Source organism: Paenibacillus sp. OK003 (assembly GCF_900109515.1).
Taxonomy (GTDB): Bacteria; Bacillota; Bacilli; order Paenibacillales; family Paenibacillaceae; genus Paenibacillus; species Paenibacillus marchantiae.
The window spans coordinates 1-57,671 of the sequence record NZ_FOBD01000011.1 but is presented as its reverse complement, the minus strand read 5'-3'; the positions used below and the strand labels follow the sequence as shown (position 1 = coordinate 57,671).

The 57,671-nt window shown below is 47.0% G+C and carries 56 protein-coding genes and 1 riboswitch (1 of these 57 running past the window's edge); of the genes, 43 read left to right on the top strand and 13 right to left on the bottom strand.

The genetic code is table 11. The features are described 5' to 3' along the window. Positions 1-1,068: the end of a YcdB/YcdC domain-containing protein gene (locus tag BMW94_RS18260; protein ID WP_091000425.1), read on the top strand. The gene continues 1,332 nt to the left of window position 1, outside the view; only the last 1,068 of its 2,400 coding nucleotides appear in the window; its start codon lies off the left edge, out of view; its stop codon occupies positions 1,066-1,068. Between the two features lie 199 nt (positions 1,069-1,267). Then, complete coding sequence (locus tag BMW94_RS18255; protein ID WP_091000424.1) at positions 1,268-2,395, top strand: transglutaminase domain-containing protein; 1,128 nt, start codon at positions 1,268-1,270, stop codon at positions 2,393-2,395. A gap of 165 nt (positions 2,396-2,560) precedes the next feature. On the opposite strand, the gene BMW94_RS18250 is transcribed toward BMW94_RS18255, so the two are convergent. Then, complete coding sequence (locus BMW94_RS18250) at positions 2,561-4,027, bottom strand: amino acid permease (protein WP_091000423.1); 1,467 nt, start codon at positions 4,025-4,027, stop codon at positions 2,561-2,563. Between the two features lie 114 nt (positions 4,028-4,141). Next, a riboswitch (Lysine riboswitch) is annotated at positions 4,142-4,359 on the bottom strand. A 139-nt stretch (positions 4,360-4,498) separates the two neighbouring features. Further along, on the bottom strand, positions 4,499-5,641 hold the full coding sequence (locus tag BMW94_RS18245) for a virulence factor (RefSeq protein WP_091000422.1): 1,143 nt from the start codon (positions 5,639-5,641) through the stop codon (positions 4,499-4,501). 225 nt (positions 5,642-5,866) lie between these two features. On the opposite strand from BMW94_RS18245, the gene BMW94_RS18240 reads away from it, so the two are divergent. Continuing rightward, positions 5,867-6,307 carry a hypothetical protein gene (locus BMW94_RS18240; RefSeq protein WP_091000421.1) on the top strand — a complete coding sequence of 147 codons (441 nt, stop codon included), beginning with the start codon at positions 5,867-5,869 and terminating at the stop codon, positions 6,305-6,307. A gap of 39 nt (positions 6,308-6,346) precedes the next feature. Here BMW94_RS18240 and BMW94_RS18235 read toward each other — a convergent pair whose 3' ends face one another. Next, the gene (locus tag BMW94_RS18235) at positions 6,347-7,045 is read right to left on the bottom strand and encodes a response regulator transcription factor (protein ID WP_091000420.1); all 699 of its coding nucleotides are present in this window, start codon (positions 7,043-7,045) and stop codon (positions 6,347-6,349) included. A gap of 380 nt (positions 7,046-7,425) precedes the next feature. Between BMW94_RS18235 and BMW94_RS18230 the strand changes: the two genes are divergently transcribed. The 5 genes from BMW94_RS18230 to BMW94_RS18205 all read left to right on the top strand — a co-directional run bounded on the left by BMW94_RS18230 (position 7,426) and on the right by BMW94_RS18205 (position 16,053). Beyond that, positions 7,426-10,236, top strand: coding sequence for an ATP-binding protein (locus BMW94_RS18230; protein WP_175480753.1), 2,811 nt, complete (start codon positions 7,426-7,428; stop codon positions 10,234-10,236). Positions 10,237-10,570: 334 nt separating this feature from the next. Continuing rightward, the gene (locus BMW94_RS18225; protein ID WP_091000418.1) at positions 10,571-11,917 is read left to right on the top strand and encodes a cytochrome ubiquinol oxidase subunit I; all 1,347 of its coding nucleotides are present in this window, start codon (positions 10,571-10,573) and stop codon (positions 11,915-11,917) included. Further along, on the top strand, positions 11,914-12,948 hold the full coding sequence (locus BMW94_RS18220; RefSeq protein ID WP_091000417.1) for a cytochrome d ubiquinol oxidase subunit II: 1,035 nt from the start codon (positions 11,914-11,916) through the stop codon (positions 12,946-12,948). The genes BMW94_RS18225 and BMW94_RS18220 overlap by 4 nt, the downstream gene beginning before the upstream one ends. Before the next feature lie 277 nt (positions 12,949-13,225). Then, on the top strand, positions 13,226-14,212 hold the full coding sequence (locus tag BMW94_RS18210) for an MBL fold metallo-hydrolase (protein WP_091000415.1): 987 nt from the start codon (positions 13,226-13,228) through the stop codon (positions 14,210-14,212). A gap of 215 nt (positions 14,213-14,427) precedes the next feature. Then, on the top strand, positions 14,428-16,053 hold the full coding sequence (locus BMW94_RS18205) for an ABC-F family ATP-binding cassette domain-containing protein (RefSeq protein ID WP_091000414.1): 1,626 nt from the start codon (positions 14,428-14,430) through the stop codon (positions 16,051-16,053). Positions 16,054-16,229: 176 nt separating this feature from the next. On the opposite strand, the gene BMW94_RS18200 is transcribed toward BMW94_RS18205, so the two are convergent. Beyond that, on the bottom strand, positions 16,230-16,418 hold the full coding sequence (locus BMW94_RS18200) for a hypothetical protein (RefSeq protein WP_063566591.1): 189 nt from the start codon (positions 16,416-16,418) through the stop codon (positions 16,230-16,232). Between the two features lie 292 nt (positions 16,419-16,710). Here BMW94_RS18200 and BMW94_RS18195 point away from each other — a divergent pair, with 292 nt between their 5' ends. After that, positions 16,711-17,598, top strand: a complete 888-nt coding sequence (locus tag BMW94_RS18195) for a cation diffusion facilitator family transporter (RefSeq protein WP_091000413.1) — start codon at positions 16,711-16,713, stop codon at positions 17,596-17,598. A gap of 104 nt (positions 17,599-17,702) precedes the next feature. Here BMW94_RS18195 and BMW94_RS18190 read toward each other — a convergent pair whose 3' ends face one another. Together BMW94_RS18190 and BMW94_RS18185 are read right to left on the bottom strand one after the other, a co-directional pair. Beyond that, positions 17,703-18,206: a hypothetical protein gene (locus BMW94_RS18190; protein WP_091000412.1), complete on the bottom strand. Its 504-nt coding sequence runs from the start codon at positions 18,204-18,206 to the stop codon at positions 17,703-17,705. Positions 18,207-18,596: 390 nt separating this feature from the next. Next, a complete protein-coding gene (locus tag BMW94_RS18185) occupies positions 18,597-18,761 on the bottom strand; it encodes a DUF1328 domain-containing protein (protein WP_017692264.1) in 165 nt (54 codons plus the stop codon). Between the two features lie 218 nt (positions 18,762-18,979). Between BMW94_RS18185 and BMW94_RS18180 the strand changes: the two genes are divergently transcribed. The 11 genes from BMW94_RS18180 to BMW94_RS18130 all read left to right on the top strand — a co-directional run bounded on the left by BMW94_RS18180 (position 18,980) and on the right by BMW94_RS18130 (position 31,270). Next, on the top strand, positions 18,980-19,492 hold the full coding sequence (locus BMW94_RS18180; RefSeq protein ID WP_091000411.1) for a DUF948 domain-containing protein: 513 nt from the start codon (positions 18,980-18,982) through the stop codon (positions 19,490-19,492). A gap of 66 nt (positions 19,493-19,558) precedes the next feature. Beyond that, positions 19,559-20,092: a hypothetical protein gene (locus BMW94_RS18175; RefSeq protein ID WP_091000410.1), complete on the top strand. Its 534-nt coding sequence runs from the start codon at positions 19,559-19,561 to the stop codon at positions 20,090-20,092. A 95-nt stretch (positions 20,093-20,187) separates the two neighbouring features. Further along, positions 20,188-20,532, top strand: coding sequence for a YflT domain-containing protein (locus BMW94_RS18170; protein ID WP_064640589.1), 345 nt, complete (start codon positions 20,188-20,190; stop codon positions 20,530-20,532). Between the two features lie 391 nt (positions 20,533-20,923). Continuing rightward, entirely contained in the window at positions 20,924-22,093 is a 1,170-nt protein-coding gene (locus BMW94_RS18165) for a PP2C family protein-serine/threonine phosphatase (RefSeq protein ID WP_091000409.1), read from the top strand. After that, entirely contained in the window at positions 22,090-25,809 is a 3,720-nt protein-coding gene (locus BMW94_RS18160) for a response regulator (RefSeq protein ID WP_091000408.1), read from the top strand. Before BMW94_RS18165 ends, BMW94_RS18160 begins: the two co-directional genes overlap by 4 nt. Positions 25,810-25,880: 71 nt before the next feature. Then, complete coding sequence (locus BMW94_RS18155) at positions 25,881-26,753, top strand: CheR family methyltransferase (RefSeq protein ID WP_175480752.1); 873 nt, start codon at positions 25,881-25,883, stop codon at positions 26,751-26,753. A gap of 16 nt (positions 26,754-26,769) precedes the next feature. Then, positions 26,770-28,446 carry a response regulator gene (locus BMW94_RS18150; RefSeq protein WP_091000407.1) on the top strand — a complete coding sequence of 559 codons (1,677 nt, stop codon included), beginning with the start codon at positions 26,770-26,772 and terminating at the stop codon, positions 28,444-28,446. An 86-nt stretch (positions 28,447-28,532) separates the two neighbouring features. Further along, a complete protein-coding gene (locus BMW94_RS18145; RefSeq protein ID WP_063566600.1) occupies positions 28,533-28,871 on the top strand; it encodes an STAS domain-containing protein in 339 nt (112 codons plus the stop codon). A gap of 18 nt (positions 28,872-28,889) precedes the next feature. Further along, positions 28,890-29,342, top strand: a complete 453-nt coding sequence (gene rsbW, locus BMW94_RS18140) for an anti-sigma B factor RsbW (RefSeq protein ID WP_063566601.1) — start codon at positions 28,890-28,892, stop codon at positions 29,340-29,342. Beyond that, complete coding sequence (locus BMW94_RS18135; RefSeq protein WP_024631358.1) at positions 29,339-30,112, top strand: sigma-70 family RNA polymerase sigma factor; 774 nt, start codon at positions 29,339-29,341, stop codon at positions 30,110-30,112. Before rsbW ends, BMW94_RS18135 begins: the two co-directional genes overlap by 4 nt. A gap of 129 nt (positions 30,113-30,241) precedes the next feature. Continuing rightward, the gene (locus BMW94_RS18130; RefSeq protein ID WP_254790283.1) at positions 30,242-31,270 is read left to right on the top strand and encodes a magnesium transporter CorA family protein; all 1,029 of its coding nucleotides are present in this window, start codon (positions 30,242-30,244) and stop codon (positions 31,268-31,270) included. A gap of 25 nt (positions 31,271-31,295) precedes the next feature. On the opposite strand, the gene BMW94_RS18125 is transcribed toward BMW94_RS18130, so the two are convergent. From BMW94_RS18125 to BMW94_RS18110, 4 genes are all read right to left on the bottom strand, one after another. Beyond that, on the bottom strand, positions 31,296-31,646 hold the full coding sequence (locus tag BMW94_RS18125) for a DUF5665 domain-containing protein (RefSeq protein ID WP_244193000.1): 351 nt from the start codon (positions 31,644-31,646) through the stop codon (positions 31,296-31,298). Positions 31,647-31,742: 96 nt separating this feature from the next. After that, entirely contained in the window at positions 31,743-32,150 is a 408-nt protein-coding gene (locus tag BMW94_RS18120; RefSeq protein WP_090904722.1) for a YtxH domain-containing protein, read from the bottom strand. A gap of 63 nt (positions 32,151-32,213) precedes the next feature. Next, complete coding sequence (locus tag BMW94_RS18115) at positions 32,214-32,471, bottom strand: GlsB/YeaQ/YmgE family stress response membrane protein (protein ID WP_063566604.1); 258 nt, start codon at positions 32,469-32,471, stop codon at positions 32,214-32,216. A 134-nt stretch (positions 32,472-32,605) separates the two neighbouring features. Then, complete coding sequence (locus BMW94_RS18110) at positions 32,606-33,301, bottom strand: phosphatase PAP2 family protein (RefSeq protein ID WP_091000406.1); 696 nt, start codon at positions 33,299-33,301, stop codon at positions 32,606-32,608. 179 nt (positions 33,302-33,480) lie between these two features. Between BMW94_RS18110 and BMW94_RS18105 the strand changes: the two genes are divergently transcribed. Both BMW94_RS18105 and BMW94_RS18100 read left to right on the top strand, forming a co-directional pair. Next, positions 33,481-34,500, top strand: a complete 1,020-nt coding sequence (locus BMW94_RS18105; RefSeq protein WP_091000405.1) for an asparaginase — start codon at positions 33,481-33,483, stop codon at positions 34,498-34,500. A gap of 143 nt (positions 34,501-34,643) precedes the next feature. Further along, positions 34,644-35,369, top strand: a complete 726-nt coding sequence (locus BMW94_RS18100; RefSeq protein ID WP_063566607.1) for a pirin family protein — start codon at positions 34,644-34,646, stop codon at positions 35,367-35,369. A gap of 120 nt (positions 35,370-35,489) precedes the next feature. On the opposite strand, the gene BMW94_RS18095 is transcribed toward BMW94_RS18100, so the two are convergent. After that, positions 35,490-35,714, bottom strand: coding sequence for a DUF1128 domain-containing protein (locus tag BMW94_RS18095; RefSeq protein ID WP_091000404.1), 225 nt, complete (start codon positions 35,712-35,714; stop codon positions 35,490-35,492). A gap of 159 nt (positions 35,715-35,873) precedes the next feature. On the opposite strand from BMW94_RS18095, the gene yyaC reads away from it, so the two are divergent. The 5 genes from yyaC (at position 35,874) to BMW94_RS18070 (ending at position 42,034) form a co-directional block, all read left to right on the top strand. Further along, on the top strand, positions 35,874-36,416 hold the full coding sequence (gene yyaC, locus BMW94_RS18090; RefSeq protein ID WP_254790282.1) for a spore protease YyaC: 543 nt from the start codon (positions 35,874-35,876) through the stop codon (positions 36,414-36,416). A 76-nt stretch (positions 36,417-36,492) separates the two neighbouring features. Continuing rightward, a complete protein-coding gene (locus tag BMW94_RS18085; RefSeq protein WP_091000402.1) occupies positions 36,493-37,284 on the top strand; it encodes an alpha/beta fold hydrolase in 792 nt (263 codons plus the stop codon). A 240-nt stretch (positions 37,285-37,524) separates the two neighbouring features. After that, the gene (locus BMW94_RS18080) at positions 37,525-38,214 is read left to right on the top strand and encodes a DUF6483 family protein (RefSeq protein ID WP_091000525.1); all 690 of its coding nucleotides are present in this window, start codon (positions 37,525-37,527) and stop codon (positions 38,212-38,214) included. Between the two features lie 46 nt (positions 38,215-38,260). After that, entirely contained in the window at positions 38,261-39,583 is a 1,323-nt protein-coding gene (locus BMW94_RS18075) for a class I SAM-dependent methyltransferase (RefSeq protein ID WP_254790281.1), read from the top strand. 1,203 nt (positions 39,584-40,786) lie between these two features. Next, on the top strand, positions 40,787-42,034 hold the full coding sequence (locus BMW94_RS18070; RefSeq protein ID WP_368086920.1) for an O-antigen ligase family protein: 1,248 nt from the start codon (positions 40,787-40,789) through the stop codon (positions 42,032-42,034). A 186-nt stretch (positions 42,035-42,220) separates the two neighbouring features. Here BMW94_RS18070 and BMW94_RS18065 read toward each other — a convergent pair whose 3' ends face one another. Further along, a complete protein-coding gene (locus BMW94_RS18065) occupies positions 42,221-42,568 on the bottom strand; it encodes a dehydrogenase (protein WP_091000400.1) in 348 nt (115 codons plus the stop codon). 160 nt (positions 42,569-42,728) lie between these two features. Between BMW94_RS18065 and BMW94_RS18060 the strand changes: the two genes are divergently transcribed. From BMW94_RS18060 to BMW94_RS17985, 15 genes are all read left to right on the top strand, one after another. Beyond that, a complete protein-coding gene (locus tag BMW94_RS18060; RefSeq protein ID WP_063566612.1) occupies positions 42,729-43,343 on the top strand; it encodes an undecaprenyl phosphate transporter UptA in 615 nt (204 codons plus the stop codon). 2 nt (positions 43,344-43,345) lie between these two features. Next, complete coding sequence (locus BMW94_RS18055) at positions 43,346-43,915, top strand: thioredoxin family protein (RefSeq protein WP_091000399.1); 570 nt, start codon at positions 43,346-43,348, stop codon at positions 43,913-43,915. A gap of 6 nt (positions 43,916-43,921) precedes the next feature. After that, complete coding sequence (locus tag BMW94_RS18050) at positions 43,922-44,554, top strand: MBL fold metallo-hydrolase (protein ID WP_091000398.1); 633 nt, start codon at positions 43,922-43,924, stop codon at positions 44,552-44,554. 289 nt (positions 44,555-44,843) lie between these two features. Then, entirely contained in the window at positions 44,844-45,080 is a 237-nt protein-coding gene (locus BMW94_RS18045) for a hypothetical protein (protein ID WP_091000397.1), read from the top strand. Positions 45,081-45,176: 96 nt separating this feature from the next. Continuing rightward, entirely contained in the window at positions 45,177-45,404 is a 228-nt protein-coding gene (locus BMW94_RS18040) for a sigma factor (RefSeq protein ID WP_091000396.1), read from the top strand. A 354-nt stretch (positions 45,405-45,758) separates the two neighbouring features. Next, a complete protein-coding gene (locus BMW94_RS18030; RefSeq protein WP_024631336.1) occupies positions 45,759-46,142 on the top strand; it encodes a hypothetical protein in 384 nt (127 codons plus the stop codon). A gap of 305 nt (positions 46,143-46,447) precedes the next feature. Continuing rightward, positions 46,448-46,735 carry an Asp-tRNA(Asn)/Glu-tRNA(Gln) amidotransferase subunit GatC gene (gene gatC / locus BMW94_RS18025; protein WP_064640574.1) on the top strand — a complete coding sequence of 96 codons (288 nt, stop codon included), beginning with the start codon at positions 46,448-46,450 and terminating at the stop codon, positions 46,733-46,735. A gap of 27 nt (positions 46,736-46,762) precedes the next feature. Next, a complete protein-coding gene (gatA, locus tag BMW94_RS18020) occupies positions 46,763-48,220 on the top strand; it encodes an Asp-tRNA(Asn)/Glu-tRNA(Gln) amidotransferase subunit GatA (RefSeq protein WP_090904740.1) in 1,458 nt (485 codons plus the stop codon). Positions 48,221-48,246: 26 nt separating this feature from the next. Further along, positions 48,247-49,686, top strand: coding sequence for an Asp-tRNA(Asn)/Glu-tRNA(Gln) amidotransferase subunit GatB (gatB, locus tag BMW94_RS18015; protein ID WP_091000395.1), 1,440 nt, complete (start codon positions 48,247-48,249; stop codon positions 49,684-49,686). Between the two features lie 119 nt (positions 49,687-49,805). Further along, a complete protein-coding gene (locus tag BMW94_RS18010) occupies positions 49,806-50,270 on the top strand; it encodes a GNAT family N-acetyltransferase (RefSeq protein WP_091000394.1) in 465 nt (154 codons plus the stop codon). Positions 50,271-50,303: 33 nt separating this feature from the next. Continuing rightward, positions 50,304-51,014 carry an MgtC/SapB family protein gene (locus BMW94_RS18005; RefSeq protein WP_091000393.1) on the top strand — a complete coding sequence of 237 codons (711 nt, stop codon included), beginning with the start codon at positions 50,304-50,306 and terminating at the stop codon, positions 51,012-51,014. A gap of 146 nt (positions 51,015-51,160) precedes the next feature. Continuing rightward, positions 51,161-51,754: a hypothetical protein gene (locus BMW94_RS18000; protein ID WP_091000392.1), complete on the top strand. Its 594-nt coding sequence runs from the start codon at positions 51,161-51,163 to the stop codon at positions 51,752-51,754. Between the two features lie 26 nt (positions 51,755-51,780). Then, positions 51,781-53,181 carry a DUF4097 family beta strand repeat-containing protein gene (locus BMW94_RS17995; RefSeq protein WP_091000391.1) on the top strand — a complete coding sequence of 467 codons (1,401 nt, stop codon included), beginning with the start codon at positions 51,781-51,783 and terminating at the stop codon, positions 53,179-53,181. A 175-nt stretch (positions 53,182-53,356) separates the two neighbouring features. Then, positions 53,357-53,779, top strand: coding sequence for a peroxide-responsive transcriptional repressor PerR (gene perR / locus BMW94_RS17990; RefSeq protein ID WP_024631328.1), 423 nt, complete (start codon positions 53,357-53,359; stop codon positions 53,777-53,779). Between the two features lie 136 nt (positions 53,780-53,915). Continuing rightward, positions 53,916-55,646, top strand: coding sequence for a glycosyl hydrolase family 18 protein (locus tag BMW94_RS17985; RefSeq protein WP_091000390.1), 1,731 nt, complete (start codon positions 53,916-53,918; stop codon positions 55,644-55,646). A 123-nt stretch (positions 55,647-55,769) separates the two neighbouring features. Here BMW94_RS17985 and BMW94_RS17980 read toward each other — a convergent pair whose 3' ends face one another. Next, complete coding sequence (locus BMW94_RS17980) at positions 55,770-56,174, bottom strand: YgzB family protein (RefSeq protein ID WP_091000389.1); 405 nt, start codon at positions 56,172-56,174, stop codon at positions 55,770-55,772. Between the two features lie 122 nt (positions 56,175-56,296). Between BMW94_RS17980 and BMW94_RS17975 the strand changes: the two genes are divergently transcribed. Further along, complete coding sequence (locus BMW94_RS17975) at positions 56,297-57,172, top strand: nucleotidyltransferase-like protein (protein WP_254790280.1); 876 nt, start codon at positions 56,297-56,299, stop codon at positions 57,170-57,172. Positions 57,173-57,671 lie beyond the last annotated feature (499 nt).

Sequence of the window (57,671 nt, the reverse complement as noted above, 5' to 3'; positions counted from 1 at the left end):
CTGGCGATCAATACTGTCATCTCACTTGTGCCGGATGCAAGCAAGCAATTCCGACTTTCATCGGTGCTTGAATTGGATAATGCACGAACGTTTATATTCCAACGGTACCTAAACGGAATTTTGGTTAAGGATGATACGGTTCAGGTACAAGTATCAAATGATGGAACGCTCAATGAATTTTATGCGCTGGCTGCTGCAACGCCAGAGCAGCTGCCGACGGATGTCAAACCGGCCATCAGTTATGAGAAAGCCAAGGCTACCTATCTTGAAGAATTCAAATTGGTACTGGCCTACTCTCGTTATGGAGGCTTCAGCATGGGCAACAGTGAATCCGTCCCCATGGGTGTGAAGCTTGCCTACATGCCTACTCGTACTGACAGTCCGTTGACTGGTATAACCTATGAAGTGCTGGATGCCAACACGGGAGAATGGAAGTCGATGTACGGCAGTACGACTGGGGCAGTTCAAGTTACAACTAGCGATATTATGGGACATGCCGCTGAAGCAGCTCTGCAGAGCATGGTACAGCATGGAGTCCTTCTTGCAGATGAACTGGGACGTGTATTCCCAGACCGGGTCATCACCAAAGGTGATTGGTTTACCTATCTGGCAAGAGCAGTTAATCCAAATTTGGATGTGTATTATAGCGGTGATGGGGATGGCAATCTATACGCTGATATCGCCCCGGAGAGCCCTTATTACCAAGCTGTGCGGACATTGATCGATCAGCGCTGGTTAGCGGGTGCCGACTCTGAAACGAAGCTAAATCCAGAAGAGGAGATGACTCGCGAAGAGTTGGCAGTATTGCTCGTGCGCATTTTGCGCTATGAGAAACTGGCCGGATTCTACACGTTGCCTTCGGATCTTCCCAACCTGGCAGATGCCAGTGCGGTCAGCAACAAGGGAGCGGTCTCCCTCAGCATCAAGCTGGGATTGCTGCCTCCGATTGAAGGACGCTTCATGCCTGCGCGCAAAGTGACGGTTGCCGAAGCGGCCCAGGTATTGGAACGACTGGCCAAGCTTCAGGGCAAGACGGATACCTTTATGAGCGGCAATCGCCTTTATTGATTGGAGTTAGTTGCATAAATGCCCGGAAGAGTCATATGATGAGGATAACGGGTAGGTTAGGTTTGTTTTGCTGAAGACAGGGGGACCTTCTGCGGAGGGTCTCTTTTGATGCTTTTCGACAAAACTAGAAGCCTGCCGTCAATCCCTTTTGTGATACAATGAGGCATGAGAACTTTGCAAAGAGAGGTGGTATCCTTTCATGGGCAAGCACGGAAAACGAGTGATAACCCTGCTATTGGCTGGCTGTCTCGTCGCTGTGGCACTGCCACATGCAGTCGATCTGGATCAGCTGTACGCGGCGTCGGGAACATCAGACATATCCACGAATACGGATCTGCGCGAGACGTTGCTTACCGCGATGTCCCAGCGAACGGAGGAACTTGTTTTTACATACAAAGGCAATGTGAAAGGCCTCAAGAAACAGTTGCAGAGCTCCATTGACGAAGCAATGACCAGTGATCCCTATATTCAATATACCGTTAAAAGTTACGCATTTAACTATAAAGGCTCCAATGTATCCGCAGAGGTGCATGTAAAATTGGCCTATCGGGAAACGAAAGAACAGACCGATTATGTGAACCGCAAGGTGACCAATGTGCTGAAAGAGATTATCGTGCCCGGTATGACGAATCATGAGAAGGTTAAAGCCATTCATGATTGGATTGTACTTAACCTTTCCTACGATACATCCTTGCAGAAATATACTGCATACGACGGACTTGTAACCGGCAGTACCGTATGTCAGGGATATTCGCTGCTGGCTTATCGCATGCTGGAGCGGGTGGGTATAGAGAACCGGATTGTGGAAGGAACGGCTGGTGAGCAATTACACGCCTGGAATCTCGTCAAGCTGGATGGCAAGTGGTATCATATGGACACGACGTGGGATGATCCTACTCCTGACCGTAAGGGCAAGGTAAGTCACAATTATTATTTGCTCAGTGATGATGAGATGGCACGTGACCATGTCTGGACAGCTAAAGGCAAGTATCCTGCTGCAACTGCCCCTTATCGTGAAGCTTTGCAAACTTTGGTGAAGGCGGGAGGCAGCAAGGCAGCCGCGTATCAGAAGCTGTATCATGCGCTGGAATATTCGCTATATGACGAAAGCGATGCGGTTAGTGGTCATTCCGCGCTGAAAACAAAAGTTCAGAGTGTGCTCAAGGATGGCGGAACCTCGCTGACGTTCAGATACAAGGGTACTGAAACGGGACTAGTAGAGGATTTGCAGGATTTGTATCAGCTTGGCATGAAGTCGATATCGTATTACGTGTCCAACATGGAGGATACCGTCGATCTGCGTGTGAAGATTACCTGGACCATGTGACAGCAGACTTTGTATGAATGATTATAATAGGACACACCTTATAGTGAACAAGGACGCTCATGAATGAGCGTTCTTTTTCTGCTTGAGTGATATCTATCCCGAAACTTGGACGAACCAAAAAGGCAACCTTCTCTCCAGCGGAAGAAGGTTGCCTTAGCAATATCGTTATTCATTTGTAGTTGTAAAATCACATTCCTGTAATGGAACAACCTTTGTTTTCTTAATGAATTTATAACCCAGCCATAAGATCAGGAACAGCGGAACGCTCAAGTAAGCGACGAGGGCTCCGCTCCAATCGATCTGATCGCCCGTGAACGCCTGATAGTTCTGTCCAATAATAACGATGATACATAACACAAAAGCAAAGATCGGACCGAATGGGAACCAGCGCGCAAGGTAGGGCAGATCGTTCAAATCCCGGCCTTGGGCCACATACGCACGGCGGAAGCGATAATGGCTGATGGCAATGCCGAGCCAGGTGATAAAGCCACACATACCAGATGCATTCAGCAACCAGGTGTATACAATACCATCACCGAAAAGGGAGGCTAGAAATGCGAGCATACCCACCGCTGTAGTCAAGAGCAGGGCATTCATCGGAATGCCCTTTTTGTTCAGCCGACCCAGGAAGCGCGGCGCTTTGCCATCCCTGGCAAGAGCATACAGAACACGACTTGAAGCATACATACCTGAATTCCCGGCAGAGAGTACAGAGGTCAAAATAACGGCATTCATGACGGAAGCAGCAATGGCCAGACCCGCCTTTTCAAAGACAAGCGTAAACGGACTGACTCCGATATTATTCAGATCACCTTTGAGCAGATTCGGATGGGTGTAAGGAATGATCAGACTGATGACGGTAATCGCCAGAATGTAGAAGATCAGAATACGCCAGAACACTTGCCGAATAGCACGAGGGACATTTTCACGCGGATTCTCGCTCTCACCGGCTGCGACACCAATGAGCTCCGTTCCCTGGAAAGAGAACCCGGCAGCCATAAATACACCGAGAACCGCAAAGAATCCGCCATGGAATGGTGCATCCCCTACAGTAAAGTTGCTGAACCCAACCGCTTCTCCGCCGATAATGCCGAAGATCATGAGCACACCAACGGTAAGGAAGATGATCACTGTAGCGACTTTGATAATGGCGAACCAGTATTCCGACTCTCCATAGCCTTTAACGGACAACACATTCAGGGCAAAAATTAATACGAGAAACAACAGACTCCACAACATGGATGAACTGTCAGGGAACCAGTATTTGATGAGTACGGTTGCGGCTGCAAGCTCTGCCGCAATGGTGACGGCCCAGTTGTACCAGAAGTTCCAGCCCATGGCGAACCCGAGGGCCGGATCGACGAAGCGGGCCGCATACGTATTGAATGAACCGGAGTCGGGCATGAAGGTGGCCAGTTCTCCGAGACTGGTCATAAGAAAGAAGACCATGATGCCAACGGCAGCATAAGCAATCAGTGCACCGCCTGGGCCTGCATTGGAAATGGCGGTTCCGCTTGCGAGGAACAGTCCTGTACCAATGGATCCACCGAGTGCGATCATGGTCATATGTCGTGCGCGTAATCCTTTTTTCAGGGTGGGTCCTGTCGTGGTTTGGTTGTTGCGGTCTTGCATGCAAACACTCCTTCTTTCAGTACTAATGGGTTCAGAACAATGGAAAATAACACAAAAGACCGCAGGCATTAGCCTGCGGTCTTTATTATCAATCGTCCGCACCTCGTCCCAAATGTTTAAGATAGCTCAACACAGAAGAAATCATACCCTCCGGGGAAGGCATCATACATCTGTGACAGTTCTGCACCTTTCGGCAACAGCCCCAGCCGCGCTGGACAACGTAAGGAACCGTCCTGCGGGCTTCGGCGGGTGCACCTTTCGGCTGAATTCATAAGCGGCTCCTTAGCGCCTCCTTCAGCGTACTGATCGCACCCGCGACCTCTACCTCATCATGGATGAGGTGTATCTATTGTCTATGAAATTATAAATCACAGAACGTAACACTCAATGTCCTGTTTAGTAAACAGACAATCAGTATAACCCCCATGGTATTCCAGTGCAATAACAATTGTTGGATATGAATCAAAAGGACTATTCCGACGTCTTGTTACGCCCGGCCATCTGCTGCCATACGGTTCCGGCTGCCTGTTCCCCGGATTCAATCCGTTCCAGTGCCATTTTGGCTTGCAGGCTGACTTCAAACTCAGGGTCATCCGCTGCCTTCCGCAGAGCCTGCTCTGCTTCTTCGGTTCCCACTTCGTACAGGAAGCGGGCCGCACGCCAGCGTACAAGCTTGCTTTTGTCGGATAACGTAGCTGTCATGGCTGCCGTAGCTGCTGGATCACCGATATCGGAGAGGGTGTCTCCCGCAGTCCGACGTACAGCAGGCGAACTGTCCTGCAGGGCTTCGTATAGCAGTTCCATTGCTTCCGGTGTACGAATATCACCGAGATATACAACAGCCAGCCGGCGTATCTGCATTTTACTGTCATGAAGTGCATGGGCTACGAGTGGCAGTCGTTCTGCTGTAGGCTCCATGCCATCAAATGCAGCGTAGCGAACATTCCAGTCCTCATGATGCAGAGCCTCTTCAAGCTCGGCACCATCCAGCTCACGGCGACGTTCCACGAACTCTTCGGCATTGGTGCCGTGCTCAATGGCTTGTTGAATTACGCGTTCCAGACGCTCTGGCGGATAGGCTGCTTCCAGCTCCTGTTCAACTTCTCTTGCGATTTCAGGCAATTCACCGTAGCGGACGCCATAATCACTCAGTTTCCGTTCCTTGATCAGCGTTGCGCTGGCGACTTCAGTAACGGCTTTGACGAACCGATCCGAGAGCGAAATCCGCTCTTCCTTGGCACCGGCTTTGACCCGAATTTGCATCGGCACACCTCTGAAAAATTGAACGAATACCTGTGCTTCACCGAAGTGTTCACCAGAGGCATCTTCAGATTCAATCCAGTCCAGATCAATACCCTGTTGGCCCAGACGACTCTGAACTTCGCCAAGAATGACGGACCAATCCGCATTTCCCTTGCGATCAAGCGCTACGAAGTCGGTGGTGTGAAATACACTTTTTACTCCGGGAATATGAAGCATCTGGCGAATAAACGCCGGAGCAGATCGTTCGTTATCCAGTGTATATGTTCTGCGGACCCCGTCCTCCAGACGTTCGTCCAGATGCAGCATCATCGTATTGGGACTGGGTGTTGGTTCAATGGAAACAATATTCATCGGTTCATAACCTCCTGTACCGGATTCATTCTTAAAGTTCCCGCAATGGACACGGGCATATCCCTATTTTACATGAATTGCCGCAAACTGCGAAATGGGTAATGAACCTTACACAGTTTGTTAAGACGTACGAAGATAGTTAACACTTCTTTTATGTTCACACACGAACATTTTTAAATGAAGATTGGCACAATAAGATGAGAGAATGAACTGGAGGTTATACCTATGGAACCCATTACCGTACTTTCGGACGGAAGTCGTGGTATTGATTATGACAATATGATTGAATTGTTGAATGAATGGATAACAGTTGAGCAGAGGGAGTCCGCAGTGAAGAGAGAAAAGAACCTGAATAACGAGGAGGGGGAGGAATGGGGCACAGCTCACTATTGTATTGTGGATTATCAGGATGCTGGGCAAGCCGTATCAGCAGCAAATGCCATTCGGGCATTTATGCCTCAGATTCCTTTACTGGTGATTACGGATTTCCAATCGTTGATTCGCAAGCGCCATTTGCAGCTTATTACGGGTAAGGGTCTGATAAAGATGATCCTCTGGCAAGAGGAAGAACCAGATCGGCTGATCATGGAAATCCAGCGGTGGCTGCATTCTTTTGCATACAAAACAAAAACAGCTCAGCCCTCAACCCAGTCGATCAGACGATGACAGAGAGAGGACATGAGCCATTATTCATTTCGGCATGTACTAAATGACGTATTTATATCCCGTTCCCCAAACTGTCTTGATATACCTTGGATTTTTGGGGTCGGGTTCAATTTTTTTGCGCAGGCTGGAAATGTGCACATCGATTGTACGGTCCAGATATGCCCGTTCTGAGCCTTTAATTCGATCCATGAGTTCATTGCGGGTAAACACTTTGCCGGGATTTCGGTACAACTCCTTCATAATTTCAAACTCAATATGAGTGACCTCAATTTCAATGCCATCCACAAACAAGGTTCTTCTGTAATCATTCACACTGACATGTCCGACAACTTCAGCGGGTTTGTCCTCTTTTATCGGCTTGTCCGGGTAGGAGATGGCCGATCTGCGCAGTAATGCTTTAATTCGTGCGTCAAGCTCTTTCAGACTAAAGGGTTTACAAAGAAAATCATCCGCACCATTGTGCAATGCTCGGAGCCGATCATTCAGCATAGTGCTGGCCGAAATCATTAATATGGGTACAGTCGAGTGCTGGCGAAACGCATCAACCAGATCATTACCGTCTGTTTCAGGCAGCATCAAGTCAGTCACTACAATATCGGGCTGGAATCGTGGAAAAAGTTGAAGTGCTTCTCGTGCATGATGAACCCGTTCAGTTATGTAACCCTCCTCCTCAAGAAAGAAAGCAATCATGTCGGCCAGATTTTTCTCATCTTCTATAAGAAGAACTTTGATAGACATTGAGGTCACACTCCTGATGAAATGAATTTGTTAAGAAACTTCTGCAAAAATGCCGTGATTTGTGTAGAAATGCTGCAAAATTTTTAATGTTTGTATTCCAGAATATAGGATGCATATGTAGTCGAATCTATACAACTTTAGCCAAACTTCAGTATTTTACCATGAATGCAGCTCATTTGCCGATCATTCAAAATTTCCCAAAGCTACATCGAGTAGTTATTACAGTATAATGTATCAGAACGGTTTGAGGGAAATAAAGTAGATCTTACGAGCTTTAATCCATAGGAGGTACCAACGTTGTTGTTGAATGCAAACATAGAAATCAGTTATAAGGGCAGCTGCCTATGGAATACATAAAGGTAAGCAAGGTGTTGGAGTGGATGGTGATCAAACTCCGGATTCCGTGGTTGGGTACGGCCATACTTATTATCCTGGGTGCGCTGGGAACGATATTTCCGTTGACTCTGTTTTACGGGGTACAGTTATTGTTCGGCACAGCCGCAGCTTTTATTGCTTTGCGCTTACACGGAGCCATATATGGATTCACCACCCTGATAGCGATCTGTGCCTTGGGTATGTTATGTGCAGGTCTGGTCCCTAACAGTTTTTTTATGATGGGCGCTCACTTTATTGAACTAATCTGGATGCTGGGATGGCAGATACGCTGGAAAAATGGAAGCCTTATGAAGGCCAATGCTGCATTCTGGGTCGTGATGTTATTGCCAGTGACCTGTTACGGATATTTCATGCTGGGCATGAATCTTGAAGAATTGAAGTATGGATATATGCATGTCGCTGTGACCAGCATGGTTAACGCGCTGATTGCAGGTATTGTAGTGGATTTCTGGATTACCAATGGCGAGGTGAAGTCGAAACGAACAGGAACCATTCCGCTCACACGAATTGCTTTTAAATACGTCGTAGCTTTTGTAGTCGTTGTTTCTCTTGTTCTGTTATCGGCCGATAGCCGCAGACAGCTAGGTCAGATCAATGACACCATTGTATCTAATCTAAAGCATGCTGCGAATGCTGTGATCAAGGATTTAAATGATCGATATCTAACCCAAGAGAACATGCATCAAAGTATGGAACGTTATCATCATCTACTGGGTGTGAATGTCATCATTCTTGACCCAGATGATAAGGTCATTGCTTCTGGACTGGATACGATTCCGGTGGGGGAATACCTGGATATCAACAAATATCGTTTTCTCAAGCCGGGGGAGAACAGCATACTGTTCCAATCCGGGGATGCTTATTATAGCGATGTGCTTACTCACTGGAAACAGGCATCGTTCATGTACGAAGCAGATATGACCACAAGTACGCCTTATCGAGTATTTGTTGAGACCAACTCAGCCAATTACTACACTCGGATTGAGGCGATCTACTTGACCACACTTCAATCTCTGTTCATCATTTTTGTGGCTTCCATGATTGTGGCCGCTCCTCTCAGCCGAAAAGTGATAAGTCCATTAAAGCGCCTTACACGCATGACTGGCTCTCTTCCAAGGCTGTTATTTCGTAATGGGGAGATGGAATGGCCAACCAGCCATGTAACAGAAGTACAGATACTGATTGGCAATTTGCGCAAGATGGCTGATGTACTCCTGGGACAATTCGAACAGATTCGTCAGGACAAGCTCACCCTGGAGGACCGGGTCAGAGAGCGAACCAAGGAATTGAAGAATAGTGAGGAGATCAAACGCGCCATTATTGATTCATCGATTGATGCCATTATTGCTGTGGATTCAAACGGGCTGATTATCGAATTTAATCCTGAAGCCGAAAGAATGTTTGGACTGAAACGGGAAGAAGTGGTATTCGAGAAGGAGGCTCCATCCCTTTTTCAGGGTGCGAGCTGTATGGAAATCAAGGCAATGCTGGAGAGATTCGAATATATCCGGGGTAAACGGCATGTCATTGTGGAAGAGATTTCAGGTATCCGCTGGGATGGTTCGGTTTTTCCGATTGAGTACAAGATCGTAGAAATCCAATTGGGAAATAACGAAATACTTTATAACCTATTTATTAAGGATATTACTGAGCGCACAAGGGCTGAAGAAGACCGTGTACGTCATGCGCTGGCTCTGGAGAAGCTGAATGCGGAGCTGTTTCATGAAAAAGTCGCCATTCAGGAACAGCGGGATATTAGCGAGCAATTCATAGAATCCGTCCGGGAAGGTCTGGTCATGTCTGATCGTTCTGGAACCATCACGATCGTGAATAGAAGGATTGAAGAAATGTTTGGTCTCCGAGATTTTTCGGGCCGATCCATTGAAGACTTGGCTCAGGCCATTGATACGCGGATATTAACCTCTGAATTCAATCTGGTGGAGCAGACTCGCGCATTTTTGAACGGAGAACGGGCCTTTGTCGAGACTGAATTTATATTTAATGATGTGGAAAAGAGTGTATTTTCCCTGTACATGAAGCAAATGGATGTTCCGGGTAAAAACCATGGATTTCTTTTGGTGTTCCGCGATCGTACGGAGGAAGAACGCCTGAATCGGATGAAAAACGAACTGATCAGCGTGGTCTCACATGAGCTTCGTACCCCTGTTGCGACCATTATGGGCTATGTAGAGTTAATGATGATGTATGATCTTCCCGCTTCACAGCGTAAGGAGTTCATGGAAACCATATCTTCAGAAGGCGCACGGCTGAGCAGTCTGCTGGATGATGTACTTGATATTCAACGTCTGGATAACGAAGGCATGACCTACCACATGACGTATGTGCCGCTGCTTGAGTTGGTTGAGGGTGTTGCTGAGCAATGGAATATGCAATCCATTCAGCGCATCTATGTGCATGCGTTTAATGGAGACTTTTTTGCTTATGCGGACCAGAACCGGATGGTTCAGTTAATGCATAATTTGGTTGGCAATGCAGTCAAGTACTCACCTGGAGCGGATCGAATCGATATTACGCTGTGGGAAGAAAAAGAATGGTTATGCATCGATGTACGTGATTATGGAATAGGTATTCCAGAGAATGTGCAGGACCTGCTATTTACGAAGTTTTATCGTGTGGACAATTCGGATCATCGTCAGATTGGCGGGACTGGACTGGGGCTTTACATTTCGCGCAAAATTGTAGAGGATCACCAGGGTACGCTTACCTTTATATCCGCGCCGCACAAAGGAAGTACGTTCAAGGTTCGATTGCCCAAGCAGGACGAACTCTTGTAAGGCAAATGAGGTCTTTATCTGATCGGATGGATGGTTTCATCCTGAAACAGATAAAGGCTTTTTTTGTTTTTCAAAATTTCCCGGATAAAAAAACAACTTCTTTTGCAAACTGTCTATAGAGCCATAATTTGCATGCCATGCAAAAGGAGGACGGCAGGTCTATGTTCCGTAAACAAGAGAAAACCCTTATTATCGTCTGCCTGGTCGCAGCCGTGATCGTGCTGTATGCCGTTGTCAAAAGTATTATCCGGATTATGAGTTATTGAGTCATATCGTCACTCAGGCGGCGGTATGAAGTCGTACATAACGATTATGTGAAAGAGGAGTGTAACCCATGTCATCCCTGGACCCTGTTCTGCTCAGCCGGATGCTGACCGGTCTTACCCTGTTTGTGCACATCATTTTTGCTTCCATCGGTGTAGGCGTTCCACTCATGATCGCCTTGGCTGAATGGCGCGGATTGCGCACCAATGATATCCATTACACCTTGCTGGCGCGCAGATGGGCGCGAGGTTTCGTCATTACCGTTGCCGTTGGTGTCGTTACCGGCACCTCAATCGGTTTACAGCTCAGCCTGCTGTGGCCGATGTTTATGCGAGTAGCAGGGCAGGCCATTGCCTTGCCGCTGTTTATGGAGACGTTCGCTTTTTTTGTGGAGGCGATCTTTCTTGGAATCTACCTTTACACTTGGGACCGTTTCAAAAAGAAATATACGCATATGCTGCTGCTGATTCCGGTGGCACTGGGTTCCTCTGCCTCTGCGATATTCATTACAACGGTGAATTCCTTTATGAACCAGCCTCAGGGGTTCACCCTGATTAATGGCATCATGAAGGACATCCATCCGATTGCTGCGATGCTGAATCCGGCTACCCCAACCAAGGTATCTCACGTGCTCGCCTCGTCATACACATTGAGTGCGGGGATATTGGCGGGCATCGCCGCATTCAGCTTGCTTCGGGGTCGGAATCATGTGTATTACAAAAAGGCACTTAAACTCACAACGGTATGTGCTCTCGTATTTGCGGTCAGTACCGTCATGATCGGAGATTCTTCCGGTAAATTTCTGGCGAAATACCAGCCGGAGAAGCTCGCCGCCGCAGAGTGGCATTTCAAAACGATGACGAAGGCGCCGCTGGTCTATGGCGGTATTCTTGACGAGAACAATGAAGTGAAATACGCCATTGAGATTCCCTATGCACTCAGTATACTGGCGGGAAACAGACCGGACACGGAAGTGAAAGGGCTTGAAGAATTTCCGGCCGATCTGAGGCCGCCGTTGTCCATTCACTATATGTTTGACCTGAAAGTAACGACCGGCGTGATCATTCTGCTGATCCCGGTGCTTTATGTGTTCCGGCGCTGGCTGCCGGGGCGCAAGCCTTATCCCAAGTGGCTCTTGCTCGGCATCGTCCTGCTTGGCCCCCTGGCTATGATTGCCATTGAGCTGGGCTGGATGTTCGCCGAGGTCGGTAGACAGCCGTGGATATTGCGCGGTTACATGAAGGTATCGGAAGCAGCAACAACATCATCCTCGGTAGGCTGGATGCTCGTTCTGTTTATCCTGCTGTACCTGATCCTTTGTTTCTCAGCGATACGGGTACTTAGCAAGCTGTTTCGTAACAAGGAAGCAGAGAAGGAACTGGAGTCTCTCGGCCTGGAAGGAGGGATCGTGCATTGAGCTTTGAAATTGCAGGCATCGCGATCTTGTGGACGTTTCTGTTTGGATATCTGATCGTGGCTTCGATTGATTTTGGAGCCGGATTTTTCAGCTTTTACAGCATATTAACCGGACACGAGAACAAAATTCATAACATTATTCAGCGCTATCTCTCACCCGTGTGGGAAGTGACGAATGTGTTTCTGATCTTTTTTGTGGTTGGTCTGGTTGGATTTTATCCGGATAGCGCTTTTTATTATGGGACTGCGCTGCTTGTTCCAGGTTCATTGGCGATTGTGCTGCTTGCGATCCGGGGCGTGTACTACGCCTATAATACCTATGGGAACAATGGGCAGAATAGCCGGATCTATATGGCATTGTACGGAGCGACGGGATTGCTGATTCCGGCGGTGTTTTCCACCATTTTGGCGATATCCGAAGGTGGAATTATTGAGCAGGTGGGTGATCAGGTGTTTTTTCGCTGGCGTGAGTTTTTGACGAATCCGTATACCTGGTCTGTTGTATTGCTTGCACTGGTAAGTGTGCTCTATATCTCCGCGATGTTTCTTTCCTACTATGCCAAGCGGGCGGAGGATGAGACTGCGTTTGAAGTTCTTCGGGAGTATGCGCTCCTATGGAGTCTGCCGACGATCTTTGCCAGCTTCCTGGCATTTTTGCAAATTAACAAACAGAACCCCGCACACTTTGAGCAGATGTTAAATATCTCATGGATGTTTATCGCATCTTTTATCTGTTTTGTGATCGCCGTCTCGCTGGTATGGAAACGTAAATATCTGGGCTGGTGCTTTATCGCCGTCATGCTGCAGTTTGCCTTTGCCTGGTACGGCTATGGGCGCTCACATCTTCCATACATTCTGTATCCGTACATTAATATTTACGACAGCTTTACGAACAAGACGATGGGTATTGCGCTCATTACGGCGTTCAGCCTGGGACTGCTGGTGCTCATTCCTTCACTTGTGCTCATTATGAAGCTGTTTCTGTTTGATGCCAACTATGTGCGAGGTAATGCTGGCAAAAAGAAAGGATGAGTCCGTTGATGCTTCCCAACATGCTGTTCATCATGCTTCCACGGTTACTTCTCAGCTCTGACGAGGGAGTGAGGGGGATTCCCGGTATAACGGGATTAAGTTTTTTTGAGACCTTTACGATTATGTACGCCCCACCATTGATTATCGTGGCTGCAATTGCGTTTTTGTTCGTCTACTTGGCGAAGTGCAAAAATCCAAAGGATTGATTCGTTGGTACGTACTTTCCAATTCGGGGTAATCTTTTGTTAAGATACGAGGAGGGGAGGAGGGCCCTTTCATGCCGAAAATCCGTTATAACAACATTGATAATGTAAGTACGGACAAAACGTTGAAGGAATTCAAGCAATGGAGGGAGCAACGGCGCAGCAAAGTTAAGGATTATTCCTACACCGTGCCCAAGCACCCACCTGAGCTGGATTATTTGCACGCCAACCGGGCTGAAACCACGATTACCTGGATTGGGCATTCCACGTTTTTTATTCAATATCATGGACTAAACATCGTGACTGACCCGGTTTGGGCCGAGAAAATGGGATTTCAGCGCAGACTCGGTGCTCCTGGCATACCGATTCAGGATATTCCACCTTTGGATGTCATTCTGATCTCGCATTCACACTACGATCATTTGCATCTCGCATCGCTGCGGAAATTGGTCACGGCCAAGACACTGCTCATTGTTCCTGATGGTCTCAAGCGCAAAATGGTGCGCAAAGGATTCCGCCGGTGTCATGAGATGAAATGGTGGGAACATATTACGCTAGGCGGAGTCAAAATAACCTTTGTACCTGCACAGCACTGGACGCGCCGAACCTTATTTGATACGAACACGTCCCATTGGGGCGGTTATGTATTGGAACAGAATCACCCGGATCCAATAGAAGCATCGGCTGATCAATCTCCTGGCGGTCCGCCAGTCATTTATTTTGTAGGGGATACAGGATACTTTAAGGGATTCAAAACGATCGGTGAACGCTTCGACATTGGTGTCACCTTGATGCCAATCGGTGCGTACGACCCGGAATGGTTCATGACCTCCCAGCATGTGACGCCGGAAGAAGCGTTGCAGGGATTTGTAGAAACGGGTTCCCAGCTTATGGTCCCCATGCATTATGGAACGTTTAAGCTGGCGGATGACACCCCCAAGGAAGCACTGGATCGAATGGAAGCTGAACGCGAACGGCTGGGAATTAACGAAGAGCGCATTCGAGTGTTAGGACATGGCGAGACACTCCGCATCCGGCACGAAGAAAGTAAACAAGACTAACAAAAATGATCTAGATATGCTAATGTAAGGGTATACCCGCATGAACGGTACATTTACCAAATCTTTAACGATTAAAAAGCGGCCAATTTTCGAATTTGCCGCTTTTTTGTGTTATAATATGGTGCCAGAATAGGCTTCGGGATATTGAATCCATGATTAATGCAAGTTGCTATTCATGCAGTATGCAGAATATTAAATAAAGGATGGTATGCTTAATGATTAGTACAAGCGGCATCACGCTCCGCTACGGAAAACGTGCACTTTTTGAAGATGTGAATATCAAGTTCACGCCAGGCAACTGTTACGGTCTGATCGGCGCCAACGGAGCCGGCAAATCAACATTTTTGAAAATTTTGTCCGGTGAAATTGAAGCAAACTCGGGAGAGGTGCACATCACCCCGGGCGAACGCATGGCCGTTTTGAAGCAAAACCACTTTGAATATGATGAGTACCCGGTTCTTGAAACGGTAATTATGGGCCACAGCCGTCTTTATTCCATTATGAAGGAGAAGGACTCACTGTACGCCAAAGCGGACTTTACGGAAGAAGATGGTTTGCGTGCAGGTGAGCTTGAAGGGGAGTTTGCTGAGTTGAATGGCTGGGATGCTGAGCCGGATGCAGCGGCACTCCTGATCGGTCTAGGTATCGAACGTGACATGCATGAGAAGAAAATGGTTGATCTGAGCGGTAACGAAAAAGTTCGTGTCCTGCTTGCACAAGCCTTGTTTGGTCGTCCAAACAACCTGTTGCTCGATGAGCCTACCAACCACTTGGACCTCGAATCCATTCAATGGCTGGAAAACTTCCTCATGGACTATGAAGGCACCGTTATTGTGGTATCCCATGACCGTCACTTCCTGAACAAAGTATGTACACACATTGCCGATATCGATTTTGGTAAAATCCAGCTGTACGTAGGTAACTACGATTTCTGGTATGAATCCAGCCAATTGGCACTTGCTTTGCAACGTGATGCTAACAAGAAAAAAGAAGAGAAGATTAAAGAGCTGCAAGCCTTTATTCAACGTTTCTCTGCGAATGCTTCCAAATCAAAGCAAGCGACTTCACGTAAGAAACAACTCGACAAAATCACGTTGGATGATCTTCGTCCATCGAACCGGAAATATCCATTCATCAACTTCAAACCTGAGCGCGAAGCGGGTAAACAATTGTTGACCGTTGACCGTATCAATAAAACAATTGATGGTGTGAGCATGCTGAATGATCTCAGCTTTGTGGTGAATAAAGGGGATAAGATTGCCTTTGTTGGCCCGAATGGTAATGCCAAATCGTTGTTGTTTGATATCCTTATGGGTGAAACAGAAGCGGATAGTGGCGAATACACTTGGGGTATTACTACAACTCAAGCTTATTTCCCGAAAGACAACTCCAAATATTTTGACGGCGTAGATATGAGTCTCGTGGATTGGCTTCGTCAATATTCCAAAGATCAGGATGAAACGTACCTGCGTGGATTCTTGGGTCGTATGCTGTTCTCAGGCGAAGAATCCCTGAAGAAAGCAAGTGTACTCTCCGGGGGCGAGAAAGTTCGCTGTATGCTGGCGAAAATGATGCAAACAGGCGCTAACGCCCTGATTCTGGATGAGCCAACGAACCACTTGGATCTGGAGTCCATTACCGCACTGAACAATGGTATGATTGACTTTGACGGCACCATGCTGTTTACATCGCATGACCATCAGTTTATTCAAACCATCGCTAACCGGATTATTGAAATCACGCCAAACGGCATCATTGATCGCCAAATGAGCTATGATGAGTATCTGGAAAGTGACGAAATTAAAGAACTACGTAACAAAATGTATCCGGTAGAAGCTTAAGATAAGCTATTCTGTCTACATTGAATATGGTTAACGCAGTTAACTGTACGTTTTTATAGAGGATAAAAAAAGAACCGCAAGCTCTCCAGAGGAGGCTTGCGGTTCTTTTTTGGGTCATACAGGGTGATCCTGTAACCATAGAAACATCTCATACAAGAGCTTCTTGCGGTCTAGGTCTAGGACCCGCCAGTACGGCGGCGCTGATTGTTAGGCTTTTTGTTGTTTTGGCTCTTCATTGCTTTGGGGCCGCCTTCAAAATAGGCACTGGACTGGTTACCTGTGTTTGCCTGTTCTTTCTTCTGCGCCAGTTTCTGGCGTATGGCATCCTGCAAACTGACCTTTTTCGGTTCGTTATTATCGCTCATCGTTATTTCCCTCCCGGTCTTACAGTAAGCCGTCCAAATTGGACGGGATGTACTCATTTTATACGTTTTACAAAAGCCCCACAAGGGCAACCTGATAAAATGCTGAAATCCTTCACTTTTTTGACTGGGCCAACATTTTTTCTCTTCACCTACAGCCCTGCGGTCTGGCAACTTTGTTTCGGCTTCCCTACAGCAATGCAGCTTAGCAACACTGTTTCTATAGACCCACACGGTACGCATTTGGTAACATGGAACAACCGTAATACGAAACGTTAAAGGAGTGTCGCCCGGTTTGAACGCCTATGAAGAAATACGCAAAGGAGAGCGGGGGGCTTGGGTCAGTATTGTGGCCTATCTGGTCTTGTCTGCTTTTAAGTTGATCTGTGGATATTTGTTTGCTTCCAGCGCTTTGCTGGCGGATGGTTTTAATAACCTTACAGATATTGTGGCGTCGGTTGCTGTATTGATCGGGCTTCGCATATCCCAGAAGCCACCTGATTCCGATCATGCTTATGGTCACTTTAGAGCGGAAACGGTCGCTGCCCTAATTGCTTCATTTATTATGGCTATGGTTGGCCTGCAGGTATTGGTTGAAGCGGTTCGTTCCTGGTATGAAGGAAACTTTGTAGCACCAAACCTGTGGTCAGCAGCAGTTGCCGTTGTCTGTGCGCTGGTCATGCTGGGCGTATATCGTTACAACCATCGTCTTGCCAAACAAATTAACAGTCAGGCCCTGATGGCTGCGGCCAAAGATAATCGTTCGGATGCCTGGGTCAGCATAGGGGCTGCGATCGGGATCATCGGTGCACAATTTGGCCTTCCTTGGTTGGACAAAGTAGCTGCAATTGCTGTAGGTCTGTTGATCTGTAAGACAGCTTGGGAGATTTTCCGTGATTCAACACATCGTCTGACAGACGGATTTGATCAGAAAGAACTGACAGACTTAAGATCCTCTGTAGCTCGGGTTCCAGGTGTGGAAATGATCAAGGATGTAAAGGCGCGTGTACACGGCAGTCATGTCCTGGTGGATGTGGTTATCGAGGTGGATGGAGGACTGAGCTTGATCGAAGGTCATCAGATCTGTGACCGGGTCGAAGAGCGTTTGAAACGATCACATAATATTATGCATGTACATGTGCATGTGGAGCCGAAGATAGAAGGAGCGACCGGAAGCTCTTGAAACCGGCAGGGACAAACCGGAATAAGCTCATTTAAATTGAAAAAGAGGACAGCCGCTGCCTGCGCGCTGTCCTCTTTACTTATCGTTAGAACGATTATACGATACTATTGAATAGCAACGTGGATCCAGGCTTTACCTTTCCATGTATACACTTGTACCCATTGACCACCATCGAATCCATCTACAACTTCACCTGTCGTATCAATGACTTGGGAACCCAGTGCACCGATTGGTTTACCATTAGGTGCATCATAGAACCATGTGCGCTCCAACAGGTTGAGCAGCATTGTAGGAACCAGAACCTCATCTCCTGCTTTTACAACAGGCTCATCAAAGATTTTGTCATCCTTTGTTGAAGTTGTTGTTTCAGTAGTCGTTGAAGTACCTTCTGTACCCGTTGTGTCTACTGTTGTGCCAGTTACGGTCTCAGCTGTGCCTTCTACAGTGTCTATAGCAGGTTTGTTCACTTCAACAGCCGGCGTTGTTGTGGTGGTCGGAGTCCCCGTTTCTGGAGCTGCCGTTCCGGTAACCGCTTCCTCAGCACCTGCGGCAGCAGCCATGGAACCCATCAAAGTCAGAGCAGCGGCAAAACTTACGATTTTTTTCATTTGTTTTTCCTCCTCGGTTAGATATGTAGTTTGTTGTCCTGTGTTAAAAGTAACCAAGCGAGCTCACTTGTGAATCACAAATTATAACAATATTTTCTTGGATTCTCCAGTGTCAACTGGAGCAAATGTGGGTATAAGGGGAGCCTGTAAATATCATACTTTGGTGGGAGAAAACCGGGTTGTCTATGTCATAATGGTCTTGTTTTTATGATGTAATCGGGGAGAAGCGATGGAATAGACCAGAAGGGAGCGTAATACATAATAGAGATAAGCCGCAATCTGCTTGGGAAACAATTGTTGCAAAAAAGATCTGAACGTACAAAAGCCTACCGGCTTTTGCAAGCGCGATAGGCTTTTGTATGTATCAAATTCATATTGGGGAAGCCCCATTTATCGCATTCGGCTGCGTCCCGTAATCAGGGAGATGACGAACAGTACAACAAAGATGAAGAAGAGTACCTTGGCAATGGAAGCAGCTGCCTCAACAATACCGAAGAATCCGAAAATACCTGCAACAAGAGCAATAATTAGAAATAGTACCGACCATTTCAGCATGGGTATCATCCTTTCGTTTATAGAACTTGGTAGCGAGAAGTGTTCGTCTCACTGCCGTGTGTAGTTGTTCTTTAACCGAGGCCATTTGGGTTGAAACATTGCGATATTTTACCAGGTGGGGTTGTTTTCACCGTTCATATCCTATTTGTTTCGCCTCGGAATGGGTCGGGTAACTAAGCAATAACAAAACCGATTTATACTGAAAGTGAGGTTCTTTTATGATCTATCAAATTAGTGTGGCTTTAATTGCAATTGCATTTGCAGTACTTGTATTCTTTTTAATTCGTACCTTGAAGTCCGCTCAGGGTTCACTCGACAATGTGTCACAGACACTGCAGGAAGTTCAGAAGACCATAGATGAGCTTAGTTATGAGGTCAAACAGACAGTAAGGCATGCCAATGATATTACAGTGGATGTGCAGCACAAAATGAAACAAATTGATCCTGTTATGGAATCCGTACAGAATCTGGGTGAAGTGCTGAACGAAGTGACGGAAGCAGCGAAGCAGGTGTCATCCACATTGATGGCCAAGTTTCAGACGAAACGCAGCAGCACCGAGCAGAGTAAACGTTCAGAAGTAGCGAATGTGGTACAGACGCCGCCTGCTACACCGACAGATCGGACACTGCAATCCTATGAATCTACATATCAGGAAGATGCCAAGGGCGGGAAAAGCTGGCTGAAATATGTAGATGTAGCGGCTAGTGTGTGGCAACGTATGCGGAAATAGCATGACCGTTTTGTAATCAATAGAAGTCTTCAGAGCGGTGATGAACCTGACGAAGGGGTGAGAATCATGATGAAACTACTGCTTGTTATGTTTAGCGTAATTTCTCCCTTTTCCGTTCAACCGGCAGCGGTACCCGCTGCTCATGATATGCAATGGACGGTAGTGGAAGAGGAAACACCAGAGATCATTCTGGCTTCTGATCGATCCGGAACTGTCCAGCACTTTCGGACTCTGAATGACATTTCTCTGGATGACAGCATGAATGATATTTTAGCCAATAAAGGCCAGCCGGTTCATAGGGAACTTGATCCATATCTGGGTTGCCCTGAGTATCAATTCAAAGATGTAACGGTTGGGTTCTGTGAAGATACAGGAGTCGTCAATTACGTGCATATTGATGCTTCCGAAAAACGTCTGAAGCTTAATCAGGAATGGATTCAGATGAATATTGAGGCCATTCGAGATGTGTTGGGCAAGCCGTATTATGTAGCAGAGGATGGAGAAGTATTCCTTCGAGGGAATCAGGCGCTGAAGGTATATATGAAGTCAGGCTCCAATCATATTGAAGGAATAGACCTCTTTGACGAATCGGTTTCCTAGGATTGATTAATCCAAGAAACGTTTCAACCCGATATCGTATGGTTATATACTAAGTAGCTCGATAAAGAAGATCAAATCAGAGGAGAGTGGAAACGATGAATTCAACCAATGCGCAAGCTTATGCAAAAGTGGTAGAAAACGGAGTCCAAGCGGTAGAAGCGGTGAAAGAATTGCAGATTACCGGATACCTTGCTGATCATATCTTCGTTCTAGCCCATGAAAAGGATCGTACAGATCGGATTGCTGATACGGCAGATGCCAAAGAGATTGGCATCAAGGAAGAAGGCGTATTTGATTCCTTGGCGAATCTGTTCCGCTCCCGCGGTGATGAACTCCGGGCCAAAATTGTTTCGATGGGCTTCACCGAAGCTGAGGCAGATTTTTATGAGAGTGAACTCGATAAAGGCAAAGTACTTGTGATTGCCAAAAAGAAAGAATAGCTTAGCCGATACACACACGTAAGCTGGAGCCTTCTGAGAATGGACAAGCTTCAGAACCAAGTATTTTGCATCATTCAAAAGAGCTTTCAAGTTGATGACGCAAAATGCTTAACCAAAAACATAGATAAGGAATGGGGATATCCCCATTCCTTATCTATGTTTTTGCAAGTTTGGAAGCGGGATCAGAACGCAGCAAAAACAGGGTAGCGAGCGGGTGAATTCTCCTGCGATGGTGCCATTTACTGATAGAAGTTTTCTGATGATACAATTATAGTTATACTAGGAATTATTATGTCTACCGCTGTGTTGTATGCGAAATTTGTATAATTAAGGTTGTTAGCTGACCTGATAAGAATCGACAAACCCGGACGCCATAGATAAGGAGATAGAAATGAGAATACTTATTGTTGACGACAATCCGACGAATGTCATTATCATTCGAGAAATTCTGAAAAAAGAAAACTATCGTGACATTGTAACGGCAAGTTCTGCTATGGAGATGTTTGAAGTCCTTGGGATTGGTGAGGAAAACAATGAACTTCGTCCCAAGCCGTCGGATATTGACCTGATTTTGCTAGATATGATGATGCCGGAGATGGATGGAATCGAAGCATGCAGTATTGTGCAGAAATTCGAAAATCTCAAGGATATACCTATTATTATGGTAACCGCGATCGGAGATTCCAAGAAATTGGCCGAGGCGCTCGATGCAGGGGCATCCGATTATGTGACCAAACCGATTAACAAAGTCGAACTGATGGCCAGAATCCGTCTTGCGCTTCGTCTGAAGCAGGAGAAGGACTGGCATAAAGAGCGTGATCAGCGGATTCAGGATGAGCTGAAGCTTGCGGCGATGGTACAGAATGCTGTGTTAAGTCCCGCTATTGAAGATCCGTTGTTTCACGTTAATGCCATTTATAAGCCTTCCTTTGAACTTGCGGGTGATCTGTATTCATGGTACCCGCTTGGCGAAGGCAGATATGGGGTACTACTGCTGGATATGATGGGGCATGGGATATCTTCATCCCTATTTACCATGTTTATTGCTTCCGTGTTGAAAGACACGGTTACAACGTATGTGGACCCGGAAAAGGTTATTCAGGAGCTGAATCGTCGCTTTAATCAGTTGCATCTGGAAAAACAGCTGGTACAGTACTATTTTACAGCGATATATCTGGTCGTAGATACACGCATGAAGCGGATTGATTATGTGAATGCAGGCCATCCGCCAGCACTCTTTTTCCGTCACGACGGAAGTGTGACAACGTTTGACAGCGTCTGCTGTCCTGTAGGCCTGTTCGACAAGATGGATATTGAACCACAGACGATTCACTATGAAGGTGATGGTCACATTGCACTTTATACGGATGGTTTGACTGAAGCTGTTCAAGGTGATCAGGAAATGCAGCAGGCGTTTCTGAAGGAACATCTGGCGGGTTCCCACCAGTGGGATGAAGCGGCCATGCAGGCGTTGTTCTTCGATGATGAGATTCCGCAGGAGCGTGATGATGATAAATGTTTGGTATGGATTACCTTAAACAAAGGGGTCGAAGCTGAATGAAGATCAGAAATAAACTGCTGATTGGCTTTACCGCTCTGATGGCCATCATGATTGTGCTTACGTTTGTGAGTTACGAACGGCTGAACAGCAGCAATAAACAGCTGGATCAGATGTATCAAGAGCGATACCTCAAAGTCAGGTATACTTCTGCTGCACGTGGAGAGGTCAATGATATAGCCAAAGTGCTGGCTAACTTGTTGTTAAATCCCAATAATTCGATTAGTGCCGCGGACGGTGATCTGAAGGAAATGCAGGAAAATGGTGAACGCTACCTGGAGGAAGTGCGGGATCGGGCGGACAGCGCACCAGAGCACCAACTGGTAGATCGTGTGAATACGGCCTGGGAAGCTTACAATGCTTACGCCGAGAGACAGGTCAGTTTGATGTCACAGAATCGGGCAGAAGATGCCAATAACTACCGGAATTCTACCGGTTTGGCGGTGCAAAAGGAAGCGGTAGACAGCCTGAATGCCCTGTCCCGTTATCAGGACCAGGAGATAGATACCGAGATTAAAGATGCGAACGCAGCCTATATGCGCGCGGTTCAGATTACCGTAGCCATCATGATTGCAGGATTGTTACTTGCATTTGGTGTCATTATGTGGGTGCTGCCAAGTATTACACGGGGGCTGAATACCGTGTCCATGATGATCACCAGCTTTGGCAAAGGGCGTTATCGAACCATTCGCCGTATTCAGGTGAAGTCTACCGACGAGATTGGTCAGATTGCCAGTGTGTTCAAGGATGTCTCCAATGATTTGGAAGAAAAACTGGAAGTCGAGAAAGCTTATTTACAAGCGCAGCAGGATCAAAACTGGATGAGTTCCAACATAGCCAGAGTTCCGGAATTATTGCGGGGTATAGGATCGATTCGCCAGATCTCACAGATGTTTATCAGTGAATTCACACCTGTGCTTGGAGCTCAACTAGGCGTCGTATACCTGATCGATGAAGAGAAGCATCCGGATGAACTGAGACGTTATGGTGCATACGCGTTTGAAGAGAATAAAGATGTTGGCAAAGAGGTTTACCGTATTGGCGAGGGATTGATTGGTCAAGCGGCATTGGATATGGCGCCAATTATTCTGGAGAAAACGCCTGAAGATTATGTGAACATCGGATCAGCAACGGGATCATCGCGTGCTTCGGGTGTGATGATCTATCCTGTCGTATTTGAGGATGAACTGATTGGTGTTGTCGAACTGGCTTCATTTGAAGGGTTCACGAATCTGCATACACAGTTGTTCTCGCAACTGATTATGAATCTGGGTGTCATTCTCAACAACGTTCGTCGCCGTTTGAGAGTGGAAGAACTGCTGCGTGAATCCCAGGCGCTCACAGAGGAATTGCAGGTGCAGTCTGAAGAGCTTCAGACACAGCAAGAGGAGCTGCGCCGTTCCAATGAGAATTTGGAAGAACAGACGGGGGCTCTCAAACGTTCTGAAGAACTGTTGCAGCGTCAACAGGAAGAATTAGAGCACTTTAATACAGAACTGATTGCCAAGACTCGTGCACTGGAAGAACAGGTGCGTGAAGTGGAAGAGAAGAACGACGAGATCGAGAAAACCAAAACACAGTTGGAACAGCAAGCGATGCAATTGTCGATGACAAGCAAGTACAAGTCGGAATTTTTGGCCAATATGTCGCATGAACTACGTACACCACTTAACAGTCTTCTGATCCTGTCCCAATTGTTATCGGAGAATAAGGATGGAAACCTGAGTGTTAAACAGCAGGAATATGCGCAGACGATCTATATGTCCGGTGCGGACTTGCTGAAAATGATTGATGAAATTTTGGATCTGTCCAAAGTGGACGCAGGTAAAATGGATATCAATTATGAAACGATGCGGATGGAAGAACTGACCAGCTTTGTTCAACAGAATTTTGGCCCAATGGCGAATAAAAAAGAACTCAGCCTGAACATTGAGTTCGACAGCAATTTGCCGGAATGGGTATATACCGACAGCCATCGCGTCAAACAAATTTTGCGGAATCTGTTGTCGAACGCGTTTAAGTTTACCAACCGGGGATCTGTAAGCCTGATTGGACGGAAGATGAAGAAAGAAGATCTTCCTGGGTATCTGAATACGAACCAGGAATACGTAGGCTTTACTGTGAAGGATACCGGCATCGGAATTCCTTCCGACAAGACGGATCTGATCTTTGAAGCATTCCAGCAGGTAGACGGTACAACCAGCCGCAAATATGGCGGCACGGGCCTGGGATTGTCCATAAGTCGAGAACTTGCCCGCCTGCTTGGCGGTGCTATTCAGGTTGAGTCTTCCGAAGGTGTGGGCAGTAGCTTTACCTTGTTCTTGCCGGATAATCACGAAGAGGAGGTTCAGGTGGACGGTGTGGCAAGAGAAGCCGCTGCTGCTTCTGAGCTTGAAAACTTCGGAAGAGACTCACAGACGATACGTTCAGGCAGACAGACCTTGCTGACACCTGATCCGGAAAGCATTTCAATTATGGAGCTGCCTCAATCCGACTCCCCTGTACCTGTACAATTGGAGGATGATCAGGAAAACCTTTCGGAAGGTGACAAAATTCTCCTCATCATTGAGGACGATGTGAATTTTGCGCACATTTTGATGGATATGGCGAGAGGCAGAGGATTCAAGGCTATTGTGGCGGTTCAGGGAGATAAAGGACTCGAAATGGCCCGTCAATATTTGCCGGATGCGATTATCCTCGATATTCAGTTGCCTGTGATGGATGGCTGGGCGATTCTGGGTGAGTTGAAAAGCAGCTCGGCGACACGTCATATCCCGGTACATGTCATCTCGGTTATTGATGATATGAAACAAGGTTTGATGATGGGAGCCATTGCTTATCTGAAAAAACCTTCCAGTAAAGATTCGCTGGATAAAGCTTTCTCGCATATCGAATCCTATACAGAGAATCAATTGAAACGCCTATTGATTGTGGAAGATGATGAAATACAGCGGAAAGCCATCATTGAATTGATTGGACACGATGATGTCGCAATTACAGCAGTGTCCACTGGCAGTGAGGCCTTGAATGAATTGCACAGTCAACGCTATGATTGCATGGTTCTGGATTTGATGCTGACAGATATGACCGGATTCGAGCTGCTTGACCAGATTCGGGACGATCAGTATTTGAATGATCTTCCGATCATTATTTATACAGGTAAAGAGCTGGACAGCAAAGAAGAGATGAAGCTTCGCAAATATGCGGAGTCCATTATCATCAAGGACGTGAAGTCACCTGAACGTCTGCTCGATGAGACGACCTTGTTCTTGCACCGGGTAGAAGCTAATCTGCCGGAAGACAAGCGTCGAATTCTGCAGAAGCTGCATAATAAGGAAACCTTGTTTGAAGGCAAGAAAATATTGCTAGTGGATGACGACATCCGTAATGTATTTGCCCTTTCAAGCGTGCTTGAAGGCTATCGCATGGATGTGACATTTGCAGAGAACGGCCGTGAAGCTCTGGAGATTCTGGATAAGAACCCGGAAATCGATCTGGTATTAATGGACATGATGATGCCGGAGATGGACGGTTATGAGGCCATGACGCGGATTAGACAGATACCGAAGTTCGAAAAATTGCCAATTATTGCCTTAACCGCAAAAGCGATGAAAGAGGATCGTGGCAAGTGTATCGAGGCTGGAGCATCCGATTATGTGAAAAAACCAATCCAAACGGATCAATTGTTATCCTTAATGCGGGTATGGCTGTATTCGTAACCCGATAGTTTGGGTAATGAAGGACAATACATCTATTACGCAAGTAACAAATGAAGAAGTGGAGAGAAGATATGACACCGTGGGAACCTACCGAGGCGGAGGCAGAATCGATCCGCATGCCGCAAGATGAAGAGCGTGAACTGATCGAGATCGAGTTGCTGTTGGAAGGTATGCACCGTTTATATGGATATGATTTTAGGAACTACGCATTACCGTCGTTAAGACGCAGAATCTGGCATTATGTACATGCCGAAGGGCTGAAGACCATTTCGGGTTTACAGGAGAAAGTGCTTCATGACCGTGCTGTATTTGATCGTTTTGTACAGAATCTGTCCATCCCTGTAACGGAAATGTTTCGTGATCCAACCTTGTTTCGGTTCTTTCGGGAACAGATTATTCCTGTACTGAGGACTTATCCATACATCCGGATATGGCATGCTGGCTGTTCTACAGGAGAGGAAGTCTATTCTATGGCGATTATGCTGCATGAGGAAGGACTATACGACAAGGCAAGAATATACGCAACAGATATGAATGATCGCTCATTGCAGCAGGCCAAGGAAGGCGTATATGGCATTGAGAAAATGAAATTATATACTACAAATTATCTGGAAGCCGGGGGCACCCGCGCTTTCTCGGAGTATTACACTGCGAAATATAATTCCGTTATATTTCATCCTTATTTACGGAAAAATATTATTTTTGCCGAACATAATTTGGCAACAGACCGGTCATTTAACGAGTTTAATGTGATTTTTTGCCGCAATGTCATGATTTATTTCAATGATGAATTGCGAAACCATGTGCACGGACTTTTTCATGAAAGTTTGAGCCACTTCGGCATCCTTGTTCTGGGATCTAAAGAATCGATACATTTTACGGAATTCAGCGATGCCTACGAGCCGTTAGACCGGACGGAAAAAATATACCGGAAGATTAAATAGGGGGTTAAGCTTAGTCATGGGGCTCAATGAACCAATCCACATATTATTGGTAGATGACCGCCCCGAGAACCTGCTCGCTCTCGAAGCGGTTCTGGAATCGGAACAGTACAAGCTCGTCAAGGCAACCTCCGGGGAAGAGGCACTTCGCTGTTTGCTGAAAGACGAATTTGCGGTCATTGTGCTGGATGTGCAGATGCCTGGGATGGACGGAATTGAGACAGCAAAGTTAATCAAGGCGCGTGACAAGTCCAAGGACGTGCCGATTATTTTCATCTCTGCAAATAGCAGAGAGGCAGAGCACTTATTTGCAGGTTATTCCGCAGGAGCCATTGATTATATGGTCAAGCCGTTTATCCCTCAGATTTTGAAATCCAAAATCGAGGGCTTTGTAGAAATGTTTATCACGAATAAACGTTTGAAAACACAGACGATGCTGCTGCATCAGAAGACGCAGGAACTGGAGAAAATGAATCAGCAGCTCATTCAGGCCAAAGAGGAAGCGGAAATCGCTGCAAACGCAAAGACCGAGTTCCTTGCCATGATGAGTCATGAGATTCGTACGCCGATGAATGGTGTCATCGGTATGGTTGATCTGTTGATGGAAACGGAACTGAAGGAAGATCAGAAGGAATACGCGGACATTGTACGTCGCAGTGCGGATGCCCTCGTTACAGTGATAAACGATATTCTGGATTTCACCAAGATGGAATCCGGCAAAATGGAGCTGGAAGAGCATCCGTTCGAACTTGTTTCCTGTATTCGTGAAGTACTGAGACTGTTCGCGGCTGAAGCCGGCAAAAAGAATATTGAGCTGGAATATTTCCTGGAAGATTCGGTACCCGAACTGATCTATGGAGATATGGCAAGGCTGCGCCAGGTTTTGTTGAATCTGATTGCCAATGCCATCAAGTTCACGGACCATGGCGGCGTGTATCTGATCGTATCCGTTAATGAGGAAAAAGACGGGCGAATGACGCTGGAGTTTGCTGTAAAAGATACAGGAATAGGCATAGCACTAGACAAAGTAGACCGTCTGTTTCAGCCGTTTTCCCAACTGGATACATCCATGACGCGCAAGTATGGTGGAACCGGTCTGGGGCTGGCTATATGCAAAACGCTCGTTGAAATGATGGGTGGAAAAATACATCTGGATACGTCAGAGCTGCGTGGTGCTACGTTTGTATTTACCATTCAGGCGCAGCGATATGTCGAGACGGAGCTGACGACAGGTATGGGGGAAGATCAGCTTACGGACATTAAAAAAAATAATGAAATTCATCCAAGTGTATTAATCGTTGATGATCACCCTATTAATCAGAAACTAATGTCCATTATGCTGGGTAAGCTTGGACTCGTCGCAGATATCGCCGAAGATGGCAAGAAGGCGCTGGAGATGGTTTTGGCGAACCGCAACTATGATTATATATTTATGGATTTGCAAATGCCCGTGATGGATGGATTGGAGTGTACTCGCAGAATACGTGAGAGCCTTCCTCAAGACCAGCAGCCTGTTATTGTAGCGATGACCGCCAATGTCATGGATGGTATTCAACAGCGATGTTCCACTGTCGGTATGGACGATTACATCAGTAAACCTGTGAAAATGGGCAATGTGAAACAGAAGTTGTCCCGATTTCAGGAAGAAAGGCAATTGTTCAGATCCAATACATCGGCCATAAATCAGGCCAATTGAAATATTTGCTAATTCGATTACTGTTTCATATGTGCTGTAGATGGGTTATTAGGTAAAGAAACCATTGATCAGGAGAGAGATGTCTAATGAATACTAATAAAAATGAAAAATTCAATGCAAGAACAGAAACACTTGACGGCGTATGCACGGTGTATCTGACTGGCGAACTGGATTTGTCGGTTGCTCCTGAATTCCGTTTGGTAATGGAGCCGTTAGTGGACAACAAGGAACAAGATTTGATCATTAACATGCAAGATTTGAAGTACATCGATAGTACAGGGATTGGTATCCTGTTATCTGTTCTGAAAGCACGGCATGGAATGGAAGCTCGCTTTGAAGTACAGGAAGTTCCTGCGCAAATTCAGAAACTTTTTGATATGACGGGTATTGCCAAATTCTTTGTCTCACAGAAGAATTCCCAATAGGAAAGGATCGAAAAAGGAATGAATGCAGAAGTTCAAAGAGTCACCCTTAATTTACCGGCGACAGCTGACTACGTTGATATTGTAAGGCTCAATTTATATGGTGTTGCGTCCAAAATGGGATTTTCTTATGAGGACATTGAGGATATGAAGGTTGCTGTATCCGAAGCCTGTAACAACTCCGTACTGTATGCTTATTCACACGAAGGCGGCATGGTTGAGGTTGTGTTCGAAGTGGATAATGACACGCTGGCTATTACCGTCAAAGATGAAGGAGCCAGCTTCGAGAATATTAACCCGGCAGTATCCCGTGCAGGCCTTCACGACAAAGAGCTGACAGATGCCCAAATCGGTGGACTTGGCTTTTACCTGATGCAAGCTCTGATGGACGATGTCAGTGTGGAAAGTGAGACGGGCAAAGGTACGAAAGTAGTACTCGTAAAACGTCTTGCAAGAAGTGAGGAGAAAGTATGAATGAAAAAGTGACTCCCCCAGAGTCCATGTCTGAAGCAATAGGTTTGATCTGGGAATACCAGCAAACCCAGGATAATGAAATTGCAACAGTTCTTATCCGCAAATATGAACCGATGGTGAAGATGGCAGCAGGTAAAATTGCGCGGAATCGACCCGATCTGTATGAGGATTTGTATCAGACCGGGCAGATGGCTCTGATTCGTTTGCTGAAGCAATACGATATCAATCTCGGTATTCCGTTTGAACCTTATGCCATGAAGAGCATGATCGGTCATATGAAGAATTATTTAAGGGACAAGTCCTGGTATATTCAGGTGCCTCGCAGAATTAAGGAAAAGGGAGCACTTGTCCAGCATGCTATTGATGAATTGACAGTGAAGCTGGAGCGTTCACCGGGTGTGAACGAGATTGCAGAATACCTGGATTTAACCCCTGAGGAAACCATCGAAGTCTTGGCTGGTCGGGAATGTTACCACTATGTGTCACTGGATTCTCCGCTATCACAGGATGAGAGTGCAGCCACTTTGGGCGAACTGATCAGTTCCGATGTGAATGATTTCGATTCGGTTGAGAAGCGGATGGACTTGCAGCAGGCATTGGGACAGTTGAAGGAACAGGAACAAAAAGTGCTTATTTTGGCATTTCAGGATGGCCAGTCGCAGCGGGCAATAGCTCAGAAATTGGGAGTCTCCCAAATGAGTGTATCCCGTATCCAGAAGCGAGCCACTGAGAAGTTAAAACAGATTATGTCGAATGCTTCATTATTATGAGACGCAGATCGGTGATGATATTGAGCACGGCATAGAGAAGGACACGTGATTCCAATGGAATGCATACGTGTCCTTTTTTTGGGATCAATGATTTCCTAATGAACAGTATGAATGCAGGAGTGGATGTTTGTGATTGTGGATCAAGTCAAGCTGGAAGCGCGTCGGGACAAGGTTACCTACTCAGACCATTGGGAATGGTGGGATTGGGTGGCACCGGATCTGGAGAGTATGGCTGATGCCTTGGAGGAATTAACGAGCGCATTTCCAGAAATGCAGTACTGGCTTCGCAAAATACCGGAGGTAGAGTCCAACTACCTGTCTGTCCGCTTCATGAACGGCACGGAGCCCGTGATATTCGGGTCATTATTATATGCAGTTAAGAATGAAAGAAACGACCAACGTAAAGATAATCAGATGTTTTTCTATGTGGATCAAGAAAGACTGGTTACCTTGAACGTAGATGACAATACCAGAGGTATTATGAACACAGGTGAACGTGCCGCCATGTTACAACAGTGCAGTGAAGCCCGGGACGGCATGTTTGTGCTCTTTCGTGCGATATTGCATTATTACCATGTGGGTATGGATCATTTTGAGATGAATCTGAGGGAATTGGAGCGGACGATGGAATCCCGCAATGCTCGCACGTTGATGGATCAGATCCTTGCGGCCAGATTTGAGCTCCTGTATTGGAGCAACCTGTTCATTCCGTATTCTGAGCTGAGGGCGGCCGCCAGGGAAGCCTACCTGGATGAATTGAAAGAGAATCGTTTTTTTCAGCAGCTTCAGCACCGGATCGAACGGATGGAACGTTTGTTCAAACATTATGAGACAGAGATTGACACACTGATCTCCATTGATAATGCCATTTCAGGAGTGCGGGGCAATGAGATTATGAAGACGCTGACCCTTGTGACCTCGGTATTCACGCCCGCAACGGCTGCAGGAGCCATATGGGGAATGAACTTCGAGAATCTACCTTGGATCGACAAAACATGGGGTGTTGTACTCGTCCTTGCACTTATAATCATTAGCATGATCGGCATGTATGTATGGATGATGATGAAGGGCTGGACAGGGGATCTGCTCAAAGTGAAGTCCTCTCAGCCGTCGGCCAAAGAAACAGAGAAGCGTGCCAATGGCAAACGAAGGCGATGACTTTGTCAGCCTCACCCTGTACCTTTTATTTTTTATAATCTTCAATGTATCCCAGTAAGTCAGCGATATATTGTCCCACAATCGGCATGTTTACGAATTGACTGAGAATAAAAGCGAGCAGACCAAGAACGACGAAGGTCCCTACCGTCAAACCCAAACCACGTGCCATACCAGCGGTAAAGTTGGTAATGATGCGTTTTTTGGGACTGCTGTAGTTTTCGATAATATCCTTGATTTGAGATTTTTCCAGACTGTCTGCAATCTGATCCAGCCGTGTATTCAGACGTTTGACCTCATGTCGCAATTCAAAAGGGTGTTCGCTGGTATCATACTGTTGTGCGGGTTTTGCTCCGGTAATAGGCGTATTGCCGTTCATTGTGACTTTACTCATACTCTTCCTCCTTTAATCTCACAGTGGATAAAAAATAGCCAGCTGGAATACAGCTGGCTATTGGTTACTCGATCAAAAGCCTTACAGGCTGGTCGAGTTTATTTCTTTACGTACATCTTCCTTGGCTTCTACGGAAGCAGTTGCCACTTCTTCCGATGCTTTGGATGCTTCATTCGCCACATCAGCGGAAGCCTTTCTCACGGAGTCCATAACGTCATTACGTCCTTGGTTTACCGTTTTTGCAATATCAGAAGTTTTGGAAGAGACCGTTTTAGCCAGTTCGGAAGCTTTATCACCAACAACTGCTGCAACTTCTTTCGTGCGATCTGTAACGATCCCCACTTTCTCGGAAAGGTCACCACGCAATTCGCGTCCTGGTTTAGGGGCAAAGAGTAGTGCGGCAGCTGCTCCCAGCAAACCTCCGATGAAAATTCCTTTGGCGAAAGTGGAACCGCTTTGTACAGGATATTGTTCTTCTGCTTTATTCATGTCAAATCACTCCTTCTTCAATTTAAGAAACGGATACGAAACAACGAACACCTTGTTGAACGATCAGGCAGCCTGTCTGAACAGTCTGGACACAAGCCCCAGCAAAAAGACAAAGACTGCTGTACCAATGATGGCAGGAATTACGGCAAAGTTACCGATGACCGGTCCCCAGTTACCAAGCAAGAGTGCACCCAGCCAGGCTCCAGCAAATCCGGCAACCATTGCACCGATAATTCCTCCAGGCATGTTATGACCGGCAAGTGCATCACCGATTACACCGATAATGACTGCCATCACAATGCTGATAATGATACCCCACATAACAACCGCCTCCTTTATGCTTGATGTAGGATAGTGTCTGTTCGCGTTTGCTTACTTCGTATATAAACGCCGTGCCTCAAGGTGAAACAATCAATGTGGGGAGAAATGTACTGGAAATTGTAGGATAGTACAATTCAGACGGAACGTTGAATCCCTTTAATCATACAGAAGATCCAAGCCAGTCCAGCAGCAAATCCAGCGAAAACATCGGTTGGAAAATGTACACCCAGCATGATACGGCTGAGGCCGACCAGGAATATAAATGTGATTCCGCAAAAGACAGGCAGTGCAACGCCAGACAAACGTTGATGTCGTTCAATCGCCCAGATGACAAAGAGCATACCGTAAAACCCCATCGAGATCATCGCATGACCACTTGGAAAACTATATCCATGAACAACGAGCAGATGTTCCAGCTCAGGTCTGCTGCGCCTGAATATTTCCTTCAATAAGGTGTTTAGAATCCACATCATGGCAAAACTGCTGAGTAACGCATATCCATATATGAGGAAACGGGGACGGCGCTGCCACAAGAATAGAATGGAAAAACCGATAGCTGCGATGGCAGAAAGTCTGAAAGAACCGAGCGCAGTAATGAATGAGATGAAAGGCAGCAGATGAAGACGTGAATCCGAGTTCAGATAAAATAACTGCTGGATACGGTCATCCAATGAAAGGATAGCATCGGTACCCAGCAATGCTCCCAGAGCCGCCAGCAAGAAGACGACCGAAACGCTGGCTATAATTCCAACACCAGCCCAATTGAGCAGTGGACGTACTGAAGTTTTGCGAGCTAACCCGGAAGTGGGTAATTGCGTTTTGCGCAGCATAAATAAGTATCTCCTTCAGTAATGGTAGTAGGTAGATAAAGATTGATAAAGGATTACCCGAAATGTCTGTCGAAAAAACTGTAAAAACGTCGCTTTTGTACTATACTATTTAAGATATCCCATGCGGCGTCGTGACGCAAAGCAGAGATGAATTCGGGAGTATAAAGGAGAGAACTCGCATGGAGAGTGCCCTGTTAATTAAAGAATACCGTGCGGGCGTTATGGAATGCGCCCATTACGGACACATAAGCATTACCGATGAGAACGGCAATGTTGTATATTCAGCCGGAGACCCACATTTTAGAACGTTTACCCGTTCATCTGCCAAGCCTTTTCAGGCCATTCCGGGGATTCGTGCCGGTATTGCCGGACATTATGGACTGACAGCTCAGGAGATTGCGATCATGTCTTCCTCGCACCGATCCGAACCGATGCATATTCAGGTGCTGGAACAGATCAAAAGCAAAATAGGATTGGGTGAAGAGTGCTTGATTTGCGCACCGAGTTACCCACTCAATGAAGAAAGCCGGAATCAATGGCTGCGTGCTCAAGGAGAGAAGCGTCGTATCCTCCACAACTGCTCCGGCAAACATCTGGGCGTTCTCGCATACACTCAGATGAAACAGGCCGATTTGGGAAGTTATGCAGAGCCAGAACATCCGGTACAGCGTGAAATTCTGGAGACCATGGCCTATATGGCAGGGATTGAACAGCAAGAGATTAAACTTGGGACGGATGGCTGCGGCTTTCCGGTATTTTCGTTGCCATTGTCGGCATTGTCGAACGCATATCTGAAGCTGGCTTGCCCGGATCTGATCGAGGACCTGTCTACACGTTCCGCGGTAGAGACCATTACTGGAGCCATGAACGAATATCCGTTAATGGTAGGAGGAACGCAGCGTGTGGATTCCGTGCTGCTGGAAGACAGCAACATTGTAGCTAAAGGTGGCTTCAAGGGTGTATTTGGTTTTGCCCTGAAAAAGGAACGCCTCGGAATTACGTTCAAAGTGCTTGATGGTTCGGAAGAAGAATGGGCCTATATTGCCCAATCCATTCTGGAGCAGATTGGCTACAGCAATCGGAAAACCATCGAACGACTGGCAGAAGTATATCCACCTGACATTCGGAACGACGCAGGTAAAGTCGTAGGGCGGGCAGAGAGCGAATTCAAGCTTCACTCACCTGAAGAAAGCGTATAACCATATGCAAGGGGCGTGATTAGAATTCCCGGACCACGGGTAAAGATGACATACCAACTGGTATTGATCTATAGAATTCTAAATATACACGCAAGAACTGCTGCGAAAGTGCGGCAGCTCTAAACCCTTGGAGGTGGATGAACATGATTAAAGTAGTGACATCGGAAGAAAGGCACACGTCGGATCGAGGTTGGATACACAGTGAATTCAGCTTTTCCTTTGCGGACTATGATGATCCAAGCAATGCCCATTTTGGCTGTCTTTTGGCTCATAATGACAACACACTGATGCCGCAGGAAGGCTTTAAGCGACATCCACATCATGACTTGGAGATTGTTAGTTATGTCATATCAGGTACGTTGAAACATACGGATAGTATGGGAACGGAGCAATTGTTGGAACCGGGAACGGTTCAGGTCATGAGTGCGGGCACCGGCGTAGAGCATTCAGAGACTAACCCGTCCGAGGATGAACCGGTACGCTTTCTACAGATGTGGTTCCTGCCATCCCAGCGCATGCTGAAGCCCTCGTATACTAATCGTCGTGTAGAGGCTCAGGAGCATCTGAACCGTCTTTGTCCGATTGTATCGGGGCAAGGGGGAGAAGGAGCCGAGGGAGCATTGCCTATTTCACAGGATGTAACTTGTTATCTATCCCATCTGGAATCCGGTCAAAAATTAATGTACCCTCAACATGAAGATCGGCGTACACATCTCTTCCTGATTAGTGGCCATATCGAGATTGTATGTTCAGACGGCAATTTCAATCTCAAGCCGGGTGATGCTGCACGAATCCGCAAAAGCTGTGATCTGCAAATTACAGGTACAGGCAGCGAGACGGCTGAATTTGTATTGGTGGATTTGCCTTGACCAAAAACAACTGCAAAAGGACCTGTCTCCACTGTGATGTGGAGAACAGGTCCTTTTTGTACGGCTTGTTGTAGATACCTTCGTAAAAGAGTCACTCAAAGTTTGCTGGGCGATGCCGCCCTAGGATTTGCGGAGATTACCCAGTTCGGAAGCGACAGCTTCCACTTCAGAGATACTCAGATGTTCCTTGCTTAGGACCATTTCATACAGATCAAACAAATCTTCATACTTCTCAATTGGGAAAGACGAAGCCTGCATGGCAGCTCCACTGGCCATCCGCAACTTCGTTTTGATTGCTTCAATCATATATTCCATGTTGGCTGCGGTTGCTTGCGTTAAATCCATCGTTATGTCCATCCCTTCCGTATCGGAAACTGTTGTCATTGTATCATGATTGGACAGGCTCAGGCCAATGCTTTTGCGACGAAATCAAGCATCGGGTAAAATGAGGAATATAACAATAGAGCCTCAGGTTGGAAGTACATGTGTAAAGGAGGTAACAGATTGGCCGTATATAAGCGGGAATTGGTTCGTCATCAAAGTAGGGAAGCCCGCCAAAATGTGCAGGGAGAAGACTTGGTATTATTTTTCAAGCACATCTATAAGCTTCATTCACCGGATGAAATCACCTTTGTCTGTATCGGGACAGACCGTTCCACCGGAGATGCACTGGGCCCACTGACAGGCAGTCTGCTGCAGGAGGCCGGAGTAAATCACGTTGTAGGGACTCTGTCTTCTCCTTGCGATGCGGATACGCTGGAGAAGAGGCTGGCGCTTGTCCCGTCACATCATGCCATCATTGCTATAGATGCTTGTCTGGGTCCAAAACAGGCAGTAGGAACATACTATCTTGCAGAACATCCACTGATTCCGGCAAAATCGGTTGGAGGCAAGCTGCCGCCAGTTGGTCATTACAGCGTGGCTGTTGTAGTGAACGCTAATGGACCGAGACCTTATTCCATTCTACAGATGACCTCGCTTCATTTCGTTATGGGCATGTCCAGATCGATTGCAGAGGCGGTCGCCGAAGCAGTGAAATACAGATAAACGTTTCATTAATGATATGCGGGCTTAATAATATACAACTTGAATTAATTTAATTCGCGCAGAGAGAGGGATTTATATGGAAAAAGTGATGTGTGACGGAACGACGATTTGTTATGCCGAACAGGGTAAGGGAGAAGCACTCATTTTGCTCCACGGATACTGCGGCAGTTCATCCTACTGGGATGAAGTGGTGCCTGAGCTTGCACGCAGCTATCGTTGCATCGTACCCGATCTGCGTGGACATGGCAAAACGGACGCGCCTGTAGGTAGCTATACGATTGATCAGATGGGCAACGACGTATTGCAATTAATGGACGAGCTAAAGGTAGATAAGGCTGTCCTGCTCGGTCACTCCATGGGCGGATATATCGCACTTTCTATTGCACAGCGCCACCCAGAACGATTGAATGCCTTCGGCTTGATTCATTCCACAGCGTATCCGGATAGTGAGGAGGGTAAGGAAAAACGCCTTCGCGCAGTATCCACCATTCAGACGGAAGGCATTGTTCACTTTGTAGATGGGCTGGTTCCCGGTTTGTTTGCACCAGAACATGTGGAATCGCTATCGACGCTAGTGACACGTGTGAAGGAAATCGGTTACCAGACTGCACCGCAAGGGGCAACTGGAGCTGCACTGGCTATGCGGGAACGTCCGGACCGCCGTGATGTATTGTCTGCTACACCGCTTCCTGTCCTGCTGGTTGCCGGAGAGAAGGATGCTGTCATTCCGCCGGAACGTACATTTACAAGTGACAAGCCACATATTACAAAAGCCGTGATTTCTGGAGCAGGACATATGAGCATGTATGAAGCTCCGGAAGAATTAATTCAGGTCATTAAACAATTTTTGACGGGATTATCGAAATAATAATGGAACATGAATAGAGTATCGGATCATTTCGCCTCCTTGGCGGAAGTCGGTACCTTGCTAAACCCCTGCAACGTTCGTTCCAGAACGGCAGGGGTTTTATTTGTTCAGGGTCAGAGCATGGGGAGAGCCATTAGACCATGTTTTGGCTTTTTGTCATGGCATGAATTAAAATGATGAGAATGGATCATGCAAGTGAAACTGGAAGGTACACGATCGAACGATGAGGGGGCACATAGCATGTTCAGGAAAGATTATCTGCTCCGCATGATGGAGGAAATGACAGAAGCGATCGGCAAAGTATTTACACTCAAACAACAGCGAAAACACACGGAGGCTCTGTCCGAGCTGGACGAGCTGCTGCGCAGGCAGTTTGGACTGAATTTATCTCTGCTGAACTCACTGCCGGCCGAGGATGTCATTGAAATGTTCCGTTTTCGCGGCGTCATTGAAGTGGACAATCTGCAACAAGCCGCCAGGCTGATCGAAGAAGAGGCGTACATTTATAATGAAAAAGCCAAAGTAGAGGGCATAGATGACCAGGAAAAAATGGATTCAGAGGATGAAGCACTCATTCGTCTGATGAGATCACTTCATTTTTACCTGTACGCACTGAATCATGGGGCTAATCCGAAGCTGCTGGATGCACCAGATCGTGTGGAGGGAATATTGGAGCAGACGAAACAATACGAACTTCCGGCACGAACGGAAAAGCAGCTTGCCCTGTATCGTGAACAGCAGGGGCGTTATGATCAGGCTGAGAATAGCTGGTACAGACTTCTGCAGGTGGGTGATGAACATCTCATTCAATATCGTGATGATGTGCAGGCATTCTATGAAAGATTAATGAGGCTTGAAGATCAGCAACTTCAGGAAGGCGGTTTACCCCGTGAGGAAGTGGAAGAGGGGCTTGCCGAGCTAAATCGATAAACCGATTGAATACGCCGTTCACTTGGAGAGGGAACGGAATTGTGGTATGGTAACGGTTGACCAAACCAAATCGAAAGTGAGATGTACCCCCGTGGATTCATTGCGAAAGCTTATACAAGACATCTTTGAACAGAATTCGCTGATTACAGCGACCTGGAGCCAGCTGCGCAGACGGGACAATGTCTCGTATACGAAAGTGCAAGTCAAGCCGGTAACGCTCAAGAATCAGCTTCATTATCAATTCGCATTTCATTATACCAACAAAGTGCTGCACGAGAATTTGACTCCGGATGAAGCGGCAGAGCGCATGACTTTGCTATGCGAAGAGACGTTTCGTCAAGGACTGCTCTGTACTACAGACGCAGACTATCAAATTTTGATCAGCAAAAAATATAAAGTGTCCATCTTGACCAAGTCGCCTTCCAAGACTGCGGTGGACCTCTCGCATAATCGCAAAAAGCAATATGTGCTGGAAGATGGAGTTCCCGTTTCGTTCCTGGTCGAGCTGGGGATTATGAGCGAGGAAGGCCGCGTTTTGGCTCGCAAGTACGACAAGTTCAGACAGATCAACCGTTTCCTCGAAATGGTTCAGGACGTCATCCCGCATCTGCCGGAGGGCCGTCCACTTACCATTGTTGATTTTGGTTGCGGGAAGTCTTATCTCACCTTTGCTTTATATCACTATTTGTCCGTACAGCAGCGCAGATCGCTTAAAATTATTGGCCTCGACTTAAAAGCCGATGTTATTGAACACTGCAATGATCTGGCAAACAAATTGCATTACGGTGACCTGAAGTTCCTCGTTGGAGACATCGCTGACTATGACGAGTTGAATGAAGTGGATATGGTTGTAACGCTGCATGCCTGTGATACAGCAACCGATGCTGCTTTGGAGAAAGCCGTTCGTTGGGGCGCTTCGGTCATTCTGTCTGTACCGTGCTGTCAGCATGAGCTATTTGATCAGATTGAATCCAACGTGATGAACCCGTTGTTGTCACACGGTATTCTGAAGGAACGTTTCTCCGCTTTGGCAACCGATGCCATTCGGGCCAAGCTGCTCGATCTGATGGGATACAAAACGCAGCTGCTTGAATTTATCGACATGGAGCATACGCCGAAAAATATTTTAATCCGTGCCGTACGAGGCCAGGCTGGGCAGACTGCTGACATGTGGAACGAATATACCGCATTCCGTGATTTCATTCACGCAGATCCTTATTTGGAGCGGGCTTGTGCGGACTTGCTCCCAGGTGGTGGCAAGCTGAAAGAAGCTGCACCGAACCAAGGGGCAGATGCGAGCCAGGAGAATTCAAATGGGGAATCGACCAAAGGTGTCACCCAAGATGCCAGCCACTGTGATCACTGTTGAATGTGGATGCTTATGGAAAAATGAAGTGTGATGGATAACGTTTGACGTCAGATGGTAAAAAGGATAGATATATGATTGAGTTGCTTGATCCTTTGAGACGATGCAGTTCGTCTGCCATCGCCGTTGACGGGACATACTGATAAGAGGGTCCCGTGAAAATATATATAATGTGCCAAAGGCATGTAATCAGGCAGAAGACCCTAATGGGGCTTCTGTCTTTTTTTTGATTGAAATTAATTAAGAAGAATAAGAAGTCAGGAGAAAGGAGAGGGACGCATGAAGGGAGGGAAATCAGATGAGAAAGCCAAGTGCAGTTCAGAATCGGCATTAACGGCAGTTCTTGGTTTAATTGCAGTGGCTTTACTGTTGGCAGGATGTCTATGTAGGGGATTGTTTTATGCTACAGACATATATCCTATGGTATTGATGGCATCAGGCAGTGTACTTATTTGGTTTGTTTTGTTTATTATGTGCTTCAATGCACCGAAGACGAGCGGGCAGCTGGGGATTTCTCCGTGGTTGGATTACCTCAAACAACTATATGTGGCCATTATGCAGCATGCTCATTTCGGCTGGATGCTTTGGCCCCTGGCTATGGCAGTCTGGTTTGGCCTGCATGTATGGATGGGCTCTGTCAGCGTACAGGGAAGCTTGGATGAGATGCTGCGCTGGAGCCTTCTGGCGATATTTGCGTTGCTAACCGTCATACTGGCATCACGCGCGAACGGAACGCGTTGGTTTGCCTGTGGCTGGCAATTGGCAGGCGGCCTGTTTGTTCTAAGCGGAGTGCTAGCCGCGTGCGGTGTGCTGCCGCTGCCTTATGGGGTCATGCGAACCGCTGACCCCGAGATCAGCTCCGCTGGAGCCCGGCTCGGCGGATTGCTGCAGTACCCTAATGCGTACGGTGCCATTGTTGGCATGTACGCATTGGAGCGGCTGGCTGCCGCCGCGCGCGCCATGGCCCGGCCGTTGTCGGCCGGGCGGCTCATCGCGGCAGCACTGCCGCTCATGCCCGCGCAAGCCGCGCTCCTGCTGAGCGAGTCGCGCGGCGCTTGGCTGGCGACCGGCTGCGCCGCGGTCGCCGCCTTCGCTTTGCAGCGGCGCGGTGCCCGCCTGCCGCTGCTGCTGGCCACGGCCGCGCCCTTGGCGTGCGCGGCCTGGCTCTACCGCCAGCTGGCTGCGGCCCAGCTGGCGCCTGCACCCGTGCCCGGCCTGCTGGCACTGGCCGGGGCATGGGCAGCTGCGCTGCTCGGCACGCTGCTGCTGTGCCGTTTGTGGCACAGCGGCGCTTGTACGCGCGCCGCTGCCCTCACGGCCACAGTGCTGGCGGGAGTCGCCGCCGCCACTGTGGCCGTGGCCTCCACCGCCGACCGCATGGCGGCTGGTGTCGGCACAGGGCTGTCCCGCCTCCAGATGTGGCGGGACGCCCTGAAGCTCTGGACCGAGGCCGCATGGCTGGGCCACGGGGGAGAGACATGGCGCAACATGTTTCGCGCCATCCAATCCTCGCCGTATGTCGGAGGCGAGGTCCACAACGGCTTCCTTGATCTCGCCCTCGATACAGGCGTGATCGGGTTGCTGCTCATCGCCGGATGGTTCTTTTCCACCTTGCGAACGATGTGGAGGCATGCACCTCACCTGCTGCCTTCGGTTATTGTTTTTGGCCTCCATGGCGCTATGGACTTTGACTGGAGCTTCACCTTCAATTGGATGCTGTTCATTTGGCTCGGGGGCTGGGCTCTCTCGTCGCCAACTCTTCAGGAATCCGTGGCTGACCCACAACGGTCTTGTTTTCTCCGTCCGTTAAGCCCATGGCCTCAACGGATATTAACCGGACTGTTCGTCATGTTTTGGCTTGGCGGCACAGTCTGGCTTGCTGGACAACAAGTGGCGGCAGAACAACAATATCGTCTAGCCATGTCAAAAGATACAGGAGGTGCTGAACGAAAAGCTCTGCTTACTGCGGCGTACAAGTTCAACCCCTACAGACCGGATATCGCCATCTCCCTGTCCCGTACGCTTCCAGCGAAAAAGGCTGACTCCATATTGGTGCATAGCTTGTCCTTTTCCCCTGTTTCACCCCAACTCTACGGAGAGCTGGGGCGGTTAGCCGCTCAATCGGGTAGAGGAGAGTCGGCCGGGAAATATTTTGAACAAGGCCTGGCCCAGAATCGTTTTGACGCGTCCAGCCAGTCCCAAGCCCTGTATTGGATGGAACAGGCATCACGGAGGGAACTGGCGTCAGGGTATGCTGAACGAGGAAGGCAGACCGCTGCTGCTGGAGTAAGGATATATGAACGTTACAGACAACTGGCCGAAAAAGTAGCATCAGAGAAGGATAGAAATGATCGACGTTTTGGGCTTGGAGAAGAAGCATTACGTTATGGGAATCATTTGCGCCTCCTTGCTTTTGGTCCACTTGCTTCAGAGGTGACCCGAAAGAGTCCCTGACTATCTGACCTCACGCAACGCCGATGGTGAACGAAATCCAAAACAATGATTCAACATTTAACGGCGTGAACGATCTCGCATGAATCCAACGAAAGTATTGTCTTACGCTTTAATTTCATGTTCAATTCAAAATCAAGCAATATGCTGCACCATAAGCTGTTCGTCTACCTGTTCATTCCTCCCAACCTACAAGCGATATCCGCCAAACGCATTCTTAAAGGCAGCTTGCAGCGGTTCTACCTCTACACCCCATAGAGCCGCAATCTCTAAGCTGACATCCGCGTTCCACCATTCGCATAATTTTTTGCGATTATCCCGATTTTCTCCGATCCACAGCAGATTGGTGATGACCTTCCCATAATACAATTCTTCCGCCTGCTTCATCAGCTCGGGGGAGATATATACCTTTAGCTTTTTGGCTGTTCGATACAGCTCTTTGCTGCATGCTCTTCGAATCCCACGGGCAGAAGGCAGTTTCTGGCCTGGGGTGTTATGTTTGACCGGGGGAGTGCCGGGTGCTGATTTGAATGACATCTTCTCACGCTCCTCTCCCGATACCATATGCAAACGGCTGCCAGCGGGACACTATCCCAAACGGGTGAAGTAGCAACAGCTAGAGGCCTGTGATAAAATAGGGACGAACATCCATGGTGCGGAAGGGCACTGCCAATCAGGATGAAGAAAGAGGGTCGAGATGGACGTTATTCATAACATTGTCAATCAATTATTCGATTGGATCCAGAGTCTTGGATACTTTGGAATTATGCTTGGACTGATGCTTGAAGTTATTCCGAGTGAAATTGTACTGGCATATGGAGGTTTTCTCGTTTCACAAGGCCATATTAATTTTTTCGGTGCATTGATTTTTGGTACCGTGGGCGGTGTCATAGCCCAGCTATTTATTTACTGGATTGGCCGTTATGGCGGAAGACCTGTACTTGAACGCTACGGAAAATACATACTGATCCAGAAAAAGCACATCGACCATTCCGAAGAGTGGTTCCGCAAGTATGGGACAGGTGTTATTTTCACGGCGCGTTTTGTTCCGGTCGTAAGACATGCCATATCGATTCCTGCCGGTATATCCAAAATGCATACGGGTCGATTTATTTTGCTGACAACCCTCGCTGTTATACCTTGGTCTGCATTGTTTATATATTTAGGGATGATACTTGGAGATCAATGGCAACATATCAACGAGAAAGCGGCACCTTATATTATGCCGATTCTGCTCGTTGCTCTCGCACTTATGATTGTTTATGTACTTATTAAATGGATGAATGCTCGTAAAAAGAAGGGAAGTGTCTAGTTATGGGGAAACCAAACTTGTCTCACAAATTCGGCAAAGGTCTGCCACCGAAAGAATTCATTGAGAGCATGACGAAGAACCAAAGTGAGTTTCAGGCAAACTATGACAGCTTTGTATGGCCAAGCGAGGATGATCGTGAATTTTTCGAAAGCCTGAATCACCGCGATGATTTGCGTGTGTTAATTTTGGCTGCTGACTGGTGTGGCGACGTGGTACGCAATGTTCCGGTCGTGTTCCAGGCGCTGGAAATCTCCGGCATTCCGACAGAAGTTCTTATCTTGGAAAATCACCCTGAAGTGATGGATGAGTTCCTTACGATGGGCGGACGCTCTGTCCCTGTCGTTATTTTTGCAGATACAGGCGGACATGTACTGGGCCAATGGGGACCGCGTCCGCAACATGTGCAGGAAGTTATGGTTGAATTCAAACGTCTCAACCCGGACCGTGAAGCAGCAGATTATCAGGATAATTTGGCTGTAGCACGTCAAGAGATTGGTAAACGTTATGGGGAAGGAACGGAGTCAAATGCAGCGATTATTCGTGAGTTGCGTGAACTGATTTCGGGTTACTGAGCCGATATGCTTAACATTCGTACATTTTCTTTGGGACCGCTCCAGACCAATGCGTATCTGTTGCAGGGTGATGATCCAAGTAAAGCCGTAATCATTGACCCGGGAATGAATCCGGGCCCATTACTCAAAGCCATTCAGGACCTGGAGATCGAAGCGATCCTGCTCACTCACGCGCATTTTGATCATATGGGCGGCGTGGATGAAATTCGCAAATTGAAAGGCTGTCCTGTTTATTTGCATGACTTGGAGAGTGATTGGCTCACGACGCCGAAATTGAATGGTTCTTTGAACTGGCCGCAGGCTACACCGCCGCTTTCAACAGATCCAGCTGAATATGCCATGGACGAAGGGCAGACTCTGAACTTTATTGGTCATACGTTCAAAGTGTACCATACACCGGGACACTCCCCAGGCAGTGTAAGTCTGCTGTGTGGCGAGGATCTGTTTGCAGGTGATGTTCTGTTCCGCATGGGTGTAGGCAGAACCGATCTGACCGGAGGCCGTGAAAGGGATCTGATTGATTCAATCCAGAACAAGTTATACACCTTCGCGGATGAGGTTAAAGTGTATCCAGGTCATGGTCCCAAAACGACAATCGGTTATGAGAAGAAAAACAATCCTTACGTGTCTGCAAGATGATCCGACAATTTATGTGAAGAAAGTCTGGACAAGTGACAACTTTTTCATTAGAATAGCAATTAGTTGTTACAAGCGTTAACGCACCATCTAACTGAAGCAGTACAAAGAAACACCCTAACTTGCGAAGCACGCAGACTGTGGTCTATACCCGGTTTGCGTTCTTTTTTTGTTTTCAGCCACTTTTTTATTAAAGTTACATCTGTTTAAACCTACATACAACAGATCGTTGACAAGGATCTACAGAAGATCGTCTAATGAGAGCGAGGAATTAGCAGTGGAGAAAAAGCGAGTGATTCAGTTAGGACAACGTGCCGAGCATCTGATCATTGAAGAAAACCGTCGAGCAATGGAAAGTGGCAGAATAGAAGCAATTACCCAGCATCCTCAACTACATAAGCACATGAATAATGAGATGAATCCAATCAAGGATCAACAGCAAAATATATGGAGAAGTCGTTTATTAAGCGACGGAGCCCGCAACCAACCGTGGTTCGACAAACTGCAAGATTACCGAAATGAAGTCTGATTGCCCGGGAAATTGTCGGCTATTTTTTCGGATTGAATTGAACGTTTCTGCAGAGCCTGTCGTAATAACATAAGACTGAGCGGAGAGCAGGTGATAATGCAGATGGAGGCAGCCGAACTGGAAGAGGTACAGAGAGCGATACAGGGGGATGACAGTGCACTGGCAGAACTGCTGCAGCGTCACTACGCCTTTGTGTATAAGTATCTTGTCAAAGTAACGATGGACCCCAACGTTGCCGAGGAGACGGTGCAGGATACCATGTTTAATGTATGGAAAATATTCATAGATACGATGGCTCGTCTGCCTTTTCGTCATGGATGCTGATCTGCATGATTCTTTAAATGAGCTTCCACTCGTATAGCTTATTCTGATTGTCGTTCTTTTGCTAATACAGGGAACGTGGATCTTTCAGGATGCACGCAGGCGTGGCCGTTTCCCTTGGTTATGGGGATTGTGGGGCATCACGGGATTCCCAACGCCTTTGATCATATATTGGTTCATTGTGGTGCGAGCAGATCGCAGACCTTCTAAGTAAACATCGGACAAATGATAGAGTTATGGTTTGGAAAAAAGATTTTGCACAAATGTTTTGTTTAATTCTAGTAATCGTAGACATCGCTATTCTTTTCTAGTAGACTATACAAATAATAAAAAGATAGACTACCAGGAGGTTAGACGATGCTGCGATTAGGAGAGAAGGTTGTCATCGTCGCGGATGCGTTTGAGCAGAATCTTCCTGTGGGGGAATATGGTTTCATCATCGCTTATGACCGGAATCCGGACAATGCGTTCGATTACGTGCTTCGAGTGCCGCAGGTGAATCGGAACTTTTTTGTTCCATCCGGCGACGTCGATCTAGAAGAGGTTCTGCTGAAGCAGGAAGCTGAGCGGGTCGAGCGAGAAGCGTTGATAGATTACGCCCTTGCGACACACAATGAGAAACTGTTTCATCATTTGATGAACGGAGATTTTCAAGCTGTGGAAGAGGAAGAGGAAACCGCGAACGATGTTATGTCACAGGCGGATTTTATAAAGCAGGTTAACCTGCGCGCATGGATTTAGAATTCTAAGAGTCGGCTGATGCCGGCTCTTTTTTGATTAGATTGGAACATATGAACGTTGAGACTCCTCATTATCCTGGTTATGCGTGTGAATATTCAGCTCATTAAGTTTTGAAATATGCATTAAAGGACGACTCTGCTGTTGTGGGGTTATTTTGCATATTCGGTAACTCGGGTCATTTGCATTGAATTGTCGAACTATCTCACCTATAATGAAAAAAGTTATCTTGGGACTTTAGCCCGTTAAACGAACGATTCGTTTTCGGCGGTTTCAGGAATTAGAACGAATGAAGGAGGCATCCGGAAATGAGTATTTCGAATAATGACGTTCAGCATGTGGCCAAGCTGGCCCGGCTTAATTTGACTGCGGAAGAAGAGCAGACCCTGACAGGGCAGCTGAACGCGATTTTAAAATATGCTGAGAAGCTGAATGAACTGGATACAGAGAACATTGAGCCGACCACTCACGTGCTGCACGTCAGCAATGTGATGCGTGAAGATGAGACGAAAGAAAGTCTGTCGATTGAACAGGTCATGCGTAATGCACCAGAAGAAGAAGACGGGCAATTCAAAGTGCCTGCTGTAATGGAATAACGGATAACCGGAAGGAGGACGAATTACGTGAGTTTATTTGAACAATCGTTGCCGGAGATACATAACAAGCTGCACGCCAAGGAGCTGTCGGTCAGCGATCTGGTGAATCAGGCATATCAGAACATTGGTGAACGGGATGAAAAGGTTAAGGCTTTTCTGGCACTGGATGAGGAGCAGGCACGTGCTCGTGCACGTCAACTGGATGATCGACTCGTCAGCGGCGAGGAGAAAGGTTTGCTTTTCGGTCTGCCTGTCGGCATTAAGGACAACATCGTTACGAACGGACTGCGCACAACATGCGGCAGCCAGTTTTTACGCAACTTCGACCCGGTGTATGATGCAACCGTTGTCGAGAAGCTGAAAGCGGCGGATACCGTGACGATCGGAAAGCTGAACATGGACGAATTCGCCATGGGCGGCTCCAATGAAAATTCAAGCTTCTACCCTGTACGTAACCCATGGGCACTCGATCGTGTTCCAGGCGGCTCAAGTGGTGGATCTGCTGCGGCTGTTGCGGCAGGTGAAGCTTATTTCACATTGGGATCAGATACAGGGGGCTCCATCAGACAGCCTGCTTCCTATTGCGGCGTTGTTGGCTTGAAACCGACCTACGGACTCGTTTCCCGCTTTGGTCTGGTTGCATTCGCATCTTCCCTGGATCAGATTGGACCTTTGACGAAAAATGTAGAGGACTCTGCCTATGTGCTGCAAGCCATTGCTGGTTATGACGCCAAAGATTCGACATCCGCGAAAGTGGATATCCCGGATTATTTGAGCGGACTGACCGGGGATGTCAAAGGACTTCGCATTGCAGTTCCGAAGGAATACATAGGTGAAGGCGTTGATCCTCAAGTTAAAGAAACCGTCCTGTCTGCCCTGAAAGTCCTCGAAGGACTCGGCGCAACATGGGAAGAAGTATCCCTTCCCCATACCGAATATGCGGTGGCTACCTATTATCTGCTCGCTTCCTCGGAGGCTTCTTCGAACCTGGCTCGTTTCGACGGGGTGCGTTATGGTGTTCGTGCAGACAATCCGGAAAACTTGCTGGATCTGTACCACCAATCCCGTAGTCAAGGTTTTGGTCCTGAAGTGAAACGACGCATCATGCTTGGAACCTATGCGCTCAGCTCGGGTTACTACGATGCGTATTATTTGAAAGCTCAGAAAGTGCGTACGTTGATCAAACAGGATTTTGACGACGTATTTGCCAAATATGATGTCATTATTGGACCAACTGCGCCAACAACGGCATTTAAACTCGGTTCCCAAGTCGATGACCCACTTACGATGTATCTCAACGATATTCTGACCATTCCGGTCAGCCTGGCTGGTGTACCTGCAGTTAGCATCCCATGTGGATTCTCGGATGGACTGCCTGTCGGCATGCAGATTATCGGTAAAGCTTTTGATGAAACGACCGTACTGCGCGTAGCGCATGCGTTTGAACAAAATACGGAATTCCACAAGCAGCGTCCGCAGCTGTAGACTGCCCGGAACGGAGGAATATAGAAATGTCCGCATCTAAATATGAAACGGTCGTTGGACTTGAAGTCCATGTCGAGTTGCATACAAACTCCAAAATCTTTTGCGGCTGCTCCACTGCCTTTGGAGCTCCGCCCAATACACATACTTGTCCGGTCTGTCTCGGACATCCAGGCGTATTGCCTGTATTGAATCGCCAAGCTGTAGATTACGCGATGAAAGCAGCCATGGCTCTTAACTGCACCATCGCGGATGTCAGCAAGTTTGACCGCAAAAACTACTTCTATCCCGATTCTCCGAAAGCTTACCAGATCTCACAATTCGATCAACCGATCGGTGAGAACGGCTGGATCGATATTGAAGTCAACGGTGAAACGAAGCGAATCGGCATTACGCGTCTTCATCTGGAAGAAGATGCAGGGAAGCTTACCCACGTTGACGGTGGCTATGCTTCATTGGTCGATTTCAACCGTGTTGGTACTCCGCTGGTGGAGATTGTCTCCGAACCGGAGATTTCTTCTCCGGAAGAAGCTCGTGCATATCTGGAGAAATTGCGTGCGATCATGCAGTACTGTGATGTATCCGACGTGAAAATGGAAGAAGGCTCACTGCGCTGTGATGCCAACATTAGTTTGCGTCCGCATGGACAGGAGAAGCTGGGAACGAGAGCCGAACTGAAAAACATGAACTCGTTCCGTGGCGTTCAGCGCGGTCTGGAATATGAACAATTCCGCCAAGCGGAAATTTTGGACGACGGCGGCGAAGTGGTTCAGGAGACTCGTCGCTGGGATGAGGCTCAAGGGAAAACACTGTCGATGCGCGGTAAAGAGCAAGCGCATGACTATCGTTATTTCCCAGACCCTGACTTGGTAAAGCTGCATATCGATGCAGCCTGGAAAGAACGGATCAGAGCTTCCATACCGGAGCTTCCGGACGAGCGTAAAGCCCGTTATACCGCTGATTATGGACTGCCTAATTATGATGCGGAGGTTATTACCTCATCCAAAGCGGTCGCTGATCTTTTTGAAGACAGTCTGAAATACACCAAGGATGCCAAAGCCGTATCCAACTGGATTATGGGTGATTTGCTTGGTTACTTGAATACCAGCAACCTCGAATTGACTCAGGTGCCGCTGACTGGCCAAGGTCTGGGTGAGATGATTGGACTGCTTGAAAAAGGTACAATTAACAGTAAAATCGCCAAAACGGTATTTAAGGAAATGCTCGAGAGCGGCAAGCTTCCACAGCAAATTGTTGAAGAAAAAGGTCTGGTCCAGATTAGTGACTCAGGTGCCATTCTTGCCATTGTGGAGCAGGTTGTTGCGAACAACCCGCAATCCGTGGAAGATTACAAAGCTGGTAAACAGAAGGCCATTGGTTTCCTCGTTGGTCAAGTCATGAAAGAAAGCAAAGGCAAAGCCAATCCGGGACTAGCCAATCAACTGCTTACAGAAGTACTGAACCGCTAATCAATCCGGTGAGGCCGGACAGAAAGAGGCTCGTCCCTGTGACAGCCTCTTTTTGTTAGGGGCACATGTTTGATTTTATTGTCCTGGATTTCAATGCACGTACGAAGGAGATGAGGAGTATGAAGATTCAATCTTTGTCATTGAATGATCTGGAGACAGTAGGGCAGCTCTGGCGACTGCAGCATGTAGCTTATCGGCTTGAAGCCGAAATCATTGGTTTTCAGGAAATTCCACCTTTAATGGATACGATGGAGACGCTGGAGAACTGTGGAGAGACCTTTTATGGCTATCTGGACACGGATGGCGAATTGCTTGGTGCGGTCGCAGTGGACGAGGAAGAGATCAATACGTTGACGATCACACGCATGATGGTGCATCCTGATCATTTTCGTAAGGGGATTGCTGCTGCTTTGATGACGTATGTGTTTGAACAGCATCCGGATCTTCCGCGTTATATTGTTTCCACAGGAACGTTGAACCAGCCGGCCGTGAAATTATATACCAAATTCGGTTTTAAGCCCGTGGATGTTGTGCAGATTGCACCAGGAGTGGAATTAACGACATTTCATAAGAATAAAGATTAATGATGTGAACAACTTGGAGGAGGAATACCGGCTTTGGGCAATCCCTGGTTGATAGATGAGTGGCACATTTTATTGCGATTATTACTGGCTATGCTGCTTGGAGGGCTTGTAGGCCTGGAGCGGGAGCGTTCCAATCATGCTGCCGGTCTGCGTACCCATATTCTGGTATGCCTTGGATCTGCACTGATTATGATGTTGTCTATTTATGGTTTTAAAGATTTTGCAAATGAACTAAACGTAAGGATTGATCCGGCACGACTGGCTACAGCTGTTATTACCGGCGTTGGGTTTCTCGGAGCGGGCACGATTCTTTTTACCGGCAAGTCGATTACCGGTCTGACAACGGCAGCTTCCATATGGGTTGTGGCAGCCATCGGACTGGCAACAGGCGCAGGATTCTTTTTTGCCTCCATCGTGTCAACCGTCTTGGTATTGCTTAACCTCTGGGTATTCAACAAGTTGGAGCTTAGGTATATACGGGGAAACAAACTGCATGTCGTTACACTTCATACCTTATCTGAGCCCGGTTTTCTGGAACAGGTATCTTCATTTATGGAGCAGGAAAAGATCAAAATCCGTAAAATAACGGTTAATGAACAGGATTTGGCTTATGCAGAAATGATATCGGTTGAACGCAAAATTGAAATTGTGCTGCATGTCTACATGCCACATGAATTGAGTGCAGTGCAACTCGTATCCAAGTTAAGACAGTGGGAACATGTAACGAAAGTGTCGGTCGAATAAATGAATTAAACCCTCTGAGGCCTTTAGTGCCGGAGGGTTTTTGCTCATAACCATATTTCTTCCAGTTACTCTCCCGGCTCTTTAGGGTACTATCTAACCAAATGCATGAAGAGCGGGAACGTTAACCATTAAGAAAGGAGTCGTTTATGAAACGGAAACGTCAGTCGAACAATACTTCCAGCGGAACGCGAGGAAAACCTGTCCGAAATCGGACTCACAAGTTTATTGCCGGGTTGCTAAGTGCGGTTATTCCAGGTCTGGGTCATATTTATCTCCGATTATACATGAGAGGTCTGACATTCATGATGCTTGTGCTTTTGGACCTGTCAGCACTTTTGTACTTCTCAACCATTGGAATACAGATTAATGTACCATTGCTTATTTTGCTGGCGCTGTTTATTCCAGTGATTTACTTTTACAATGTATTCGATGTATTGCAATCTGCAGACTGGGTGATGATGCGCAGAAGAAGAGCGGTTACTCACAACACCTCGGACAAGCCCATCCCTAACGAACGTTCTGCCGGGGAAGCTATGATGGTGTGGGAGAGAGGCATTTCGTTTGGACTGCTTCTGATTGTAGGAGGATCGCTGCTGGTATTGTTCTTTCGCAAACCGCGTTGGTTCAAAGAGCTAATCGCTGTGTATGGTGCATACACTTTAGCTGTTCTCATGATCGCAGGAGGACTCCTCCTTTTTGGACGGGAGATCTGGGTCATGTTTCGCAAGAAGAAAATCTAGTGTGAACTACTCAAGGAGGGATAGCCATGAACCGCAAAGTCCGGGTCGGCCGCTATACGGCTGCCGCCTTAATCGTAGCTGTCGGTGTGCTGTTGATTTTGGATAAACGGTGGGGAACGGACTATGTATATGAGATGGTCGATTGGTGGCCCCTCTTGCTCGTTGTGTTAGGTGTGGAATACATACTGTTGTTCTTATTGACACGTAGAAGAGGGAATGCAGCTTCAGACAACCAAGGTGAGAAAATTAAAATGCGCTTTAGACCCGATGCTAAAGGCATCCTGACCTCTCTTTTACTGACGGCTTCTGTATTTATCGTTTCAGAGCAGGATCACTATATGCATTTGTGGAACAGGGTGAGTCTTAATCTGGGATCGGCATCCATGGACTATAGTCAGGCAGCAGGATATATGGAAGATAAGGGCACGATTCGGGTGCCTGTAGGTATGGATACGTCGGACCTTGTCGTTGAGGGAGTGAACGGGGATATCTCGGTACAGCGGGGGGACACGGAAGAGATTGAGGTGCGCACGGTAGTCTGGGTCGATCAGACAACTGAAGTGCAGGCCAAAGCAGTGGCGGACGCTTCCTTTGTTGAGGCAGACGGGACAAAAGTGATTTATATCAAGACTACAGGCAAAACGTATGGAGAGAACGAGAAAACACAACCGCGGATGAATATCACCATAACGATCCCGGATGATCGTCGTTTCAATCTCGATATTCGAACGTCCAATGGAGCCATACTGTTGAATCGTCCGGAGGCCATCAGTACCATTTTGGCTGAGACCGGAAATGGACGGATACGAATTACGAATGCCGTAGGTGATATTTCCGGTAAAACGCTGAATGGCGATGTCATTGTGGCCAATGCAATCGGAAATGTGGACTTGAACAGTAATCGAGGGGACATGAAGGCCCGCGGGGTTTCTGGAAATGTGAACCTGACTACACAAGTCGGAAGTATCAGTATCACGGACTCTGTCGGAGAGATCACAGCGGATACCCGAAACGGAAATATCAATGTAGACGGCGCAAGTTTGGCAGTCAAGGCTCAATCCCTCAATGGCAGCATAAGCATTGTATCCGCCAAAGTAGGCGGTGACTGGGACGTTTATAGCGCTGTAGGTGCTATTAACATTTTGATTCCGGAGCGGGGGGATTATAGCCTCAGTGGTTCCAGCAGTTATGGGGATCTGCAAACGGATCTGCCGTTTAAAGTGAAGAATAAAACGATTGAGGGCCAGCTTGGTGAAGGCGAGTATACGGTTAAAGTTGAAGGTAACAGTGACCTTACTATTGATCGTAATCCTGCAGTGCCTCCTGTTGGAACAAATTCACTAGATTCGGAAGATACGGAAGATGACTTGGAACAAATGACCGAAGAAGGACAGAATTCCCAAGACCAAACGTCTGAAGTTCCCTGACTGGCGCGTTGACAATAAACTTGCAATCGCCGTACAATAAATATAAACTGGCAAGGTTACACGGCAGGGAAAATGTAATGTCGTTGTTCCAGCCGAGGATCAACTCTGAATGAAGAGAATATGTGATCATACATGTTGTCTCTGCAGAGTAATGAAAGGTAAGGCGGTGGGTTTTATGGCAACACGTGTCCAACATGCGTTGGAGCATCTGAAAACGACCGGTGTCCGTATTACACCCCAGCGTCATGCCATATTGAACTATCTAATGGAATCCATGGGGCATCCGACAGCCGATGAAATTTACCGTGCGCTTGAACCCCAATTTCCCAGTATGAGCGTGGCGACTGTATATAACAATTTGAAGATGTTTCTGGAAGCGGGCATGGTCCGGGAGTTGACATACGGCGATAACTCAAGTCGCTTCGATGCCAATGTGACGGATCATTACCATGTTATCTGTGATAAATGCGGCAAGATTGAAGATTTTAGTTATCCTTCGCTAAAAAGCGTGGAGCTCCAGGCGGAGTCAAGTACAGGATTTGAAGTACATGGTCACCGATTGGAAGTTTATGGCGTTTGTAAAAGTTGCAGGGATTAAGAGAGTTGAATTACAATATTAACGTGCAGAATTCAGTTTGGATTCTTCACGTTTTTTGTTTTTAGGACGATAGAATGTATATAGTCTCAGCAGGTTAGATATTTCATGATTCAGCATGATTAACGGAGGTAGACGTTTGAGTAGAAAAAGCAGATATACACGTCAGAAGCGCCGCTCGTTCTGGCCCGGATTTTTGGCTGCCTGTGTTGTCGCAGGCGGTGCTTATTGGCTAATAACGAATGTTTGGCTTAATCAGATTCATGAAGACCCTGACTGGATTGGCATGAATCAACCTATTTTTGTGGACGGACAATTGATGGACGGTGAGGCGTCAGGAACGGGAGATCAGCTTAAATTGCCCGTATCGGTGCTGCAAGATGCGATTGATCCCGGAATACGTTATGAAGCTGACACAGGTGATATCATTATTGCAACACCGCAGCGAGTACTCCATATGAAGGAAGGCAGTACGAAGGCGGAGCTTAATCATCGGGATTATCCCATGACAGTTAAACCGGAGGTGGTTGGGGGAGAAGCTTATATTCCGCTCAAACCATTGAAAGAAGTATATGGGATAGCTATACAGGAAGATGTTACAACGGGTGCCGTTCTGCTGATGCGTGGAGGTGACACGATTCAGTATGCGGAGATTAATACATTGTCTTCCAAGGCGGACAAAACAGTTCCGCTGTACAAGCGTGGGGGAGAATCTTCTCCCATCATTGCTGATATGGAGCAGGACGCACGAGTAAGGGTATGGCAGACAGGTGATGACCAGAGCTTTGTTCAGTTGGATAATGGGTATGCCGGTTATGTGGCTAATAAGTATGTCACTCTTACGGATAAAAAGGAACTGGACAAGCCCAAATTCACCCTGACCGCAGCGGAGAAAAAGTGGCAGAATAAACCGGTCAACCTGGTTTGGGAAGCCGTATACAATCGACAGCCTGATGTGTCTTCAATTGGTAAGATGCCTGGAGTTAATGTGGTCAGCCCCACATGGTTCCATATTACAGATGGACAGGGCAACGTAAAAAGCAAAGGGGATAAAGCATACGTCAACTGGGCTCACCGTTCCGGCATGGAAGTATGGGGCTTGATGGATAACAGCTTTGATCCGGATATTACGAAAGAAGCCGTGGCCTCATATGAGACACGTACGCATATTATTGAGCAGATGCTGGATTATGCACAGACTTATCATTTGGACGGCATTAACATTGATTTTGAGAACGTCTATACAGACGATGGACCGAATATCACTCAATTTGTCCGCGAAATCAAGGCGATGGCGCGTATTCATGGCTTGATGCTCTCGGTTGATGTGACGCCGAAATCGAACAGCGAGATGTGGTCTGCTTTTCTGGATCGTCGCTCGTTAGGCTCTTTTGCCGATTATATTGTCGTTATGGCGTATGACGAGCACTGGGCTGCGAGTCCAAAGGCCGGTTCGGTTGCCTCGCTTCCTTGGACCGAGTCTTCTATGAGAAAGATCCTGGAAGAGGATGAAGTACCATCGAACAAATTGATTATGGCTGTGCCGCTATATACTCGAATCTGGACGGAAGAGACTAATGATCAAGGCGAAGTGAAAGTGTCTTCCAAAGCGGTAGGTATGAGCACTGTATCAGACCTAATCAAGGAAAAGAAACTCAAACCTGTTCTGGATAAACAAAGCGGACAGAATTATGTGGAATATTCCGAGGATGGGGCCACCAAGAAAATCTGGATAGAAGATGCCGTTTCGCTTCAGGCACGTGTTGATTTGGTTGCTTCGTTGAAATTGGGTGGAGTAGCTGCATGGAATCGAAGCTTCGCCGATGCGTCGGCATGGGAGACGCTAAAACAGGCAGGGTATTCAAAATAAACATGAAATAGCTCAATTGAACTTATATATTAATTCATTTAAAAGTCTTTCTGAAATTCAAAAAAAGGTCCGGTGAAGATACCGGGCCTTTTTTCTGTCTCTGGGCTTTGATGAAAAGAACATCTAGCTGTTGGAACTTATGCCATGATCTGTGTCGGAAGGGGATGGAGGTGTGGAATGCGCTTTCAGTTGTGAAATGGTTGTATTGGCCTGATTAGGGTCCAGGGTAAGGATGGTGTGACAGAACATACAACGATCCGTCTTGCCGAGCATTTTGGTTAACTTGCCACATTCCGGACAGTCCACTTGTACTGCGCTTGTGGAAAGCATGCCGGCCCAGAAATAAATGGCCAGACTAGCCATCATGGCAATCAGGCCGATGACGAGTCCCACAGCGGCAAACACTTTGCCTGCGTGTCCCCAGAACACAATTCCGGCCGTTCCCAGTACCATTAGGCCCATGCCTAGCATGGTCAGTAGTAGTCCCCAAGTGCGAAAAGCATTAATTTTTGCTGATTTAAAAATCATGAAAAATGCTCCTATCGTATGAGTAGTATCGGACCTGGATAAGAAGGAAACTTCAATCTGCATGTAGAATTACATTATAACTGACTTGGCGCTTATCTGCCATGAATTGTATGGAGGGAATCGTGGAACTAAAGAACCTTGCTTTTTTGTCCGAACAGTCGGAAGAGACAGGGGCAGTTGGGGCTATCGCTTATTCCCACCCGGGAGATCGATTCCACGGCTCCCTAATCCAGGATTTTGAATTGCTCGTACTTGTTGTGCATAATACCGACCAGTTGATATCTAAGGTTGGACACTACAAATATGGTGATCTTCGTTATCAAATGATCTATGTCAGCCGTCATGAGCTGCAGAGCAGTGTAATTACGGGCGATAACAATAACATCATGCAGTGTCTGATTGAAGGTGAGATCATTTGGGAAGCGGATAACGCCTTGAGCGCTTTGCGAGAGGATCTATCTGCTTTTGGAACCGAGTTACGCGAGCAAAAGCTGCTCCATGAATTCGCCAGTTTTTTGAGGATGTATGTGGAAGCTAAACGTTACATTCAAGAGGGTCATGTTGTTGATGCCTATTACAATGTGCTTGAAGCTCTGGGGAACTGGGCTAGGATTGTACTTATTGAACAGGGAATCTACCCGGATCATGCCGTCTGGACACATGTGCAGAGTTTGGATCGTGCCTTGTGGAAGCTCTATCAGGAGCTTACAGTAAGCTCGGAGACGCTGGAACAGAGAGTCGAGCTTGTGCTGCTTGCTTGTGAATTCTCAGTGATGTCCAAAATGAGTGATTGCTCCGGCTTACTTCTGCGTGTGCTGGGAAGTCGAAGGGAACCGTGGAGTATAGATGAACTTGTCCATCATCCACAGTTGAGATTTGTACGGGAGGATTTGCCGCTCATCCTTCGTAAGCTGGTGTTTCGATCTATAGTAAAAGAATCGGCAGGATGGCCATCCTTTATAGGAGGAGATGGACGGGAAATTCGCTATTGGATGTAGGCGTAATTACTCGTGAAGCCTGACGTTATATGGATTATAAAGTGGGAGGGGAAACCTTCCTTTTTTGTTTGTTTAATAATTTATAAAAAGAGGTTGACTCCTATTCAGGAAATATGATACATTATATTTCGTTCCTCAAACGAGCTTATCGTCAACAAATGATAAATTCTGCATAGGAATTAGTGAAGAACTAAAAGCTTCAAAAAGAAATTAAAAAAAGTTCTTGACGGAAATAAACGAAATGTGTTACATTATTTAAGTCGCCGCCGAAAACACGGTTGAGACGAAAAAGAGTGACACAAATCAAGTTTGATCTTTGAAAACTGAACAACGAGTGAGTAACGATCTTGCTTGCAAGATCGACGCTGAGAAATCGGTACATGTCTTCGGACTGTATGATTTCGAAGCAAAATAAATGAGATTTTTAATCTCGTCAGTTTCAAAATGAGCTTATCGCTCTTTTCAATACTTTATTGGAGAGTTTGATCCTGGCTCAGGA

Coding starts and splice junctions, on each gene's coding strand:
- BMW94_RS18255 (WP_091000424.1), top strand. CDS start 1,268: ATGGGCAAGCACGGAAAACGAGTGATAACCCTGCTATTGGCTGGCTGT.
- BMW94_RS18250 (WP_091000423.1), bottom strand. CDS start 4,027: ATGCAAGACCGCAACAACCAAACCACGACAGGACCCACCCTGAAAAAA.
- BMW94_RS18245 (WP_091000422.1), bottom strand. CDS start 5,641: ATGAATATTGTTTCCATTGAACCAACACCCAGTCCCAATACGATGATG.
- BMW94_RS18240 (WP_091000421.1), top strand. CDS start 5,867: ATGGAACCCATTACCGTACTTTCGGACGGAAGTCGTGGTATTGATTAT.
- BMW94_RS18235 (WP_091000420.1), bottom strand. CDS start 7,045: ATGTCTATCAAAGTTCTTCTTATAGAAGATGAGAAAAATCTGGCCGAC.
- BMW94_RS18230 (WP_175480753.1), top strand. CDS start 7,426: ATGGTGATCAAACTCCGGATTCCGTGGTTGGGTACGGCCATACTTATT.
- BMW94_RS18225 (WP_091000418.1), top strand. CDS start 10,571: ATGTCATCCCTGGACCCTGTTCTGCTCAGCCGGATGCTGACCGGTCTT.
- BMW94_RS18210 (WP_091000415.1), top strand. CDS start 13,226: ATGCCGAAAATCCGTTATAACAACATTGATAATGTAAGTACGGACAAA.
- BMW94_RS18205 (WP_091000414.1), top strand. CDS start 14,428: ATGATTAGTACAAGCGGCATCACGCTCCGCTACGGAAAACGTGCACTT.
- BMW94_RS18200 (WP_063566591.1), bottom strand. CDS start 16,418: ATGAGCGATAATAACGAACCGAAAAAGGTCAGTTTGCAGGATGCCATA.
- BMW94_RS18190 (WP_091000412.1), bottom strand. CDS start 18,206: ATGAAAAAAATCGTAAGTTTTGCCGCTGCTCTGACTTTGATGGGTTCC.
- BMW94_RS18185 (WP_017692264.1), bottom strand. CDS start 18,761: ATGCTGAAATGGTCGGTACTATTTCTAATTATTGCTCTTGTTGCAGGT.
- BMW94_RS18180 (WP_091000411.1), top strand. CDS start 18,980: ATGATCTATCAAATTAGTGTGGCTTTAATTGCAATTGCATTTGCAGTA.
- BMW94_RS18175 (WP_091000410.1), top strand. CDS start 19,559: ATGATGAAACTACTGCTTGTTATGTTTAGCGTAATTTCTCCCTTTTCC.
- BMW94_RS18170 (WP_064640589.1), top strand. CDS start 20,188: ATGAATTCAACCAATGCGCAAGCTTATGCAAAAGTGGTAGAAAACGGA.
- BMW94_RS18165 (WP_091000409.1), top strand. CDS start 20,924: ATGAGAATACTTATTGTTGACGACAATCCGACGAATGTCATTATCATT.
- BMW94_RS18160 (WP_091000408.1), top strand. CDS start 22,090: ATGAAGATCAGAAATAAACTGCTGATTGGCTTTACCGCTCTGATGGCC.
- BMW94_RS18155 (WP_175480752.1), top strand. CDS start 25,881: ATGACACCGTGGGAACCTACCGAGGCGGAGGCAGAATCGATCCGCATG.
- BMW94_RS18150 (WP_091000407.1), top strand. CDS start 26,770: ATGGGGCTCAATGAACCAATCCACATATTATTGGTAGATGACCGCCCC.
- BMW94_RS18145 (WP_063566600.1), top strand. CDS start 28,533: ATGAATACTAATAAAAATGAAAAATTCAATGCAAGAACAGAAACACTT.
- rsbW (WP_063566601.1), top strand. CDS start 28,890: ATGAATGCAGAAGTTCAAAGAGTCACCCTTAATTTACCGGCGACAGCT.
- BMW94_RS18135 (WP_024631358.1), top strand. CDS start 29,339: ATGAATGAAAAAGTGACTCCCCCAGAGTCCATGTCTGAAGCAATAGGT.
- BMW94_RS18125 (WP_244193000.1), bottom strand. CDS start 31,646: ATGAACGGCAATACGCCTATTACCGGAGCAAAACCCGCACAACAGTAT.
- BMW94_RS18120 (WP_090904722.1), bottom strand. CDS start 32,150: ATGAATAAAGCAGAAGAACAATATCCTGTACAAAGCGGTTCCACTTTC.
- BMW94_RS18115 (WP_063566604.1), bottom strand. CDS start 32,471: ATGTGGGGTATCATTATCAGCATTGTGATGGCAGTCATTATCGGTGTA.
- BMW94_RS18110 (WP_091000406.1), bottom strand. CDS start 33,301: ATGCTGCGCAAAACGCAATTACCCACTTCCGGGTTAGCTCGCAAAACT.
- BMW94_RS18105 (WP_091000405.1), top strand. CDS start 33,481: ATGGAGAGTGCCCTGTTAATTAAAGAATACCGTGCGGGCGTTATGGAA.
- BMW94_RS18100 (WP_063566607.1), top strand. CDS start 34,644: ATGATTAAAGTAGTGACATCGGAAGAAAGGCACACGTCGGATCGAGGT.
- BMW94_RS18095 (WP_091000404.1), bottom strand. CDS start 35,714: ATGGATTTAACGCAAGCAACCGCAGCCAACATGGAATATATGATTGAA.
- BMW94_RS18085 (WP_091000402.1), top strand. CDS start 36,493: ATGGAAAAAGTGATGTGTGACGGAACGACGATTTGTTATGCCGAACAG.
- BMW94_RS18080 (WP_091000525.1), top strand. CDS start 37,525: ATGTTCAGGAAAGATTATCTGCTCCGCATGATGGAGGAAATGACAGAA.
- BMW94_RS18075 (WP_254790281.1), top strand. CDS start 38,261: ATGGTAACGGTTGACCAAACCAAATCGAAAGTGAGATGTACCCCCGTG.
- BMW94_RS18065 (WP_091000400.1), bottom strand. CDS start 42,568: ATGTCATTCAAATCAGCACCCGGCACTCCCCCGGTCAAACATAACACC.
- BMW94_RS18060 (WP_063566612.1), top strand. CDS start 42,729: ATGGACGTTATTCATAACATTGTCAATCAATTATTCGATTGGATCCAG.
- BMW94_RS18055 (WP_091000399.1), top strand. CDS start 43,346: ATGGGGAAACCAAACTTGTCTCACAAATTCGGCAAAGGTCTGCCACCG.
- BMW94_RS18050 (WP_091000398.1), top strand. CDS start 43,922: ATGCTTAACATTCGTACATTTTCTTTGGGACCGCTCCAGACCAATGCG.
- BMW94_RS18040 (WP_091000396.1), top strand. CDS start 45,177: ATGCAGATGGAGGCAGCCGAACTGGAAGAGGTACAGAGAGCGATACAG.
- BMW94_RS18030 (WP_024631336.1), top strand. CDS start 45,759: ATGCTGCGATTAGGAGAGAAGGTTGTCATCGTCGCGGATGCGTTTGAG.
- gatC (WP_064640574.1), top strand. CDS start 46,448: ATGAGTATTTCGAATAATGACGTTCAGCATGTGGCCAAGCTGGCCCGG.
- gatB (WP_091000395.1), top strand. CDS start 48,247: ATGTCCGCATCTAAATATGAAACGGTCGTTGGACTTGAAGTCCATGTC.
- BMW94_RS18010 (WP_091000394.1), top strand. CDS start 49,806: ATGAAGATTCAATCTTTGTCATTGAATGATCTGGAGACAGTAGGGCAG.
- BMW94_RS18000 (WP_091000392.1), top strand. CDS start 51,161: ATGAAACGGAAACGTCAGTCGAACAATACTTCCAGCGGAACGCGAGGA.
- BMW94_RS17995 (WP_091000391.1), top strand. CDS start 51,781: ATGAACCGCAAAGTCCGGGTCGGCCGCTATACGGCTGCCGCCTTAATC.
- perR (WP_024631328.1), top strand. CDS start 53,357: ATGGCAACACGTGTCCAACATGCGTTGGAGCATCTGAAAACGACCGGT.
- BMW94_RS17980 (WP_091000389.1), bottom strand. CDS start 56,174: ATGATTTTTAAATCAGCAAAAATTAATGCTTTTCGCACTTGGGGACTA.